Source organism: Pseudoalteromonas sp. 4NS20-0020 (assembly GCF_057554385.1).
Genome location: NZ_BAAJMI010000005.1, coordinates 288,358 through 346,028 on the forward strand (window position 1 = coordinate 288,358; position 57,671 = coordinate 346,028).

Consider the following 57,671-nt stretch of genomic DNA (forward strand, 5'->3'; position numbering starts at 1 on the left):
ATTACACTGATTTAGCACTTCCGTTTTCTGACCCAACAGCGGGTGGTGGTTTTGTAACTATTGTTGAAAATGCGGGCCAATCAAAAGCGCAAGGTATAGAACTTGAAACCACCGTTGCAATTACGGACGACTTCACAATAAGAAGTGCGGTAGGTTACTTAGATTCAGAGATTACTGAAGTTGATGCAGGCGTTCAAGGTATTGGTAAAGGTGATTCACCGGCATTAACACCTCGTTGGACTGTAATGGTTGCCCCATCATACTTTATGGATTTAGACAGTGGTGCAACGGTTGCACTAAATGCTAATTATTCATACCGTAGTGAAATGCAAGGTCAGTCAGTTTATAGTCAGAGTGAAACGATTGATTCGCGTGAGCTAGTTGGCTTTAATATTTCTTACACTAACGCATATGGCGATATGGAAGTAACACTTTATGGCGAAAACGTACTGAATGAAGTATACGATGTAGGTCGTTTACAGCAATCAGGGTTTGTTGGTGTTATGAGAAGTAATGACCGCAGCGAATTTGGTTTAAAATTCAAAAAAGATTTTGAGTTATAAACTGAAGTTTGCGTAAAAATACAATGTAATTTAAACATTATATTTTATTTTGCTAAAAAGGCCGGATCAGTTTTTGATTCGGCCTTTTTAGTTTGTGCAAAGGTCTGGTTGTTCGATACAATAGCGCCCTAAATTGCCAAATGGACTCTGTGATGAAAATTCTTGCCGATCAAAACATGCCTTTAGTTGAGCAGTACTTTTCAGATTTTGGTGAGGTTGAGCGGTTTGATGGGCGTAACTTAAAACCTGACCAACTGATAGACGTAGAAGTATTACTCACACGATCTGTTACCAATGTTACTAGTGAGCTATTAGCAAAAGCGAATAAATTAAGCTTTGTTGGTACTGCGACTATTGGTATCGATCATATTGATACAGATCTTTTACAAGACAAAAACATCGCTTTTACAAGTGCTCCAGGGTGTAATGCTGTTGCTGTTGCAGAGTACGTTATTAGTAGTTTATTTGCATTAAGCCAAGAAAATGCCCGCCCATTAACAGGCCAAACTATTGGCATAGTAGGGGTCGGGAGTATTGGCAGTTGTTTGGCTAAAAAGTTAAAAGCATTAAATGTAAAGCTGCTTTTGTGCGATCCATTAAAACATGCACAAGGGTTATTGAATGAGCATGTAGAGTTAGATGAGCTACTTGCACAATCAGATATTGTAACTTTCCATGTGCCACTTGTTAAAAAAGGGCCACATAAAACACTTCACATGATGGATAAAGTAAGGCTTAACGCCTTAAAACCGGTTACTACGATAATTAATGCCAGCCGAGGGGATGTTATTGACAATAGTGCTTTACTCGATTTAATGGAAGCAGGGGCTGATTTAGATTTAGTGCTTGATGTGTGGGAAAATGAACCTAATATTTTAACAGACTTACTTGCACATGTACGCTACGCCAGTGTGCATATTGCAGGCCATACACTTGAAGGCAAGGCCAGAGGCACACAAATGCTTTACCAAAAGCTGTGTGAGCTTAAAGGCGTTGAGGCTTCAAAATCTTTAATCGATTTTTTGCCCGTACCAGCTATAACGCAAGTGGCTATTGCTGAGAGTTTTACAGAGCAAGACATCGCACGTTTGGTGCACACAATTTACGATGTAAGAAGGGATGATGGGATTTTACTTCGTCATCTAGAGTCGGATGGTTTTGATAGTTTACGTAAAAACTATCCTGTAAGAAGAGAATTTAGCACCTTAACCGTTAATGGTGATGGCTCGCAGTTAGCTGCCTTAGGTCAACTTGGTTTTAATCTAACCAACTAATTATTAATTTAACGGTGTTTTAATATCGTTTAAAGAGGAAAAAATATGTCGCAAAAATATAACGTTGCCGTACTTGGTGCTACTGGTTTAGTAGGACGTCAAATTATCGAAACTTTAGCAGATCGTAAATTTCCGGTTGATCAGCTATTTTTGCTTGCGAGCAGCCGCAGTGCAGGTGAAGACATTAAGTTTCGTGGTGAGACAATTGAAGTACAAGACGTTGAGGGCTTTGATTTTAGCCAAGCGCATATTGGATTGTTTTCTGCCGGTGGGAGCGTCTCAGAAAAATATGCCCCAATTGCAGCCGATGCAGGTTGTATAGTTATTGATAATACCTCGCATTTTAGAAATGATTTTGAAATCCCCCTTGTCGTACCTGAAGTAAACGCCTCAAGTCTTGCCGACTTTAGAAATCGTAATATTATTGCAAACCCAAATTGTTCGACTATTCAAATGATGTTGGCACTAAAGCCAATTTACGATGCGTATGGTATTGATCGAATAAATGTATCAACTTACCAAGCGGTATCAGGGGCTGGGAAAGAAGCTGTTGATGAGTTAGCAAAGCAAACAGCTAACTTGATGAATGCACGCCCAATGGATAATGAAATATTTCCTAAGCAAATAGCCTTTAATGTTATTCCGCAAATAGATAGCTTTGAAGATAACGGCTATACCCGCGAAGAAATGAAAATGGTAAACGAAACGCACAAAATATTAGGTGATACAACAATCGCAATAAACCCAACGTGTGTGCGTGTTCCTGTGTTTTTTGGTCATTCTGAATCTATTAATATTGAAACACGTATGCAATACGACTTCGAACACGTTAAACAGCTGTTAAATGATGCACCAGGCGTTGAGCTAATTGACGATGAAGGTGATTATCCAACAGCGGTTTCCGATGCCAGTGGCAACGATACTGTATATGTTGGCCGTTTGCGCGCTGATATTTCACACCCTCATGGCTTAAATATGTGGGTTGTTAGTGATAATACCCGTAAAGGTGCTGCAACCAATAGCGTTCAAATAGCTGAAGAATTAATAGAAAATTATATGTAACATTTTTAAATGTAAGCACTCTTTAAAAGCGGTAAGCACTATGTGTTTGCCGCTTTTTGTTTAAATAGAGTGCCACTTTTTTGCCGTTTTTTATAATATTTAATAAAGTTACTGATAATACTCAATAAATTAATATTAAAAATGTGTTGTTAAGGCATTTCTTTTCAATGTGTTGCAATGGATATTGTGCCCTAAGTGGTTTATAGTTTGTAATTGGAATAGAGCTTGCAACAAAAATAGATTGTAATAACAAATGTGAGTCAGTCATTAGACTGATAAGGCAAGAGTAATCAATGTTTACGCACCTATTTAAGAGTGCTTTGTAACATTTAGACATTAAAGGATCAGCATGCGCGGTTTGGCTATACTTATAATATTAGCGTCTGCACTGGTAGTAACGCCTGTATATACACAAGATAGTACCCAATTAAAGGGGCCTAAAGGCGTTGACTATGGTGCTCAAGGGCGGTCTATTGGTCCGATTAAACCCACCGATACACTTTGGCGCATAGCCGTAAAAGTGCGTCCAGATAACTCTGTAAGTATTTATCAAGTTATGCAGGCCTTGTATAACAAAAACCCCGACTCATTTTTAGATCAAAACCTCAATCATATGCGAAGTGGGGCCTATTTAAAAATACCCACTTTATCTGAAATTAGACGTGTGAATACTCAACTAGCTAGGCAGCGTTCTGAGCAAGATGACGAGTTATGGGAAAAGAAAAAAAACGGAACACTTACACAAACTGAAATAACATCAGCTCAAACACAAGTTACACAAGCGCGTAAAGTTGATGTAGACGACGCCAAAAAAGAGTTACAAAAAGAAATAAAAGAAATCAAAACCGACCAAACTAATAAATTAGTTGAGTTACAGCAACAGTTTAAAAGTTCAGTAACAAATGTTGAAGAGATTTTAGTTGAGAATAATAACCTTAAAAAACAGCTGACTGGAATTTCTAAAGAGCTCGAAAATGTTCGCCAACAATTAGGGCAAGATAGTGAAATACAGCTGCAGCTAAAGGAATTAATACTTAAACAAAATGAAATAATTGCCCAGCAAAAAGCTAAAGAGGTTGAACCTCAAAGCAGTTTTGACTTACTAGCCTTGTTGTCAAACCCTATTGTGCTTGGGCTGTTAATGTTCATTCCCGGATTATTGATTATCTTTGCAATTGTTATGTTTCTTCGCAAAAGAAAAGGCAATCAAGAAGAGTCTCAAGCAGATGATGAATTTTTACCGCAAACTCCAACTTATTCTAATGAGGATGACTTAGCAACTGATCCACTTGATGACCCAATCATTCCAGACCCATTGGATGACTTGAGCGTTCAATTAGATGATCACCTCGAAGGTGACATGCTTCCAGATGATGATTTATTAGAAGATGACTCAGACGAACTTGATGATTCAGATAACTTACTTGATCAAGACGAGTTAGAAGGCCTTCTTAGCGACGATATTATTTTTGATGATGAAAGTGACGAAGACGATGAAGTCGATATTTTCACGCAACAAGGATTTGACGATAGTGCTGATGATAGCTTGGACGATATTGATTTAGATTTAGACCAAGAACCGTCTGGCACTGATGATATTTTAAGTAATGATGACTTAGATAGCCTATTTGACGAAGATGACAGCTTACCTGAGTTTGATTCACCAGCAGAAAAAGAGCCACAAAGTGATAGTTTAGAATCTAACGATGAAATGGCAGCATTGAGCGAAGAGCTTGCGACCGATGATTTTGATATAGATGATTTACTTGATCAAACGAGTGCCGAACCAGTAGACACGTCTGATAAAACTTCTGAAGAAAGTGACGATTTTGACTTAGACGATATCGACAGCTTAATTGATGAAGCAAATGATGATTCAGCTAATGAAACGCCAACGGATACGTTAGTTGAAGAAAGTGATGACTTTGATTTGGACGATATCGACAGCTTAATTGATGAAGCAAATGATGATTCAGCTAATGAAACGCCAACTGATACGTTAGTTGAAGAAAGTGATGACTTCGATTTGGACGATATCGATAGCTTAATTGATGAAGCAAATGATGATTCAGATAATGAAACGCCAACGGATACGTTAGTTGAAGAAAGTGATGACTTTGATTTGGACGATATCGACAGCTTAATTGATGAAGCAGATGGAGATTCCGTAAATGAAGCGCAAACAGAGTCGTTAGTTGAAGAAAGCGATGACTTTGATTTGGACGATATCGACAGCTTAATTGATGAAGCAGATGAAAATTCAGCTAATGAAACGCCAACGGATACGTTAGTTGAAGAAAGCGATGACTTTGATTTGGACGATATCGACAGCTTAATTGATGAAGCAGTTGAAAATTCAGCTAATGAAACGCAAACTGATGAGTTAGTCGAAGAAAACGATGACTTTGATTTGGACGATATCGACAGCTTAATTGATGAAGCAGATGAAGATTCAGCTAATGAAACGCTAACAGAGTCGTTAGTTGAAGAAAGCGATGACTTTGATTTGGATGACATCGACAGCTTAATTGATGAAGCAGATGACGATTCAACAAATGAAACGCTAACAGAGTCGTTAGTCGAAGAAAACGATGACATTGATACTGCTTTGGCCGGTTCTGTCGATGATTTAGCTGATGCACAAGAAGAGTTAAATGTTGATGATGTCGAGTCTTTAGCTTCAGCTTTGATTGATGAATCTGAATCGGAGAATGAGTCTGAAGAAGAGCCTGAGCTTGCAGAAGAGCCTGAGCTTGAAGGTGAGCCAGAGCTTGAAGATGAGCCAGAGCTTGTAGAGGAGCCAGAGCTTGTAGAGGAGCCCGAGCTTAAAGAAGTGCCAGAGCTTGAAGAAGAGCCAGAGCTTGAAGAGGAGCCAGAGCTTGCAGAAGAGCCTGAGCTTGAAGATGAGCCAGAGCTTGAAGAAGAGCCAGAGCTTGCAGAAGAGCCAGAGCTTGCAGAAGAGCCAGAGCTTGAAGAAGAGCCAGAGCTTGAAGATGAGCCAGAGCTTGAAGAGGAGCCAGCACTTGAAGAAGAGCTAGAGCCTAATGAAGTGCTTGAAGACTTTGGGGCCGATGATTTTACAGACACATCAGACACGCTTTTAGATCCAGAAGATTTACTGGATGAATATAACGATGATGCGTTGCAAAGTGTAGACGAACTCTTAAATGAATTACAACAACCAGAAGACTCAGAATACGTAGAAAGCCCTGATTGGACACTTGATGATCTGGACGATGAAATTGAAGAGGTTGAAGTTGATCTAGGTGATGATCCATTAGCAGAAGACACAGACTCTGATTTATCCCTTGAGGATGAATTACTAGAAACAGAATCAATAACGCCTAGTGAAGAGTTAGACGATTACCCTGAGTTAGAAATAGCTGAAGATCAAGGGGCTGAAACGCAAGAGGCTACTAACAATGAAGGTGAAAATGTTGTTAGTCAAACAGAAAAAGATTTAGCTGACTCTATTTCTAAGGGCGCAGACTTGAGTAACTTTGACGAGGAACTTGATGATGAGCCCCATGCCACTGCTGATTTTGATGAAGCCCCAATAATTGATGACAATGAGCTATTGGCGATAGGCGATGCTGAAGAATTCGCGACAAAAGAAGAGCATAATGAATTAGATGATGACGAAGAGTTTGCAGAAGAGGTTTCAGATTTTTCGGATAATGATATCGATGTGCTGGCTGATGAAGAGCTTGATTCAGAACTATCACCAAGTCAAACAGAGCAAGAATTATCACAAGCGCTCTCATCAAGTATTGATTTAAATAGCCTAGAAGATGACTTTGACGATGAGCCGTTAATCGATAGTGAGTTTGAACAGTCAGATTCTGGACTTGATACTAATTCAGAAAGTGAAGAACCACTACCAGAAATTACAGATGAAGCATTGTTATCGCAAGAGGACTTTGATGATTCACAGGTTGATTCAGCAGGGTTAGACGCCGACTTAGAATTTGATTCTGTCAATGCAGAAGACTTTGAGGAGCTTGTTTCAGAGACGCCAGATGGTGATACTGATAACGACGAAGAGCTAGATGGATTAAATTTAGATGAAGTTGTTAGTGATACCACAATTGATGAAACTTTAGATGCAGGCATAGAGCCAGAACTATCACCAAGTCAAACAGAGCAAGAACTATCGCAAGCGCTCTCATCAAATATTGATTTAGATAGCTTGGAAGATGATTTTGATGATGAGCCATTAATTGATAGCGATTTTGACGAGTCAAGTTTAGAGCCTGAAATTAATGAAGAAGCCAACGTTTTAGTCCCAGAGGATACGGACGAAGATTCATTACTAGGCGCTGATTTAGAGTTTGATTCAGTGGGTGTCGAAGGCGTTGAAGAGCAAGTTTTAGAAACGCCCCCAAACGACATTGAGAGAACGGATACTAAAGAATTTGAACAAGATTTAGATGATGGCGGCAGTGCGATTGCTCAGGAAGTCGACATTGAGCATGAACCAGAATTATCACCAAGCCAAACAGAGCAAGAACTATCGCAAGCACTTTCATCAAATTTTGATTTAGATAGCCTAGAAGATGACTTTGATAATGAACCATTAATTGATAATGAGTTTGATGAATCAGAATTAGTGCTAGAAACTAATGACAAGGCTGAAGTTGCAGCGCCTGAAGTTACTGATGAAAACCAATTTTTAGAAGAAAACCTTGAATACTCACAAAACGATTTAGCAGAAACCGGTGTTGATTTAGAACTTGATCCTTTACCTGTTGAAATAGATGAGGTGCCAGTTTCAGATGATGACGCTGATAGCACTGATTTACCTAATAGCGTAGAGTTTGAATCATCTGATTTAGGCATCGAGCAAACTGTTGATGATGAACTAGATGAACTAGATGAACTAGATGAACTAGATGAACTAGATGAACTAGATGCTGAGCTTGAAATCAATGACGAGGTTGAGGGATCAATTGCTCAAGTTAACGATGATGCGGTTTCATCAGAAGAAGTTGAAGAGCTACTTCCTAATAGACCGAATAATGGTGCTGATTTCTCAGGTTCAGGTGAAGATAATAGTGAAATAACCAGTGACGATACGTTAACTCCAGAGCTTGATAACAACGAAGCTGATAATCAAAATTCAGCTGAAGATGATATAGACAGCGCGGGAACTAACTTTAATGACGACCTGTTAATTGATGAATTTAATGAACTAGATGGTGAGCTCGACAATCTTAACGACTTAAACGATGACACACTTGATGATTTACTCTCAGAGTCGAATAACGCTGATGCGGACTATTTAGCGCCTGATAGCAGCGTTGGGCTAGACAATCCAGCATTTATAAGTGAATCGGACGATGAAATAAATGAACAAACTAATGTTGATCGTGAAGCTGAACTAACTCAAGTTGACTCTCAGGGTGATACTAACCTTGTATCAGATGAAGCACTTGATGATGAATTTATGGCTGATTTAAGTGAAACCGATTTCGATTCATTGCTCAATGAGTTAGCCGCTCCCGATGAACTTGCTATAGAAGATAGCAGCGAGTTTGATGTTGACTTTGATTCTTTATTGAAAGAAGACTTAGTTGATGAAGAAGTGTTTAATCATAAAGAGCCAGTCCCTGAAGCTGAAGACGCAAAACCTTTAGGTGAAGACGATTTTGTAGATATTGACTCATTACTTGAGCAAAGTGACGATGCTGAACTTGAGCATGAGCCTTACAATGACGTAAACATAGATTTAGGTTTAAGTGAGTTTGATGCATTACTTGCTGGTGATAATCCAACAGACGTTGATGCCGAGAGTGGAGGTTACTCCGCTAAGTTAGACTTAGCACGTGCCTATATTGAAATCGACGACTTCGATTCCGCGCTTAAAGTGATTGAAGACGTAATAGCAAAAGGGCCTGAAGAAGTTCAAGAAGAAGCGCTTAGTTTGCAAGCAAAATTACAACAATAGCATTTGTGTTAATTTCAATACGATAAACCCATAATTGGTGATGCTGATTATGGGTTTTTTATTGTTTTTATATGATTACATCACGGTCGCTTTTATTGCGCCGCGAGATAGCATAAAATGCGCCGTTAATTAGTACAGTAGGTAAAACGATAAATATGCGAGTAGCACTTGGGGTTGAATATAATGGCGCACGTTATAGTGGTTGGCAGCGTCAATCGCACGTAAATAGCGTACAACAAGAAGTAGAAAAGGCGCTGTCGAGTATCTGTAACCACCCAGTTGAAATTGTGTGTGCAGGGCGAACTGACGCAGGAGTGCATGGAACAGGCCAAGTTGTTCATTTTGAAACCAGTGCATCTCGTGAAATGGTCGCGTTTACTATGGGTATGAACACTTTGCTACCTAAAGATATTGCTATTCGATTTGCTCAACCTGTTGCAGAAGACTTTCATGCACGTTTTAGTGCAACCGCAAGAAGGTATCGCTACGTTATTTATAACTATCCATACCGTGGAGCTGTTATGAACGAGGGTGTTACTCATTTCCATCACAAGCTAGATGAAAAGGTAATGCAAGAGGCGTGTCAGCATTTAATTGGTGAGCATGACTTTACATCATTCAGAGCATTACACTGCCAAGCTAATACCGCTAAACGTACAATTCATCACTTATCTGTTCAGCGCCAAGGTGATTACGTTGTAATTGATATTAAGGCGAATGCATTTTTGCATCATATGGTGCGCAATATAACCGGTTGCTTAATGGATATTGGCTTACACAAGCACCAACCTGTATGGCTAAAAGAGCTATTAGATTTAAAAGAGCGTGCAAAAGCCAGTGCAACAGCTAAAGCCGCTGGTTTGTATTTAGTCGATGTTGATTACCCAGAGCAGTTTAATATTCCTAAAACCCCACTAGGGCCATTATTTTTACCTGATGTTGATATTTAGTTAGAATTATTAATCGCTAAATTTAATTTCCTCTAACTACTAAGACCAGTTTTTTATACCGTGTTTGTGTAATTCATGTTTTAATTGAAAAAATCTGTCTGCTACTTATTAGCAGACTCGCGACACAGAACAGCATTAAGAGAGTTGCAAATGAGTTGGTTAGAAAAAATCTTACCTAAAACGACTAAGTCGTCAGGTCGTAAAGAAATTCCAGAAGGCGTTTGGGCTAAATGTACAGCTTGCGATTCAATTTTATATAAAGCTGAACTAGAAAAATCATTAAACGTATGTCCTAAATGCGACCATCACATGCGTGTGAGCGGCCGTAAACGTTTAGAGCACTTTTTAGATGAAGGTGACCGCACGGAGCTTGGTACTGAGCACGAGCCTAAAGATGTATTAAAGTTTAAAGACTCTAAAAAATACTCAGACCGTATTAGCGCAGCCCAAAAATCAAGTGGCGAAAAAGACGCGCTAGTTGCAATGAAGGGCCGCTTAAAAGGCATTCCTGTTGCTGCGGTTGCTTTTGAATTCTCATTTATGGGTGGTTCAATGGCTTCGGTTGTTGGCGCACGGTTTGTTGATGCCGTAGACCAATGTTTAGAGCACAACATGCCATTAGTGTGCTTTTCTGCCTCAGGTGGTGCACGTATGCAAGAAGCACTTATGTCGCTTATGCAAATGGCCAAAACCAGTGCAGCACTTGCTAAAATGAGCGAGAAAGGATTGCCATTTATTTCGGTAATGACCGACCCAACAATGGGTGGTGTATCGGCTTCATTAGCAATGCTAGGTGATATTAACGTTGCTGAACCAAAAGCCTTAATTGGCTTTGCTGGCCCGCGAGTAATAGAACAAACAGTTCGCGAAACCTTACCAGAAGGTTTTCAGCGTAGTGAGTTTTTACTAGAGCACGGTGCAATAGACATGATTGTTGACCGCCGTGAAATGCGTGATACGTTAGCTCGAGTGCTTGCTAAATTTATGAACTTGCCTTCTACCGAACAAGAGCATAGAGTAGCGTAAATTTCAGCTTTACTGATTACACGCTATGACAAATACAATTCCTAGCCAATCATCAAGCCTTGATGATTGGCTTTTTTATTTAGAAAGTGTTCACCCAGCCAACATTGCAATGGGCTTAGAGCGCGTTGCAGATGTTGCCAATAATATTGGTTTACTAAATACCCCCAGTAAAATAATTCTAATTGGTGGCACAAATGGCAAAGGGACTACCGCTCGCTGCTTAGAATCGCTACTACTTGCGCAAGGTTACAGCGTAGGTACTTACGCCTCTCCTCATTTAATTCGATATAACGAACGTGTTCGCATAAATGGTCAAGAGCTTGATGATCAATACCATGTTGATGCCTTCAACACGCTAGAGCAAGGCCGGGGTAGCACACCGCTTACGTATTTTGAGTACGGTACGTTGGGAGCACTGGCTATTTTTAAGCGCTTTGAAGTAGATTATGTATTATTAGAAGTTGGTTTAGGCGGGCGTTTTGATGCAACAAATATAGTAACGCCATACGCAAGTGTTATTACAACCATCGATTTAGACCATAAAGAATACCTTGGCGATACCCGAGAGCTGGTGGCGTACGATAAAGCGGGTATATTCCGCAAAGATACCCCCGCTATCATTGGGGACTTAAGTATCCCGCATACAATGATTGATTACGGTAACGAGATTAGTGCCAATATGACATTATCAGGCACTGACTTTATTTTTAAAGAGCACGACAAAACGTTTAATTGGCAGTTTGAAAAACATAACCTGACACTCAATAAACCTGCAATACCCGCGCAAAATGCAGCGACTGCTCTAACAGTGTTGAGCGTTTTAAATTTATTACCCAATGTTGATGTAATAAAGAATTGCTTAGCTAACTTGGTGGTGGAAGGGCGCTTCGAACAGTTAAGCACAGAGCCATTGGTATTTACAGACGTCGCTCACAATCCAGAGTCAGCTCGCTATTTAGCCAATAAGTTATTAAGTTACAAAGATAAAGGCTTTAAAGTTCATGCATTAGCCGCTATGCTTGCTGATAAAGATAAAGCAGCGGTGCTCAAAGAGCTAGCCCATCTTGTTGATGATTGGTTTCTTGCTAGCTTAGGCGGCCCTCGTGGTGATAGTGCTAATAACTTAAAAGAAGCCCTACAAAGCGTATCTACTCACGACAAGGTACAAAGCTTTGAAAGCGTTGAACGAGCACTGAGTGTTATTTTACCTAAGCAACAAGACAATGTTATTTTAATTGTATTTGGTTCATTTTTTACAGTAGCAGATGCTATTAATTATTTTAAAAAATAGAGAGGATATCGGTGAACTCAAGTTTTATAAATCGCTTAGTTGGAACAAGTATTGTGGTGATCGCAGCGATTGTGTTTATCCCAAACATACTTGATGGCGAAAAAGTGCATTACAAGGAAGGCTTTAAAGCGATCCCAGAGCGACCTGAGTTCAAAACGATTGACTTGCAAGACTCAATTAATGATCAAGTAGCTATAGCTGAACCGTTAAAGCAAGATAACATTGAAGATATTTCTCCTGATGATGACGTTTTAGAGCAAGACGATACTATTGCACAAAGTAACTTTGCTAGCGAAGAGAAAATAGTTGAAGCGTCAGTTATACCTAAAGCTACAAAAACTGATATTGCTGAACCGCAAGTTGCTAAAGCGAAAGAAGAGACTAAGGTTCCCGAAAAAGTAGTTAAAGAGGCACCTAAGCCTATTACGCCGCGTAAAAGTGATGAAAACCTAACTGATATGGCCTATGTGGTGCAGTTAGGTAGTTTTTCTCATGCTGCAAATGTTAAAGCATTACAGGCTAAATTAACTTCAAAAGGGTTTAATACGTTTACTAAACCTATAAAAACACCTAACGGAACGCTAACAAAAGTATTTGTTGGTCCGTCACTTGATAAAACTGAGTTGGAAAAGCAATTACCAGAACTTAAAAAGCTTACTAAGCTTAACGGTAAAATAACCCAATACGAAGTAACTAACTAATTAAAAAGGCCTTAAACAATAGGGCCTTTTTCTTTGATGTTACACAATTACTTAGGCCAATTTATTAACTGTCAAAATGTTAATTAAATGTTTCAGGATGGCTGCGGTTATCTCCCGTTTAAACTTGCATACTGAGGATGTTTGGGTATAGAATGCGCCCCAAAATAGCGACTAATTGGTTATTATGATCTGGGTTGATTACGCCATTCTTGGCATCATTGCACTGTCTACCATCATCGGTTTAATACGCGGCTTTGTAAAAGAAGCTATGTCATTAGCGGTATGGGCAGGCGCGTTTATCATCTCAAGTTTATTTTACCAATATTTAGCTTCCTTCCTAACAAGCATTTCTGAACCCCTTTTAAGAAATGCGGCGGCCATTGCCATACTCTTCTTTGCGACGCTCCTGTTAGGCGGTTTACTAAACTATATTTTAGGTCAGCTTGTACTTCGTACTGGCTTATCGGGTACTGACCGTGTCTTTGGCATAGTGTTTGGTGCTCTACGAGGCGTGTTGGTCGTGAGCGCGTTACTCTTCTTTCTTGATGCTTTTACTGGTGCACCTAATACGCACTGGTGGGGTAATTCTATTTTGATTCCAGAATTTGGCTTTGTTGTTGAATGGTTTTTTTCGTACCTCGAAAACAACTCCAGCTTTTTAAATTCAGTAAACCGTTAATCGGCGAGGATAAATTACATGTGTGGTATCGTTGGAATAGTCGGAACGTCTCCTGTGAATCAGGCGATATATGATGGCTTAACTGTTTTGCAGCATCGTGGGCAAGACGCCGCGGGAATAATTACCATTGAAAATAATACGTTTAGCTTACGTAAAGCAAACGGCCTAGTGAAAGATGTATTTCACACACGTCACATGAAGCGACTACAAGGTACCATTGGTATTGGCCATGTACGTTATCCAACAGCAGGCTCTTCTAGTTCATCTGAGGCACAGCCTTTTTATGTAAACTCACCATTTGGTATCGCCCTTGCGCATAATGGAAACCTTACAAATGCTGAAGAACTAAAAGAACAGTTATTTTCAGAAGCACGTCGACATGTTAATACAACGTCTGATTCTGAGATATTGCTGAATATTATGGCACATGAGCTTAGTCGCTCAGACAAGTTGCACCTAGACCCTGAAGATGTGTTCACAGCTGTTGCTGAGGTAAACAAAAAAGTAACGGGTGGCTATGCAGCCATTGCTATGATTATCGGTCACGGCGTTGTAGCGTTTCGTGATCCTAACGGTATTCGCCCTCTTGTTTTTGGTAAACGCGAGACTGAAAAAGGCACAGAGTACATGTTTGCCTCAGAAAGTGTGGCACTAAAACCTGATGGCTTTGAGTTTATTCGCGATGTAGCCCCAGGTGAAGCTATTTTTGTGACGGAAGATGGACAGTTTCACTCATTAAATTGTGCAGATAAAGTGTCTTACTCGCCTTGTATTTTTGAATTTGTTTATTTTGCTCGTCCAGACTCAACAATAGACAGAATGTCGGTTTATGCAACACGCGTAAACATGGGTACCAAACTGGGTGAAAAAATAGCACGTGAGTGGGCAGATAAAGACATTGATGTTGTCATTCCTATTCCAGAAACTTCGTGTGACGTCGCGCTTGAAATTGCTCGTGTACTTGATTTACCGTACCGCCAAGGCTTTGTTAAAAACCGTTACATTGGCCGTACGTTTATTATGCCTGGTCAAGAAATGCGTAAAAAGTCAGTGCGTCAAAAGCTAAACGCAATTGATCGTGAATTTAAAGGTAAGAATGTATTACTTGTTGACGATTCAATAGTGCGCGGTACCACATCAGCGCAAATTGTGGAAATGGCGCGAGAGTCTGGTGCTAAAAATGTATATTTTGCCTCAGCAGCTCCTGAAATACGCTTTCCAAATGTTTATGGTATAGATATGCCATCGGCAGCTGAACTTATTGCGCATGGCCGTGAGGTTGAAGATATAAACGCAAGTATTGGTTCTGACGGATTGATTTTTCAGTCATTAACAGATCTAATGGCCGCTGTAAGCCAAGAAAATCCAGAAATAACTCAATTTGAAACTTCTGTGTTTGACGGGCAATATATAACAGGTGATATAGATCAAAACTATTTAAACCGAATAGATAAACTGAGAAACGATACAGCTAAAAGCACACGCGAAACAGCGATGTCATCAGGGTTAGAGATACATAACCAAGAAGAAAACGAGACTGATTAATACTTTCGAGTATTTTTTATTTTAGAAAAGGAGCTAATTAGCTCCTTTTTTGTTGGTTGAATATTACTTAATCGAGTTACTTAAAATTTATTATGTGAACATGGGGCTTACAATGCCATTTGTCCAAAGAATCGCAGTGGCAGCTAATATGATGACTAGTAGGATAAGCCCACAAGTAACGACCGAGCTTGCATAAATAAAACCACGTTCTTCAGGTATGTGCATGAGTATAGGTACTCCGGTATAAAGTAAATAAACCGAGTAGGCTAGTGCAACAATACCAGCACATACAACAAACCAAAGCACAGGCCAAAAAGCGGCAAGCGCAGACATAAATACCGGTGTTGCTGTGTAAGCCGCTAGTTCAAGCGTTTGAGTAAAGGTGGGTTTAGAGCCAAAAGTAACGGCCATCCAATGGGCCAAATAGGCAAGTGCAAATACACCTATAATTAAAGCTACATACATGGCTATAGCTATTAACAGCGCGCTCTCATGTGTTAAAAATACTAGACCACCAGTGCCAATGCTCCAGCCCAAGTAAACAGACGAGTAATACCCCATTGTTGATGGAAACAAAGCAATGAGTAAAATATGTGACAAGCTGTAGGTCAAGCTTTCGTGTCGGTTATCAATTGTTTGCCACTCTTCAAGTGGGTGAGCGTATAAGCCCCATAGGTGGTTTAATATCATAGTGTGTACTCCGTTTAGGAAGGTATTATTGTTTTTGTTACGGTGTGTTTTTTATACAGTTCATTTACAGTTATGGGCCACATAGTGTACAAAGTCAAGTTAACTAATTTTTAACAAATAAATGAAGCTGGCTTTGATTTAATCAAACCGTGAATTCGTGTTAAAATACAGGTTCTTTAATTTTAATTAGCAACGAGTATCAAACGTGTCACATAGCCAGCTGTTAGAGCCTATTCATGACTTTTTATTGTGCAAAACACCGACTCAGTGGGTAGATAAAGCAATCAAAAAAGAAAATCTGTCAGTTATTTTAATAGATCACTTAATTTGTGAGTTAAAAGCAGCTCAGTCAGCAATGTTTTTAATTCGTAAGTATGCAGTAGATAAAGAAAGCGGTGATGCACTTTTAGCCTGGCTTAAACCATTCGAAACACTTATTTATAAACGTGAAGGTAACTGGCGTGATTTAGCAGCAAAAAACAAGCTCACTAAATCAATCATTCCCAAGTCTAACTCTCCTTACGGGCAAGACTTAATTGATAAAATGGTGTTGCTCATAAAAGAAGAGTTACATCACTTTTACCAAGTTTTAGAAATAATGGATGAGTATGGTGTAGAGTACCAAAGTATTACACCATGTCGTTACGCTAAAGGGATGTTACGAAATGTTAAAACATTCGAGCCAAATGCACTTGTCGACAAATTAATTGTAGGTGCTTACATTGAGGCACGCTCGTGTGAGCGTTTTGCAAAGTTGGCGCCCCATGTAGATAAACGCCTAGGTGATTTTTATATTTCGCTACTGCGCTCAGAGGCACGTCATTATCAAGATTATCTAGCCTTGGCGCAAGATATTGCCGATTTTGATATTTCGAAAAGGGTTAAGGAATTTGGTGAAATTGAAGCTGAACTTATTGTATCAGCAGATGAAGACTTCAAATTTCATAGTGGTACTCCAGCATAATCCCCCCAGTGCTTTATTTTTTGCATAACTGATGAGATAAAGCACTAAAAATTAGACCAAACTTAAATCGCCTTCTACTATATATAGTAAATAGTTACATACAAATTTATGAACTATATCTATTAAATTTAGTTGTATATTTTTTATATAGGCGGTGTAGGATGTCCGATAACAACAGTCTGTTTGTATTTGATGAGGAGCTTGAAGAAGACAGCTCAACAATAAAAAAAATAAAAGTGCTCACTGTTGAGGACGATATAAATTATCAGCAGGCTTTAACCAACAGCTTAAAAGAAATGAGACCAGAGGATAATTGTGAAATAGAAGTTCTCACAGCTAACTCGGTTTCACAAGCAGCTTTAGTGCTTAGTTTGCATCCAGATATAGCACTCACTTTTATAGATGTTGTAATGGAAGATGATGACTCAGGTCTCAGGCTTGTAAGTACTATAAGAGAGGTGATTGGTAACGCAGACATGCGTATTGTTTTACTTACAGGTCAACCAGGTTTTGCTCCCGAACAGCAAATAATGAAAACGCTTGATATAGACGAGTATTGGAATAAGTCAGACGTCTCTGCTGAAAAATTACAATCCATTGTTACAAGCAACTTACGCACCTGGAAATACATTTCACAAATATCTTCAGCCAGAAAAGGTCTTCAACTTGTTTTAGATGCTTCAAGAAGCATAAATAGTAAACACGATATGGGATCTTTCTCTAAAGCTGTTTTAGAAGAAATCAGTAATATTTTAAACGTCACCGAGGGAGGGGGGATTATGTGCTCTACCCAAAGTGATGGCGAAATTATCAGAGCGCATATTTCGACAGCTAATGGTTGTTTTGATGGGTATGAGGGAAAGCTTATTGACGATAGGGTTTTGCTTCCACAAATCTACAGTGATTTTGAGCGAGCTTTAGATGAAAAAAGGCACGTTTTTTCTGAACACCACACGGTATTTTATTTTTGTAACAAAGAAATAGCTGGGGAAAGCTATATAACGATTGTTCAATCGGACAATGAAATATCAGAGCAAAATGAATATTTATTAAAAGTATTCAGTGAAAATGTAAGCACAGGCTTTAGTAATATAGCACTGCTTAACAAGCTTACTGAACTTGCATATACCGATGTGTCGTTAAACATGCACAATCGTAACTGGCTCACTCGTGAAATAAAAAATATGAACCTCCACGAGCAGTATCAAACACGTTTATTAGTTTTTGAAGTTGAGCAATTTGAAGAAAAAGCTTTTTCGTTTGGCCACGATTTTTGTCAAAAGCTATTAAAAGAAGTTTATAAAAATTTAATGACTATTTTTGATGGTTATTCAGCGCGTATTGCCATTATTAATAACAGCAGCTTTGGATTACTTATAAACGCAAACTTCGATATAACTGACGAAATGATAGCTAGCCTAATAAGGCAAAAATGTATAATTACCTCTGTAAAGCAATATGCTGATTTGAGAATTCTTGATTTAGCGCTAAGTTCTGTTTTAAATATTGTACCCGAAAAAATAATAAGTATTGCTGAGTCTAGCTTAAGTGATAGCCATAATGCATCGTTAAAATACATCAAGCATACCCAAGAAAAAACAGAAGCATTAACTAACCGATATAGTTTAATGGCCCGATTAAGAAGAGTAATTGGTGCTAGTACGTTACAAGTAGCCTTACAGCCGAAAATGGACTTAGCAACATTAACCCCTGTGGGCTTTGAAGCATTGGCTCGTTGGCAATTAGAAGACGGAAGTTTTGTAAGCCCAGAGATATTTATTGAACTTGCTGAAACAGCTGGTTTAATTAGTGAATTAGACAGCGTTATTTTCGATAAGATAATTTCGACCATTCATAAGTTAAGTGATATAGGCGTAAATCTGCCAATTGCTTTTAATGCATCTGCCTTTGATTTAGTTGACCCGGACTACTGTAAAAAAATTCTTCATAAGTTAAAAGATGCCAATATACCTCCAGAAATGCTTGAGCTAGAGATTACTGAAACTCAAGCGATCAGTAATTACGATTTAATTAGAGAGTCGTTAGATAAATTTATGGCGCTGGGTATTAAAGTAAGCATTGATGACTTTGGAACAGGTTATTCATCTATTTCACACATAACTGAGATACCTGCAAATATTTTAAAAATAGATAGATGTTTTTTAACTGATATTGAGCGCAATGCTAATAACCAATACATCCTAGAAATGATTGTAAACTTAGCCAAACGATTTGATTTTTCGATTATTGTTGAAGGTGTAGAAACACTAGAGCAGTGTGAATGGGTTAAAAAAATAGGTTGTGATGTAGCCCAAGGTTATTACTTTTCAAAACCACTGTTTTTTGACGATTTAACAACATGGTTAAAGCAACATGGAAAAGTTTGATCATAGACTTTCTGTTAGTTTAAATAATAAACAGCTATATATTAAAGCATTGTTTATTATGGTTGCTGCTGGCGTTATTAGTTTTTTAGTATATTGGCAAATTTACCAATCAAGGCTTGCGCTTGTTCAAGATTATCAAGACGACAAACTATCTCTAGTGCAGACAGAGTTTGTAAAAGAGCTAAGTAGTATAAAAAAACTAACACAAGTTTTAGCAGACAACAAAAACCTAAAAAGGGGCAATAAGCTCAGGTATATGTTTAGAGACCGAGAATCCATACGAAGCATAAATGATTACTTCGTTAATTTTGGGTTATTATCGCCTATCATTTCGCAAATTCGGTGGATTGATATTGTAGGAAACGAACGCTTTAGGGTCGACTTCAAAGATGGAGAAGCTAAAGTAATTGAGCAAAGTGAATTACAAAACAAAATATCGCGCTATTATTTTAGGCAAGGTATATCGATAGAGGCACCTGATTCGTTTTTATCAAGAATTGATTTAAATATGGAGTATGGTTCAATAGTTGAGCCCTACGAACCCACCATTAGAGTTACTTATCGAACCAGCTCAAGCGAATTTATAGTTGATGGCCTCATTATAATTAATTTTAACTTATCTGACTTTTTTCAGAAAATTAGAAATTACTCTTCTGAAAACGCTCAAATTAATATTGTAAACAAAGATGGGTATTGGATTTTTAACAATGATAAGTCTAAAGAGTGGGGGTTTATGCTTGGATTGCCAGAGCTAACAATTGCTAATTATAACCCATCACTCTGGGAGTCTATGCAAAACCAACAAGAAAATACAGTAAGATATTTTGATTCAAACATTTATTCGTTAGACAAGCTGCCCGCACTTTTTTCAAAAAGGCATAATGAAACCCTTAATGAAGTCATTTATATTTACATCAAAAGTAAAGATAAGTTGATGAATAAAATACACTTTACGGCGCTAGGTTATGCTGGTATTGGCGGTATTATTCTTTTATTCATTGGTGGCTTTATTTTATATAGAGAATATTGCTATACAAAAACGCTAAAAGATTTATTTGACCAGTTACGCGCTGAAAAGTTGGAGCTGGATTCTGTCAATAATCAACTTTCAAATACCATTAGGCAGCAGCAACTTTTGCAGGATAGCTTTGTTGAAGCGCAAAAATTATCTTCATTAGGCATGCTTGTTGCGGGTGTAGCTCATGAGATGAATACGCCTATTGGCGGTGCTATTATTTCTGTTACTAACGCAGAGTCGGTGGTGAGCCGCCTCAATGAAGGTATAAAAACTGGCTTAACAAAGTCTCTACTAGAGAACAGCGTATCAAGCTTAGATGATAATTTAGGCTTAGCCAGGGTAAACCTAGATAAAGCTGCTGTACTTGTAAAAAGCTTTAAAAAAATGGCTATTGATAGAAACAATGAAGAATTTATTGAATGCAATGTTGAAACAATAATAAAAGATTTGTTGATTACGCTGAACTCTCGATTAAAAACTTCAAAGGTTAAAATTAAAACCCTATTTAATGATAACTGCACGCTTAAAAGTCGCCCTGGGATTATTTCACAGGTTATTGAAAACCTTATAATGAATGCGCTTAACCACGCTTTTGAAGAGAATCAATCTGGTGAGATTGAAATTAAGGTTGAGGAAAGTGATAAGGGAGATGTAAATATTATAGTATCAGACAGCGGATGCGGGATTAATCAGCAGCAGCAATCTGTTATTTTTGAGCCCTTTCATACATCAGCGCGCGGTAAAGGGAACATAGGGCTTGGGCTTTATATGGTTTCTCAATGGGTCACTAAAATTTTAAAAGGGCAATTGGTTTTAGAGTCTGATCCTCAATGGGAGGATAAATTTAAAACTCGATTTACAATTACGTTGCCTAAAAATTAAGTGAGTACCCACATTCAATTTTTAACGTATTATTTAAATGCTATATAGGGCCTTAAAGGGACTACACTTATGGATTGAGGCTCTAAAAATGGCTTTATATAGCTCATTTAAATGGTGTGTTTATTAGCCTTTGTTCTTGAGGTGTTACAATTAAGTAGGAGCCTTGTTCGTACCAGTCACCTAAAACAGTGCGTGTAAGCGTTTGTCCATTTAGTGAGTATGTATGAATATTTGGTCGGTGCGTATGACCATGGATCATGTTAACAACTTTGTGCCTCTTAAATGTCGAAAGGACAGCATCATCAACAACGTCTAAAATTTCTATCGGTTTATCTGCTTGGCTAAGCTTACTTTTTTCACGGGCATTGCGAGCTATTTTTTTTCGGTACCATAATGGCATGGCAAGCATTAATTTTGGCCACCACCAACCGCGGCTTTTTTTACGAAATTTTTGATACTCAATATCCTGGGTACACATTTCATCCCCATGTAAAATAACAGTGGGTGTGCCGTAAAGGTCTATAACAGTTTGCTCATCTAACAGTGTCATACCTGCTAAATTTGCATAGTGTTCTCGCAGGATAAAGTCGCGATTACCATGAATAAAATAGACGGGAATACCTGAATCACTTATTGCTTTAAGCTTTGTAGCTACACTGCGCGCAAGTTCAGTGACGTAGTCATCACCTACCCATACTTCAAAAAAGTCACCTAAGATGTAAAGCGCATCAACGTCTTGATTCAAAATGTTAGATTCTAAAAACTTAAAAAAAGCAGCGCTAATATCAGGTCTGTTTTCAGTTAAATGTAAATCAGCAATAAAATACGTTTTTTGAGTCATAGGGATATCTTTTCGATAAAAATAAAGCGGGCGCATGCATGTTGCAATGACACCCGCTGATACTCCACGTTATGTGGGTAAGCGAACTATTAGTTAACAGTAACGCTTTCGATGATCACGTCTTCAAGAGGAACATCTTGGTGAAAACCATTGCTACCAGTAGCTACACCTTTAATTTTTTCTACAATGTCCATGCCTTCAACTACTTCAGCAAACACACAGTAACCCCAGCCTTGAGACGTTTCGCTGCTGTGGTTTAAAAAATCATTGTTGTTAACATTAATAAAAAACTGTGCTGTAGCAGAGTGTGGATCTGGTGTGCGTGCCATAGCTAAAGTACCTACTTTATTAGACAGGCCGTTGTTAGCTTCGTTTTGAATTGGATCGTTAACGTCTTTTTGCTCCATACCTGAAACAAAGCCACCACCTTGAACCATAAAGCCATCAATTACACGGTGAAAAATTGTACCGTTGTAAAAACCTGCGTTTGCATACTCTAAAAAGTTTTTTACTGTGTTTGGAGCTTCTTGCTCAAACATTTTAATGGTGATGTCACCAAAGTTTGTGTGTAGAACAACCATGTGCTTTCCTATATCTGGTTTAAATAGTCGCACTATTTTATCTTAGTTAGCTAAGATTAACAAAGCGCTAGAGCCCATGCTTTTCAAGTGGTAACATACATTTTCTTGATAATAGTGAAGGACACCAACTAAATGGTACAAATATACAACACACTCACGCGACAAAAAGAACAATTTAAACCTATGGTCGATGGTAAAATCGACATGTATGTGTGTGGTATCACCATTTACGATTACTGTCATATCGGTCATGCGCGTACATTTGTTGGCTTTGACGTCATTGTTCGCTACCTTCGCCATATTGGTTACAATTTAAAATATGTGCGTAATATTACCGACGTTGACGACAAAATTATTAAACGTGCAAATGAAAATAAAGAGTCAATAAACGATTTAACACTGCGCATGACCAAAGCCATGCATGAAGATTTTGATAGCCTAAACATGTTACGCCCGGATGTAGAACCAACAGTGACAGGGCACATGGGTGAAATTATTGAAATGGTTGAGCGTTTAATAGCTAAAGGGCATGCGTATGTAGCAGCTGATGGTGACGTGTTATTTGATGTATCAACGTTTGAGCAATACGGCGCGCTCTCTCAGCAAGATTTAACCATGCTTCAGTCAGGGTCACGTGTTGAAGTGGCACAAGATAAAGATGACCCATTGGACTTTGTTTTATGGAAAAAAGCCAAAGCTGGTGAGCCTTCATGGTCATCTCCATGGGGAGAAGGGCGCCCAGGTTGGCACATTGAATGTTCAGCTATGAGCTCAAAGCATTTAGGTGAACATTTTGATATTCATGGTGGGGGTTCTGATTTACAGTTTCCGCACCATGAAAATGAAATTGCGCAGTCATGCTGTGCCAATAATGGTGAGTATGTAAATACGTGGATCCACACCGGCATGGTACAAGTAAATAAAGAAAAAATGTCTAAATCGTTAGATAATTTTTTTACTGTACGCGATGTGCTAAAAGAGTACGACCCTGAGTCGGTTCGTTACTTTTTAATATCAGGCCATTACCGCAGCCAACTTAATTACTCGCAAGAAAACTTAGACCAAGCGCGTTCATCGCTTGAGCGTATTTATACTGCTTTACGTGACGTTAAACCCATCGAGTGTGAGCTTGAGAGTAACGAGTTCGTTATTAAATTTAGAAAAGCAATGGATGATGATTTTAATACTCCAGAGGCTTTACCTGTTTTATTTGAGCTGGCAAAAGAGCTAAACCGCGTAAAAGAAAGCGATGCAACACTGGCGGGTCAACTTGCGTTTATATTACGTACTATAGGCGAAGTACTAGGCGTTGCACAACAAGCGCCTGAGGCTTTTTTACAAGGCGGGCAAGATGATAATGAAGTTGCAACGATTGAAGCCTTAATTGTTAAACGTAATGATGCTCGTGCGAGTAAAGACTGGGCTGCTGCTGATGAAGCACGTGATGCGCTTAATGCATTAGGTGTAATACTTGAAGACTCGGCGGGTAAGACAACGTGGCGTAAGGCTTAAAATTACTCGCTTGTAATAAAAAAGGGTTGCCGAATGGCAACCCTTTTTTATTTGAATTATATTCAGCTATGATATTTTTCGCATGCTTCTAATGTATTTTCAATTAAGCTGGCCACGGTCATTGGGCCAACCCCGCCAGGAACAGGAGTAATAAAGTGAGCTTTTTGCTCTGCAATGCTGTATTCAACGTCGCCTACTAGTTTACCTGTATCTAAACGGTTTATACCTACATCTATAACAATGGCACCTTCTTTTACCCAATCTCCAGGGATAAATTCAGGTTTGCCCACAGCTACAACCAGCAGGTCTGCGCGTCGTACATGAGTTTCTAAATCTTGTGTAAACTTATGGCACACAGTAGTCGTACAACCGGCCAGTAATAGCTCTAACGACATAGGGCGGCCCACAATATTTGATGCGCCAACCACAACCGCATGCATGCCTTTATAACGAACACCGGTAGAATCGAGTAAAGTAATAATCCCTTTTGGCGTACAAGGACGAAGCGCAGGCATACGCTGTGCTAAACGGCCAATATTGTAAGGGTGAAAGCCATCAACGTCTTTGTGTGGTGTAATGCGTTCTAAAATTTTCTCTGCATCGAGTCCATCAGGTAAAGGTAACTGCACCAAAATGCCATCTACTTCAGCATCATTATTTAGCTCATCAATTAAACTTAAAAGAGCATCTTCTTTTGTGTCTGCAGGTAAATCAAATGATTTTGAAATAAAACCAACTTCTTCACAGGCTTTACGCTTTGAACCAACATAAACTTGGCTTGCTGGATCAAGTCCGACAAGGACCACTGCAAGTCCGGGGGCGCGTAATCCTTTAGAAACGCGTTCGCTTACGCGTTGTGCAACTGTACTACGTACTTGTTTTGCGATTGCTTTACCATCAATGATGTTTGCCGTCATGGTTGACCTTTAATTGGGGTTAATTAACTAGATACCGATACTTTACAAATGAACGCATAATAAAAAGGGGCATATGCTTATAAAGAGAATAATAACTTTATTTTTCATTTAATATTACCAAGCCATTTTCGCAGAAAAGCATTGCAGCGCCAAGTTGCTTTTGATCTATATAGTACTAGAGTAATTAAATAGTTTAAATTTCAGTCTTCTATTATAATATTTAGCCATTGTGGGCTAAAAATGACCACTTGATTTGTTTTCTTAAAAAAACGTTTGACCTAACCCCGTCAAATCACTATTATGCACCCCGTTGTCAACGAGGTCACTCGTAGAGAATAGTAAGTAACGGCGATTAGCGCAGTTTGGTAGCGCACTTGGTTTGGGTCCAAGGGGTCGCAGGTTCAAATCCTGCATCGCCGACCATTTTTTTATAATTTAATTATAATCGAATAGCTTATTGGTAAACTATGAAGTTTTCGATGCGCCCATAGCTCAGCTGGATAGAGCAACGCCCTTCTAAGGCGTCGGTCGAAGGTTCGAATCCTTCTGGGTGCGCCATTTGAAAACATGTAAATATAGCGGTGATTGTAGCTCAGTTGGTAGAGCCCCGGATTGTGATTCCGGTTGTCGTGGGTTCGAGCCCCATCAGTCACCCCATTTACAAGAATATCGGCGATTAGCGCAGTTTGGTAGCGCACTTGGTTTGGGTCCAAGGGGTCGCAGGTTCAAATCCTGCATCGCCGACCACTTTCTCAAAGTGGTTTTAAACGCTCTGTTTAATTGTTCAGTATGAAAAAAGAAGCTTAGCCTTCAATGTCGGCGATTAGCGCAGTTTGGTAGCGCACTTGGTTTGGGTCCAAGGGGTCGCAGGTTCAAATCCTGCATCGCCGACCATTTTCTTATTTATAACTCCTCAGTATTTTTTTAAAATCTATTTTTCTATTGCTATAAATAAAACTCACTTAAACCTCTGAAAACAACGGTTAGCCTGTTTTTTACTCGGTTAGGTGCTGTAGTACCCAATCTATCCCAAATAATTGCCCCCCATACTCGACTATCATAAATATTAGGTTATAATGCCGCGTCTATTGTTTAACATAGTGCCCTAAGGGCAAAGCAGCAATGGTATCTCATGGTAGCGACGGATGCTTTTAAGTGTGAAAAATCGCTTAAACTTTATCAAGACTCATGCAGATCACTTTGTTTGTAAGGAAGGCGAACAGTCGCCAAAATTGAATATTGAGGTAAATCATGCAAGTTTCTGTTGAGACGACCCAAGGCCTTGAGCGCCGTATAACTATCACCGTTCCTGCAGAGAACGTTGAGACCGAAGTAAAAAAACGCCTACAACAACTGTCAAAAACACAGCGTATAGATGGTTTCCGTGCTGGTAAGGTACCTGTATCTGTAATCAACAAGCGTTTTGGCGCTGCAGTTCGTCAAGAAGTTGCTGGCGAAGTAATGCAACGTAACTACATTGAAGCAATCGTTGCTGAAAAAATTAACCCTGCTGGCGCGCCTTCATTCGCTCCTAAATCACTTGAAGCAGGTAAAGATTTAGAATTCTCAGCTACATTTGAAGTTTACCCTGAAGTTGAAGTTCAAGGTTTAGACAAAATTGCTGTTGAAAAACCAGCGGTAACAGTAACTGACGAAGATTTAGCTAACATGCTAGAAACTCTTCGTAAGCAACACGCAGAATGGGCTGAAGTTGATACAGCTGCTGGCGAAAGTGACCGTGTAACAGTTGATTTCGTAGGTACTATCGACGGTGAAGTATTTGAAGGCGGTAAAGCTGATGACTTCCCATTAGAGCTTGGTCAAGGTCGTATGATCCCGGGTTTTGAAGATAACATCGTTGGTAAAAAAGCAGGCGAAGAAGTTGTTGCAGATGTAACATTCCCTGAAGATTACCATGCTGAAAACCTTAAAGGTAAAGCAGCTCAATTCACTATCACAGTGAAAAAAGTAGAAGCGCAAGAGCTTCCTGAATTAAGCGAAGAGTTTGCAACTAAATTCGGTGTTACCGAAGGCGGCGTAGACGCGCTTAAAGAAGAAGTTAAAAAGAACATGACGCGTGAACTTGACCAAGCGGTTAAAGCTAACGTTAAAGACCAAGCAATCAAAGGTCTTTTAGAAAACAACGAAATTGAAGTGCCAAAAGCACTTGTTGATCAAGAAGTTGACGCATTACGTCAGCAAGCAGCTCAACGTTTTGGCGGCGACGCTAAAAACATGCCTGAGCTTCCAGCTGAATTGTTCCATGAGCAAGCTGTAACACGCGTTAAAACTGGTCTTTTATTAGGCGAAGTAATCAAAGCTAACGACATTAAAGTTGATGATGCTAAAGTTGAAGCATTAATTGCAACAGTGGCTTCTGCATACGAAGATCCAACTGAAGTAGTAGAATACTACAAAGCAAATGATCAACTTATGCAACAAATGCGTAATGTTGCAATGGAAGAGCAAGCTGTTGAAGCTATTTTAGCTAAAGCAAATGTTTCAGACGTTGAAAAAGCATTTGATGACATCATGAATCCGCAGCAAGGTGCTTAATAAGTCATTGACTTAAGCTCTCGCTAACGATTAAATGGCTCGTGTTACACTGTTTAAACAGCGTGCCCGGGCCATTTTTAGTTTTTGGCTCTTAATTTGCGAAAAACGATAACTATGCTTCCTTATAATAAGGATAAGTATAAGCGCATAAGGAATTAAATAAGTATGAATACTGGTATTACAGATCCCCTAAATGCATTGGTCCCTATGGTTGTTGAGCAAACACCAAAAGGTGAGCGCTCGTATGATATTTATTCGCGACTTTTAAAAGAGCGTATTATTTTTTTAACAGGCCAAGTTGAAGACAACATGGCAAACCTAATTTTAGCGCAAATGCTATTTTTAGAATCAGAGAACCCTGATAAAGATATTTTCTTATACATAAATTCACCGGGTGGCTCAGTAACTGCTGGTATGGCAATTTACGACACAATGAACTTTATCAAACCTGATGTGAGTACTATTTGTGTAGGACAAGCAGCGAGCATGGGGGCATTTTTGCTTACCGCTGGTGCTAAAGGTAAACGTTTTTGCTTACCTAACTCACGTGTAATGATCCACCAACCTTTAGGTGGTTTCCAAGGTCAGGCGTCTGACTTTGAAATACACGCCAAAGAAATACTATCTATTAAAGATAAGCTAAATCGCTTAATGGCAGAACACACGGGTCAGCCGTTAGATGTGATTTCAAAAGATACTGATCGTGACAACTTCATGAGCGCTTCAGAAGCTGTAGAGTATGGCTTAGTTGACTCAGTATTTGCAAATCGCGATAAAAAGTAAGCGCTTGGTGAGCAGGGGACCTGTTAATCACTTTTAGTTACTATGCGAAAAACAATAAATTTTGTTATAGTTAAGCGTATTGAAATAGCCACCATAAATCTTGGTGGCCAACGTAATAAGATGAGGTAGCTGAATGTCTGACACTCCTACAGACGGCGACAAAAGTAATAAATTGTTATACTGCTCTTTTTGTGGCAAGAGCCAGCACGAAGTACGCAAATTAATTGCAGGCCCTTCAGTATACGTTTGTGATGAATGTGTAGAGTTGTGTAACGATATTATCAGGGAAGAGATCAAAGATATTGCTCCTAAGCATGACTCGTCTGATAAACTACCTGTTCCAAAAGAAATTCGAAAACACCTAGACGACTACGTTATCGGCCAAGACCATGCGAAAAAAGTATTGTCTGTTGCTGTTTACAACCATTACAAACGTCTTCGTAATCAATCAACCAAGCAAGATATTGAGCTTAGTAAAAGTAATATTTTGCTAATAGGTCCGACTGGTAGTGGTAAAACATTACTAGCAGAGACGCTGGCTCGTTTACTTGACGTACCGTTTACAATGGCTGATGCAACGACACTTACCGAAGCCGGTTACGTGGGCGAGGATGTAGAAAATATCATCCAAAAACTATTGCAAAAATGCGACTACGATGTGGAAAAAGCACAGCGTGGCATTGTATACATTGATGAAATAGACAAAATTTCTCGCAAATCAGATAACCCATCAATCACGCGCGATGTGTCGGGTGAAGGTGTGCAACAAGCATTACTTAAGCTGATTGAGGGTACGATTGCTTCTGTGCCTCCTCAAGGTGGACGCAAACACCCACAGCAAGAATTTTTACAAGTAGATACGTCTAAAATCTTGTTTATTTGTGGTGGTGCGTTTTCAGGGCTTGATAAAGTAATTGAGCAACGTAGCCATAAAAATACTGGCATTGGTTTTGGCGTTAGTGTTAAAGAGTCTGCAGAAACGCGTTCTTTAAGCGAGACGTTTAAAGACGTAGAGCCTGAAGACTTAGTGAAATACGGTTTAATACCTGAATTTATTGGCCGTTTACCTGTAGTTGCTACACTCACAGAGTTAGATGAAGCTGCACTCGTACAGATTCTAAGTGAGCCTAAAAACGCGATTACTAAACAGTTCTCAGTGTTGTTTGGTATGGAAGATGTAGAGCTTGAGTTCCGTGATGATGCTTTATCTGCTATCGCTCACAAAGCGATGGTTCGTAAAACCGGTGCACGTGGTCTTCGCTCTATCGTAGAAGGTATTTTACTAGATACCATGTACGAACTTCCATCTATGGATGATGTCAGCAAAGTAGTTATTGACGAAACGGTAATTAAAGGTGAGTCTGATCCAATCTTGATATATGAAAATAATAATCAAGATAAAGCAGCATCTGAATAGTTTTTGAGCTATTTGCATTAAAAAGGAGCCTAGGGCTCCTTTTTTTATAATTAATTTAAACGAGTCGGGGAAAATTGTTGAACTTTAATGTGGTTATCCCCATATACTTGAGTAATCTTTTAAATAAATGAAGTGCGAAGAGAAATATAATGACGCTTGAGAGAACCGACCAAGTCGAAATCCCAGTGCTAGCACTGCGCGATGTTGTGGTGTACCCACACATGGTGATCCCGCTTTTTGTAGGCCGTGAAAAATCAATAAAATGCCTTGAAGCGGCAATGGATAAAGACAAACAAATTTTCTTGGTTGCACAAAAAGATGCAACTGTAGACGAACCAGAGCAAGATGATATTTATCGCATTGGTACTATTGCAACTGTACTTCAATTATTAAAACTTCCTGACGGGACAGTAAAAGTATTGGTAGAAGGCACACAGCGCGCTGAAATCAAAGACTTCGTTGATAACGACGAGTTTTTTGTTGCCGATGCTCAATTTATTGAATCAGATTTAATTGATGAACAAGAGCAAGATGTATTTATTCGAAGCGCAATTAGCCAATTTGAAGGCTATGTAAAGCTCAATAAAAAAATTCCACCAGAAGTGCTCACTTCGGTATCAGGTATTGATGAACCAGCGCGACTTGCAGACACAATGGCTGCGCATATGCCTTTAAAAGTACCTGAAAAACAAAAAGTGCTAGAAATTTCAAGCGTGACAGAGCGTTTAGAATACCTAATGGCCCTAATGGAAGGTGAAATCGACTTATTGCAGGTTGAGAAGAAAATTCGTACCCGTGTTAAAAAGCAGATGGAAAAATCTCAGCGCGAGTATTACCTCAACGAGCAAATGAAAGCCATTCAAAAAGAGCTTGGTGAACTTGATGATGTTCCTGATGAGTTTGAGGCGCTGAAAAAACGCATTGAAGAATCGGGTATGTCATCAGAAGCACAAGAAAAAGCCACGACAGAACTTAATAAACTTAAGATGATGTCGCCAATGTCCGCTGAGGCAACGGTTGTGCGTTCTTACATCGATACATTAATTAACGTGCCATGGAAAAAACGTTCAAAAGTTAAAAAAGATTTAGCTGGTGCACAAAAAATATTAGACAGTGAGCATCATGGCCTTGATAAAGTAAAAGAACGTATTTTAGAGTACCTAGCGGTACAACAACGTACTAACAAGCTTAAAGGGCCAATTTTGTGCCTTGTAGGACCTCCAGGTGTGGGTAAAACATCACTTGGGCAGTCGATTGCCCGTTCTACTGGCCGTAAATACATTCGTATGGCGTTAGGCGGTGTTCGTGATGAAGCCGAAATCCGAGGCCATCGTCGAACGTATATTGGTTCTATGCCTGGTAAGCTAATTCAAAATATGACAAAAGTAGGGGTTAAAAACCCACTATTTTTATTAGATGAAATCGATAAAATGTCTTCAGATATGCGCGGCGACCCAGCTTCAGCATTGTTAGAAGTACTCGATCCTGAGCAAAATAGCCATTTTGCCGATCATTATCTCGAAGTAGATTTTGATTTGTCAGACGTTATGTTTGTCGCTACTTCGAATAGTTTTAACATCCCTGGTCCTCTTTTAGACCGTATGGAAGTTATTCGTTTGTCAGGTTACACCGAAGACGAAAAGCTTAATATCGCAAAAGAGCACCTGATCACTAAGCAAGTAAAGCGCAACGGCTTAAAAGACAACGAGATTGAAATAGATGATAGTGCAATTATCGGCATTATTCGCTATTACACACGTGAAGCGGGTGTCCGTAATCTAGAGCGAGAAATTTCTAAGTTGTGCCGCAAAGCTGTTAAAAATATTCTGATTGAAAAAGACACTAAAACGGTGACTATTAATCAAGATAATTTAGAAGAGTACTTAGGCGTTCAACGTTTTGACTATGGTAAAGCAGAAGATGGTGACCGCATCGGCCAAGTTACAGGTCTTGCATGGACTGAGGTTGGTGGTGATTTACTGACAATCGAATGTGCAGCCGTGCCGGGAAAAGGTAAATTGACTTACACCGGTTCACTTGGCGATGTAATGCAAGAGTCGATTCAAGCAGCAATGACCGTTGTGCGTAATCGTGCTGATACTTTTCGCATCAACAGTGATTTTTATGAAAAGCGTGACATTCATGTTCACGTTCCTGAAGGTGCAACACCAAAAGATGGCCCAAGTGCTGGTGCAGCCATGGTGACTGGTCTGGTGTCGAGTTTAACAGGTAATCCAGTTAAAGCTGATGTTGCTATGACTGGCGAAATAACGCTTCGTGGTGAAGTTCTGCCTATTGGTGGCTTAAAAGAGAAGTTACTAGCTGCGCACCGTGGTGGAATAAAAACCGTTATTATTCCAAAAATTAACGAACGTGACTTAAAAGAGATCCCAGATAACGTACTGGCAGGTCTTGATATTCACCCAGTTACATGGATTGATGAGGTGTTAAAACTTGCTTTGGTACATCCTGTTGAGAGTTTTTCAGTCGAAACAGAGAAAAAGCAGTAAAAAACGTAAAAAAAGTGCTTTTTAGGGCTTTTCAAATCTAAACGGTATGATAAGTTAAGCACTGGTTTTCAAGCCTAGGCCTTATGTGGCCTAGGCTCAAGAAAAATATAATCATGTGAGCATTACAAGTTTGCTCTAAAATTTTCAAAAAAGTGATGTTAGTTTAAAAAACCATCGCTCTTGATAATAACAATGAAAGAGGATGATATTGTGAATAAATCTCAATTAATCGATCAAATCGCAGCTGATGCTGACATTTCTAAAGCGGCTGCAGGTCGTGCACTTGATTCATTCATCGAATCTGTATCTGGCGCGCTTAAAGATGGCGACTCAGTTGCACTTGTTGGTTTTGGTACTTTCTCAGTACGTGAACGTGCTGCACGAGCTGGCCGTAACCCACAAACTGGTGAAACTATTCAAATCGCTGCTGCAAACATTCCAGCTTTCAAAGCCGGTAAAGCGCTTAAAGACGCAGTAAACTAATCAATAGTTTAAACAGATTAGTTATGGCGAAAGTAAAGTTACTTAATCAGCCTAACAGTTGAATTGAGTAACTTTACCGCTAGTTACTTCAAGTGAAAAAGCGTATCTGGTAAGATACGCTTTTTTTACATGTGACAAGGTATTGAGCCTTGATCAAAAAGAGATAAACAAATGCTTGAGAAAATCAGAGAAGGTTCGCAAGGACCTGTAGCCAAAATAATTTTAGGCGCGGTGATTTTATCTTTTGCTTTAGCAGGGATCGGTAGTTACCTAGGTCAAACCACGGAACAACCTGTTGCTGAAGTAAACGGAGTTAAAATTAGCCAAACGGAATTTAACCGCGCGTACCAAAACGAACGTAATCGTTTAGAGCAACAATTTGGTGAGTACTTTACACAAATTGCTGCAGATCCAAATTATATGGCACAAATTCGTCAAGGTGTAATTGACCGCTTAGTACAACAAGAATTGCAATCACAGTTAGCGGCAGAATTAGGCCTTCGCGTGAGCGATGATACAGTTCGTAAAACAATTTTAGAATTGCCTTACTTCCAACTTGGCGATAAATTTAATAACGATCGTTATTTACAAGTAATTCGTCAAATGAACTTCCAACCAGATACTTTTCGTGAATACCTTCGCGAAGACATGACACGCAGTCAGTTAGTATCAGCAGTTGCAGGCACAGACTTTGCGCTTGAAAGCGAGCTTAAAAGTGCTATTGCTCTTCAACAACAAACTCGTAGCATTGATTACTTAGTAATTAATAAAGAGTCACTTGCAGATAATGTTGAAGTATCAGAGCAAGAAGTTTCAGATTACTATGACCTAAATGCATCGCAGTTTTTATCACCAGAACTTATCTCGGTGAACTATGTCGAATTGAAAGCTGAAAATATTGTTGTTGGTTCAGTGACTGAAGAAGATGTGAAAGCGTCTTATGAGCAAAATAAGGCGCAATATGTTGAGCCTGAAAAACGCCGTGTGTCACACATATTAATAGATAATAGTGAAGACGATGATGCAGCTAAAGCTAAAGTCGATGCGCTTTATGCTGAGCTTCAACAAGGTGCAGACTTTGCTGAACTCGCAGAGTCTTCATCTGATGATATCGTTAGCGCAGAGATGGGCGGTGACCTTGATTGGATTGAACGTGATGTAATGGATCCTGCATTTGAAGATGCAGCATTTTCACTTGAAGCGAAAGGTGATTTTTCAGAAGTGGTTGCGTCAGAGTTCGGTTATCACATCATTAAACTGACTGATATTCAGCCACAACAAGTTAAACCATTTGATGATGTAAAAGCGGACTTACGTGCTGAATTAGAGCGTGCTGAAAAAATTGATGCGTTTTACGATAAGCAAACCGAAATGGGTGCAATCGCGTTTGAAATTTCAGATCGTTTAGATGATGCAGCAGAAGTTGCTGAACTAGAAGTTCAGTCAACCCCTCTTTTAGCATTGAACGCTTTACCTGAGCCGTTAAATACACCGGCTGTTATTACTGCACTAACATCTGTTGACTTACTTGAAGACAAAGTTAACTCTGAAGTTATTGAGTTGGGCGATGAGCACATTGTTATCGTGCGTATTAACGAGCATCAGCCAGCGTCAACTAAACCATTAAGTGATGTAAGTGAACAGATTAAAACACGCTTGGTAAATGACAAGACCTCTGAGCTTGCCAAAGATAAAGCGCGTAGTTTGTTTGCTGAAATTCAAGCAGGTAAAAGTTTGAATGATATTGCAACTGAGCAAGGCTTAACGCTTCGTCAAGAGTCACAACTAAATCGTCAAAGTTTTGCTGTCTCGCCAGCGATTGTTACTCAGGCATTTAAAATGGCTCACCCAGCAGACACTGCAGTGGTAGATGTTGTTGACTTAAATAACGGTGATGCAGCGATTGTTGCCCTTAACTCAGTGACAGATGCTACAGTAACGGCTGATATTGACCCACAAGCTAAACAAAGCATTACAATGGCTCAAGCAAACAAAAACTATATGGTTTTCATAGAGTCGCTTAAAGCTAAAGCTGAACTTAATTTACCAGTAGTTGAACAAGCTGCTGAATAAGTTAATTTTGGTTATTAAAAAAGGCGCCTCTGAGCGCCTTTTTTATTGCTTTAAATTCGGGTGTGCTTATACCACTGCGTAATAATACTAATCATTTTAGGGCGCTAGATAGGCCTTGCAATAAATTCAATACGGTTACCGCTAGGCTCTCTTATCATCATGTGCTGCGCAGGGCCTTTACCCAAATTCTCTGGTGCAAATTCTATAGTAATATCATTTTGCATTTTTAAGTGCTTATGCAGCTTGCTTAACTTTTCAATACTCTCAACACTGAGTGCTAAATGGTGCAGGCCCAAATTTTCTGCTCGATTAAACTCTACACGTTTTTCATTATTCTTAATTCGCCACAATGTAATGGTTGTTTTTTTATTAGATAAAAAGTACGCAGGATAAGTTGGATCATTTCCCAGCACTTTAAAACCAAGCACATCAGTAAAAAACGCTTTAGATGAATTTAAATCTGAAACAGTTAAACCTAAATGATCAATTCCGCCAATCCAGTTTTTAACTTTGTTAGAGGGCTCGGGAATAGCAGAGGCTGATAAAATCAGTAGGGGAGTAATACTAAGTAGTGTGTTTGAGCATGGAGTGGCCTTGTTAAAAAGTAAAAGTTAATAACAAGACCTTCTAAAATGCACTTACATAACAAAAAATTGCATTAACAGCTTAATAGACGCTGCGTTATTTTTGACTGAGGGTTATTAAATACATTTTCTGTTAAACCATACTCAACCACCTCGCCTTTATCTAGCACTATGACTTGATCACTAATATGGCGTACTAAACTAAGGTGATGGGTGATCATGACATAAGTTAAACCCGTTTCACGTTGTAACTTGAGTAATAAATTTACTATTTGGGCTCGTATAGATGGGTCTAAAGACGATACGGCTTCATCGAGCACCATCACTTTAGGATCTAAAATAAGCGCTCTGGCAAAAGCCACACGTTGCAACTGGCCAACACTGAACATATGTGGATAGTAATGTTGGTGATCGACTAGCAATCCAACTTTAGAGAGTGTTGTATTTATTTTTTCTGAGCGTTCTTCTTCATCAAAGTCCGTATTGTATTGCAAGCAATCATCAAGCATGTCGCCAATAGTTAAACCTGGGTTTAACGACGCCCCTGAGTCTTGAAAAATCATTCTAATGTGACGACATTGGTTATCACGAATACCGTTATCTTCTATTATATTGCCTTCAAGTAATATTTGCCCAGCGTTTGCGTTATCGGCACCGGCAAGTAACTTAGCTAACGTACTTTTCCCTGAGCCTGTTTCACCAATTACGGCAATGGTTTCACCTTTACCAATACAAAAAGAAATGTTTTTTAGCACTTCAAATTTTTTGCGTTTAAATAAACCCGCTCGCACATCAAATGTTTTAGATAGCGCTTGTACTTTGAGAGTAGGCTGCATTACTTCACCTCCTTTATAAGCGGAAAGTGACAAGCGTAGCTGTGCCCACTGTGTTTAGTGAGAGCAGGTGTAACTACACATTCTTTTTGTGCTTGTGGGCAACGTGGCCCAAGTCGGCAACCAATTGGTAAATGTTGTAAAGTAGGAATAGTACCTTTAAGCGCATAAAACGGTTCTTTATGAGCCAAGCCTTGTTCGTAATCTGGCAAGCTTTTCAAAAGTGCTTGGGTGTATGGATGGCGAGGTTGCTTAAATATTTTATGAGTTGGACCTGCTTCAACCATTTGCCCGCAATATAAAACATGAATCCCATGAGACCAATCAGCAATCTCTTCAAGCTCGTGTGAAATCATTAAGATAGACATATTCTTGAGTTGATTAAGGCTTTTTAATAACCTAAAAACTTGCGCACGGGTAGTACTCTCAAGTGCCGTAGTCGGCTCATCAGCAATTAATAGCTTAGGTGTTCGGGCAATTGCCATTGCAATCATTACCTTTTGGCACACACCTTCTGAGAGCTCATGAGGGTAGCTGTCTAGTACCGCTTCATGGTTTTTAATACCAACTTTATGGATAAGTGCTTTAACGCGGTCTTTTCGTTCGCGATTTCGTTTTAAAAAGAACCCCTTGCGAGCAACTTCAGGTAAGGTTTCAGCAATTTGATTAAAAATTTTCGCTGTAGGGTCAAGGCAACGGCTAGGATCTTGATAGATCATTGCAATATCTTTGCTAACCGTTTGTCTGCGTTGCTCCGGAGTTAGGCGCATTAGGTCAACACCACGCCAGTGAATTCTATCAGCGGTTATATTCCAGCGTTCGTTTAATACACCTACAATTGCTTTTGCGATTAGGCTTTTACCTGAGCCTGACTCACCTACAAGCGCATGCACTTCACCTTCTTTTAAGCTAAAGCTGACCCTATCAACTGCTCTTATAACTGTTTCTGAAGTGCGCAGTTCAATGGTTAAATTTCTAACATCTAATAATTGCATTTAATCGGCCTTGCGCTCTTTTAGCACTTGTCTAAGTCCATCGCCTACTAAATTGGTCGATAATACCGCTAAAAATAATAATACGCCTGGTAAGGCAACCGTCCAAGGTGCTAAATAAATTAGGCCAAGGTTTTCTGCCAATATGGCACCCCATTCAGTGGTTGGGGGTTGTGCGCCTAACTTTAAAAAACCCAACGCAGAAATATCTAGTATGGCCGTAGACAGTGCCATAGTAAAAATAACCACTATGTGTTCATAAATATTAGGAAAAATACCGCGCGATATAATATGCCAATTTGAAGCGCCGTCGAGCTTAAACGCCGTAATGTAATCTTTGCTTAGCTCTTCTACTATTAGGTTTCTAATCGAGTGAATAAACTGCGGTAGTAATGCTAAAATAATAGCCCATACTGTATTCATCAAGCCCGGGCCTAATACTGCAATAATGATAATAGCCAATAATAAAGACGGTATTGAAAGAGTGATATCAAGTAAGTGGTTTAAAAAGCTTGAACGCATACCTCGACTAATGCCAGCAAATGTGCCGACTAATACACCAATTATGGTGGTCAATAATGCAGCGACTACCGATAAACCAAATGTATAGGTTGCGCCGTTCATTAAACGCGACAACACATCGCGTCCTAAATCATCAGTGCCTAAAATAAAACGCACATCGCCCATTTCTCGCCACGAAGGTGGAATAAGTAGCGCATCACTGTGCTGCTGGTTTACCCCATAAGGCGCTAAAAATGGTGCGCTGGCAGCGAGTAAGGCAAATGCCAAAAACACCCATAAACCAACAAGGGCAGGGTGGTTGTTTTTAAATTTTCGCCAAAATCGCGCCAGTGGCGATTTATTCGACTCTTCAGAAAATACCTTAAACTTTGCCATGGGCTTGGTTCCGTGAGAGTGGGTCGAATAAACTATAAAGAAGTTCGGTTGTTATAGTGGCTAAAATAACAAATAAGGATACAGCCATTAGGCCTCCCTGAATTGCAGGAAAGTCGCGCTGGTAAATGCTGTCTATCAACCAGCGGCCAATACCAGGCCACGAAAAAATAACTTCGGTGATCATAGCAAGTGTTATTAGTGTACTGAATTGCAAACCAATTTTTTTAATTACCGGTAAAAGCGCGTTGCGCAGTGCATGATGCATGATTAATTGGCGTCTGTTTAATCCCTTCGCGCGTGCTGTTTTAATAAAATTTTGATCCATTATTTTCAACATTGATTCGCGGGTAAATCTTACAAGCACGGTGGTTGGGTATGTGGCAAGCACAATTGTGGGCAGTGTTAAGTGGTGTAATGCATCTACAAATGCCATTCCTTTATACGGAAAGCCGGCAAGCATGATATCAATGAGCATAAACCCGCTGGCTGCTGGAATTTCATAAAGAAGCCCCATTCTACCCGACATAGGAAACCACCCCAATTTGAGCGAAAAAATCATAATTAGTAATAAAGCTAACCAGAATACAGGCATAGAATAGCCCACAATGGTGGTTGAATTAATAAGCTTATCTGGCCAGCGATTGTAATACGCTGAGCCTATAATACCTGCAGGCACGCCAACAAATATAGACACAATAAGTGCATAGACACTAAGCTCTAACGTCGCTGGTAATAAATCAAGAATATGTGAAAAAACATTGTCGCCAGAGGCAAACGATAATCCCCAATCACCCTGAAAAACTCGCCCTAAAAAGGCGAGGTATTGCATAAAATAATTACTGTTATAAAAGTATTTATCTTCTAATTGCGTATTTTGAGAAAAATTATTACTCGGAACGCCACTTAAATTACTTAATGGATCACCAGGGAATAAGTACGCCAACGAAAATGTAAAAATGCTGAGCATGAGCAACATAAAAAGTAATAAACCAAGGCGGCGTAAAATATAATCGAGGATCATTACTTTTTCCTCGCATTGGCTAACGAAATAGCCCCAAATGGGCCAAGCTCTATGCCGTCTACATCGGCACTGCTAGCTTGAAACCGTAACCCATGAGCAATGGGCAACAAGGGTAATTCATCCATGATAAGCGACTGCACATCTGCGTAGTATTTTTTTCGCATATTTAAGTCTGTCGTATCGAGTGCTTGCGCCAGCAATAGATCAAATTTAGGGTTGCACCAATTGGCTGGGTTTTTGCCACTAAATGTTGCTGAGCAGCTTAATAAAGGGCTAAAGAAGTTATCGGGGTCTGGCGTATCTGCTGCCCAGCCGAGGAGCACGCTATCGTGTCTGTGCTCTCCAATTCGCTGAATAAACGTATTCCACTCGTATTCTACAATACTGACGTTAACACCTACTTTGCGTAAGTCACTTTGCATTAATTCAGCCATTTTACGTGCATTGGGGTTATAAATACGACTCACTGGCATGGCCCAAATATTCATATCAAACCCATCAGAAAAGCCGGCTTCAGCGAGTAGCTTTTTAGCAAGGTCAGGGTCAAATGATGGCATACTTGTTTGAGCGTTAAAAGCCCACGAGGTTGGTGGTAACATCGATTCGGCACGTGTTCCATTACCGTAATATACCGCTTGCATTATTTTATCTGTATCAATTGCATGTGCAAGCGCCTTGCGAACTCGAATGTCGTCAAAAGGTGGGCGTTCTGTGTTAAAAGCCCAGTATCCAACATTGAGGTTGGTTTCTTTTTCAATATTAATATCTTCACGCTGGGCTAAAATACTCAACTGAGCACTACTAGGATGAGCGGCTAAGTCGCACTCTTTAGTAAGGAGTTTTGCGATTCGGGCTGTGCCATTAGGGGTAATGTCGTAAACGAGTTGTTCAAGGGCAACGTCGTGTTTCCAATAATCGGGGTTACGGTAAAAGCGGACTAAATTATCACGTCGATATTCACGATAAATATAGGGACCAGTGCCTACAGGGTATTGATCAAAAAATTCTTCTTGCTCTGCCGCTTTGCGTTTCATTGCATACTCGGCCGATAAAACAACCGCAAAGTCAGTGGCCATGTTAGCTAAAAAACTACTTTCAGCATTAAATAATTCAAATCTAACTTGGTGGTCAGACACGCGAACAATTTTACGAATAAGCTGATCAACGCCTACACTTTGAAAATAAGGGTAACTGGCATCACCCACAAAATGATAAGGGTTGTACACATCAAATAAGCGGCTAAAGGTAAAAATTACGTCATCGGCGTTAAAAGTCCGGCTAGGTGTAAAGTACGCGGTGGTATGAAATGGTACGTCTTTTCGAAGAGTAAAGGTGACCGATTTACCATCTTTACTTACTTTCCAATCTGTTGCGAGTTCGCTCTGAAACTCAGCAGTAACCGGGTCAATACTTATTAAGCGGTCATAAAGCTGATTGGCAATAATATCAATAGTTGAGCCTGTGGTTGTCACTTGTGGGTTAAACGACACAGGGTTTGCCTCGGCGCAATAGACCAAGCCTTGGTTTTTTTCTTCAATAACGCGTTCTTCACTATCTAAGCAGCCAACTAAAGTGCCTGCTAGTAAAGCAAGTAAAAATTTATGCACACGCATAACCTCTAACTATTGTTGATCCAACAAATTGTATTTTTTTAGATACCCACGTAATTGATGATACGTTAAACCAAGGACTTCTGCAGTTTTCTTTTGATTAAATTGGCTGTGCTCAAGCGCTTTATTAATCATATTTATTTCAAATTCATTTGAGCGTTCTTTTAAGCTACAAGGAAATTGAATATTGGCTTCAACTTTTTGCTCAGAAACGTTTACAGGCGCTGCAACAGAAACAGGCTCAGCACTAATATGTTGAGTGGCTATTGGTGCTTTAATACGCGCTTTGGGTCTAAATGGACTTTCGAATGGGTCCAAAATAATCTGGTGAACGGGAATATGTTCACTACCGTGGCGATATAAGCTACGTTCAACCACATTTTTAAGCTCACGAATATTACCAGGCCAGTTATACGATAAAAGCGTTTCTGTAGCGCTTCGAGTAAACCCGCTGAATAGCTCCCACTCTAAATCGCGTGCCATGTTCATCGCAAATTGCTCTGCAAGCAGCATAATATCGTCTTGACGTTCACGCAGTGGGGGAAGCGTTATTACATCAAATGCTAATCTATCAAGTAAATCACTTCTAAACTCACCTTGTTCAGCAAGGTGTGGTAAGTCTTCATTGGTGGCGCATACTAGGCGAGTATCTACTTTTACAGTTTGCTTGCCGCCAACACGTTCAAACTCACCGTACTCTATAACGCGTAGGAGTTTTTCTTGCACCATGGCGGATGTATTTGCTAATTCATCCAAAAATAGTGTACCGCTGTTAGCACGTTCAAAACGGCCTTCGTGACGTTTACTGGCCCCCGTAAATGCGCCGCTTTCATGACCAAACAATTCACTTTCGAGCAGGTTCTCGTTTAATGCAGCACAATTTAGTTTTACGTAGTTTTGATCCCAACGTTTAGATAAAAAATGCAGGCGGGCAGCTATAAGCTCTTTACCTGTGCCTCGTTCGCCAATAATAAGCACCGGCTTATCTAGATTAGCTAGTTGCGATACTTGATCCAACACAGATAAAAAGCTGTCTGATTGGCCCAGTAAATTGTCTTGTTGGCGATATTGGCTCATATTCCCTAAGTCTTAGTCATTTTTACTAACTGTTAGTGTATTTCATAATTATGAATAACTAAAGTAATTTGTATATTTAGTTTAACTTAATGAAAATACAGTGTATTTTAGTTTTTAAAAAGTTGGCAAGCATATTGATACTAGTTAAAGCAGACTAACTAAGTTTTAATTACAGAGGTAAATGTTATGGGAATTTTTTCACGTTTTGCAGATATTGTTAATTCTAATATCAATGCCATTTTAGATAAAGCAGAAGACCCAGAAAAAATGGTGCGTCTGATTATCCAAGAAATGGAAGATACACTAGTAGAGGTTCGCTCTACGTCAGCTAAAACTCTGGCAGAGAAAAAAGAAATTGTTCGCCGCCTAGATACACTTAAAGTTCAAGTAAGTGACTGGCAAGAAAAAGCTGAGTTAGCACTTAGTAAAGACCGCGAAGATTTAGCTCGTTCAGCATTGCTCGAAAAGCAAAAGTCGGCAGATGCAGTGACGGCTGTTGAAGGTGAACTTGAGCATGTAGAGTCTCATATTGAGAAGCTTCAGCAAGAAGTGACCACGTTACAAGAAAAGTTAGCTGATGCTAAATCACGTCAAAAGGCAATAATTCTTCGTCAGCGTTCAGCTGAGTCGCGCCTAGAAGTGAAAAAAGCACTTGATAGCTCGAAGGTAGAAGATGCACTTAATCGCTTTGAACGTTACGAAACTAAAATTGATGGACTAGAATCTCAAATAGAGTCTTACGATTTAGGTAAGCAAACGTTAGCAGACGAAATTGCTGATTTACAAAAAAATGAAAAAATTGATGATGAGCTAGCTGAACTTAAAAAGAAGCTTGCTGATAAGTAATTTACGCAGGGGCATGTAATGTGCCCCACTGCTTAACAAATTTGAACGGATTGTCAGGAGAGGGTTATGTTTGATCCAGAGATACTAGTTGCACCATTTATCTTGTTTATGATTTTTGTTGCGCCACTGTGGTTAATTTTACACTACCGTAGCAAAAAACAAGTAAGCCAAGGGTTAAGTGAACACGAACATCGCCAGTTATTAGAACTAGCACACAAAGCTGAACGTATGGCTGATAGAGTCGAAACACTTGAAGCATTGCTAGACCAAGAGTCACCACAATGGAGACGCAAAGTATGAATGCCAAACGCGAATTATTAAGAGACCCACAACGCGGTAAAATAGCCGGAGTATGTGCGGGATTAAGTGACTACTTTAATATGGAGTTATGGTTAGTTCGCATTATATTTGTTAGTGCGGTACTGCTAGCAGGTGGCCCATTGTTTGTGGTAGCGTATATTGCAGCGTGGTTTATATTAGACAAAAAAGAGCCAACGACTGCACATGCGAGCAGCTCAACAAAAGCTGACGATCCGTTAGAGGTAAAATTTAAAGTATGGCAAAAGGGTGAGCCACCGCGCCGCGCTTTACAAGATTTAAAAGAGCGTTTAGCGCGAGTAGATACACGCCTTCAGGATATGGAACGCCATGTTACCTCAAGCGAGTTTACGGTAAGCCGTGAAATCAACAAACTTTAAAGGATTTAATAGCACTTTGTTCGGTGATTAAGCATCAATGAAGTGCTAGCCCATTATGAGTCGTACTTCATTTGCTAAAAAGACCTTTAAAAGTATTAAAGGCAATGCCCAAAAAGCCCTTCACCGTAGTTTAGATCAGCATGTAAAATTGGCTGTAACTGGGTTAAGCGGTAGCGGTAAAACCGCCTTTATTACAGCTCTAGTCAAGCAGTTAACTACACAAGCTAACGATAAAAACCTCCCTTTTTTTGATGTAATGCGAGAGCAGCGCCACATAGCCACTAAAGTTGTACCGCAAGAGGCGTTAAAGGTCCCTACCTTTGACTATCCGCGAGCACTCAATGCTTTACTCCCAAGTGATGGGATGCCTACATGGCCTGCATCAACCGAGCGTATTAACACCTTGCGTTTGGCTATTAAATACCAAAGTGCCTCTGGGTTACGTGGGCACTTTTCACCACAATCTACTCTGTATTTAGACATTATTGACTACCCAGGTGAATGGCTACTTGATTTACCTATGCTTGAGCAAAGCTATAGCCAGTGGTGCGAGCAACAATATCCGCTGTTATTACAGCACCCGCGTGTGAACACCTCTAGTGAATTTTTAAATGCGCTTGATCAGCTTGATTTAAACGCGCCTGTGGATGAGAGCGTACTTGCGCAAATTGCTGAACTTTATCAACATATGCTTGTGGGTCTCAAAAAAGACACCAAACTAGCTATGTTACAACCTGGGCGAATGCTTATGCCTGGTGATTTAAAAGGCGCGCCGCTATTATTGTTTTTCCCTGTTAATTTTAAGCAGGTTAATAGCGATGATATTATTGCGGGGTCAAATTTAGAGCATCTCATTAAGCGCTTTAATGCCTATGTAAAAGAAGTGGTTAAGCCTTTTTATAACGAGCACTTTAAACATTTTGACCGCCAAATAGTGTTAGTTGATGTATTAAGTGCTTTAAACGAAGGCCACGAAACACTACAAGAGCAAAGTAGCGTAATCAACCAATTACTCGCTCACTTTAATTACGGCGAGTCGGGATTTTTTAAGCGTTTATTTAAACCCAACATAGATAAAATACTCTTCGCGGCTAATAAGTCAGATCACATAAGTGCCAAGCACCACAAAGACTTAGCACTTCTACTTGATTCGCTAGTGCATGAGCAAACTAACTATTTAAAATTTGATGGCGTACAAATAGAAACAATGGCTATGTCGTCAATTACTGCAACGCAGCCGCGCCAAGTTACCGATAAAGGCCAAACGCTAGAGTGTATTTACGGCAAGCCACTTAACGAGCAAGATTGGATAACCTACTTACCCCCACAACCACCTAACCGCATGCTTAATAAAAATGAGTGGCCAGCGCAGGGGTTTGAGTTTTTGTCGTTTGCGCCTATGCCAACCCCCGACAAGCAACTTAAACATATTCGCCTTGATCATGTGATGCAGTATCTATTAGGAGACAAATTATCATGAGCGACACACAGCAAACTTTTCAAGCAGGTAGGCGAATTGATACTCAAGCTGATGAAAAAATTGAAGCTACGCTTGTACCCGCAAAAATAGTGGCTCAAGGTAAAAGTGACTATATTGAAGAACCTGATGAAGAGTTTATTGAAGATGAAATAGACCTAGAGCCGGTATATAAAAAGTCAAAATGGCAAACGCTTAAAGGGGTGTTTGCCATAAGCTTTTTAGTACTGGTGTTACTTGAATTTGCTTATTCATTAATGTTTGCATTTCAACAGTCGATTGTTTTAGGCGGTGTGTATTTAACCGCAGTGGTAAGTGGTGTGCTTCTTATTGGGCGCATGTTATGGCGCGAATATAGAATGTTGCGCAGCCTTAAGCGCAATCAGTTACACCGCCAAGAAGCTGACAGGCTCTTAAATAGCGAGCAAGTAGGCGGCGCATTGCCGTGGCTTGAAAAGCTAAACAAGCACCAAAAGCTTAATAATTTTGACAGCTTTAAAAAGCAAGTTGCACAGCATCACAGTGATAAAGAAATAATGACCCTTTACGCAAATAGCTTACTAATAACGCAAGACACACAAGCAAAAAAGCTTATAAACCGTTTTGCAACTGAGTCAGCTTTATTAGTTGCACTGAGCCCCATTGCGCTGGTGGATATGATGGCTGTGCTTTGGCGTGGTACTAAGTTAATTGAGCAAATAGGTAAAATTTATGGCATTGGTTTTGGTTACGCAAGCCGGATTAAGCTTTACCGTATGCTTATAAAACAAGTGATGTTTGTAGGCAGTGCAGAGCTTGTCTCTGATTTAGCAGCCACTGCGCTCAGTGCAGAATTGCTTGGTAAGCTATCTGGGCGAGCCGCACAAGGTGTGAGTGCAGGGATTTTTACAGCGCGAATTGGCTATAAAGCAATGGAGTTAAGCCGCCCATTACCTAAACTAGAACACAAGCGCAGCCTATTGAAAGGGACCGTTCAGAGCATTGCAGGTAAAATTTTAAAACGAGGAAAAACAGAGCCCACACAATAACATGGAAATATTTGTGTACAGGTAAATGGGTAAACTTTGCACAAATAGCCATCTGAGCATCCGGCATGCTTGTGATTTAAACTGTGGTACGTTTTTATCTATGTCACTAACAACACATAATAAAAATGAGCACAAAGATAATGACCAAGCATCATCTTCATACACAATGTATCCATGGCCCGCAAAAAGCAAACGACCCGCATGGCGCACTTACGTCGCCTTTGTATCAAACCTCCACCTTTCATTTTGAAAATGCTGCACAAGGTGCCGCACGTTTTGCAGGTGATGAACCCGGTTATATTTACACCCGCCTAGGCAATCCAACGACCACCGAACTTGAACAAAAGATAGCACAGCTAGAGGGCTGCGAAGCCGCTGCGGCAACGGCTACAGGCATGGGCGCTGTATCGGCATCGGTATTGAGCTTTTTATCACAGGGCGACCATCTTGTAGCATCAAGCGCATTATACGGTTGTACGTTCGCGTTTTTTGCACACATGTTGCCGCGCTGGGGAATTGAAGTCACTTTTGTTGATATGACCTGCGAGGACGAACTACGCGCTGCCATTAAACCTAATTCCAAAATGATATTTGTAGAAACACCAATAAACCCAACAATGGCTGTGATTGATTTAGCACTTATTGGCGCTATTGCTAAACAGCACAACTTAATTAGCGTGGTAGACAACACTTTTTTAACGCCATTGCTGCAATCACCAAAACAATATGGCATTGATATCATTATGCACAGTGCAACCAAATACATAAATGGCCATGGCGATGTGGTGGCAGGACTTGTGTGTGGATCGCTTGAGCATATTACCTTGATAAAAATGACCGTACTAAAAGACATTGGTGCAACCATAAGCCCACACGACGCATGGCTTATAAATCGCGGATTAAAAACCTTAGCCATACGCATGGAGCGTCACTGTCAGAGTGCACAAACAGTGGCTGAATACCTAGAGGCGCATCATCAAGTTAATATTGTTTATTACCCCGGCCTTAAATCACACCCAGGAAATAAATTTATTGGTAATCAAATGAAAGCGGCAGGTGGCGTGATTGCGTTTGAAATAAAAGGCACTTTACAACAAGGTGCGCAATTTATTGATAGTATGAAGCTTTGTACACTTGCTGTAAGCCTAGGCGATGCCGAAACACTGATTCAGCATCCTGCGTCTATGACCCATTCTCCTTATTCACCAGAAGAGAGAGCCGCCGCTGGTATCAGTGACGGGTTGATCAGGCTTTCTGTTGGGCTTGAAGATGTTAACGACATTATTAGTGATTTAGACCAGGCGTTTACTCAAATTTTTTAGCTGTATTTATTTGTTTACATGTAAGTCTGCGTGTAAAGCCTTTATATGTATAGCTGTAATTATAATGTGTCATGTGTGTAATTTTAACTTTACGAATGAGGTGATCGCGCCAAGTACAGATGTTAGCTTGTCTATTAAACTTTTCTTCACTTTTACATAGTATGGGGTCACTCGATATTCAATAGGTTTGAGTATCACACTGACACCGATTTAGGGCTCACAACCCAGAAGGTACTTATGGCTAAAGCAAGTAAATACACATCCAAAACACCAGACGAAAATGGTGTTATACATTGGAGTGATGAAGAAAATAAAATTTGGTCTGAGCTTGTAGCACGCCAACTTGCGTGCATAGAGGGCAAGGCCTGCGATGAGTATATGGAAGGACTTAAAAAAATAAATCTTCCACACGACCGTATACCGCAACTAAGCGAGCTTAACGAGGTACTTCTTGCCACCACCGGTTGGCAAGTAGCGCCTGTGCCTGCACTTATCGATTTTGATGAGTTTTTTAGGTTGTTAGCAAATAAACAGTTTCCGGTTGCCACGTTTATTCGAAGCCGTGAAGAGTTTGACTATCTTCAAGAGCCAGATATTTTTCATGAAATATTTGGCCACTGCGCTATGCTAACAAACCCTGATTTTGCCGAGTTCACACACAAATACGGGCAATTAGGGTATGCAGCGCAGAAAAAAGATCGTGTTTACCTAGCACGCATGTACTGGTTTACCGTTGAGTTTGGTTTAATGCAAACCGAAAACGGCCTGCGTATTTACGGTGGCGGAATTTTATCAAGCCCGGGTGAAACGCAGTATGTGTATTCAGATACACCAGAAATAACGCCTATGAGCGTAATTGATGTACTGCGTACGCCTTATCGCATTGATATTATGCAACCGCAGTACTACACCATTAATTCGATTCATGATCTGTTTGATATATCGCAAATGGATATTATGACTTTGGTTGAGCAAGCTAAAGAGCTTGGCTTGCATGACCCAAAATTTCCACCAAAAGAAAAATTAGCCAGTTAACTTTAATTTAAAAGAAACGCTAAAGTAAGGATTTAAAATGTCTTCATTAAGTGAACAAAAATGCGAAGCTTGCCACGTAGATGCACCAAAAGTGTCTGACGAAGAGCTTGCACAGCTTATTACAAAAATACCAGACTGGGTACCAGAAGTACGCGACGGCATTATGCAGCTAGAGCGTGTTTATAAATTTAAAAACTTTAAACAAGCTATCGCGTTTACTAACAAAGTAGGCGACATGGCAGAAGACGAAGGCCACCATCCTGGTTTATTAACCGAGTGGGGCAAAGTAACTGTAACGTGGTGGAGCCATTCAATTAAAGGCTTGCACAAAAACGATTTTATTTGTGCAGCTAAAACAGACGACGTATTTAACGCGCTGTAATTAAAAATTAATTGAGCAAACCTAAAAGCACTTATTTTTATAAGTGCTTTTTTATTGGTGTTGGTAAACTACCGCCTTTTATTATCAAAATTGTTACGACAAAAAGCATATGGATAACAAAACGAATATTTACCATGTAATTATCTTCTTAGGTTGATTATTTTATGCCCGAGAATAATATAGGCTGTAAATGAAAGGATAAGTTACATGCCAAAAAAATTGCAGCTGATTAACCCTGATGGTCAGGCTAACTTTGGTTTATTCCCACAGGGGATTGAGCATATTAATTACTTAGATTTTGATTTAAGAAACGCAATGGATAAGCCATGCGGTAAACTTGCAAAAAGATTTAAGTTTAACCAGTTTCAGTTTATAAGCATTACTTGCGATGAATTAGTTATTGGGCTTGCAATCGTTGATTTAAAAATTGCCAGCAACTGTTTTGTTTATGTTTACAATTTAAAAACAGAGCAGTTAGACGAGCACAGCTTTGTAAATTTATTTTCTAAAAACACATTAATTGAGCCGCTGCCAAATTCTGGCAATAGTTATTTTAAAAAGGGTGATAACAGCGTTTACGTTAATACCACAGATAGACCCGGTGAACGAAAGGTAACAGTTAAAATAAGTACCACGCTGATCCTTGATGCAATAATTAACGAGTCAGATAATTACCTTCCTTTGAGTGTATGTGCTCGAGCTGGTTATACTGGTTTCCATTTCACCCAAAAATCGGCCGCGCTAAATTGCTCTGGCACGCTTCTATTAAAAAATACCCGCTACGATTTTAGCCATATGAACGCATTGGCCTGTGTAGATTGGAGTGCAGGCTATATGCGTCGTGAAACATTTTGGAATTGGGCAAGCCTTGCCTGCAAATTACCTGATGGGCGCTACTTGGGAGTAAACCTTTCAGCAGGTGTAATTGAAACAGGATTTACTGAAAATGCTATTTGGCTTGACGGAAAGCTATACAAAATTGATATGGTTGATTTTAAGTTTAATCGTTATGGTAACGAAATTGATTGTGACAAGTGGGAACTTCACTCAAACGACGGCCTGATTAATCTTACTTTTGAACCTGTAAGCCAACGTTTTGATAAAACTAATTTACTCATTGTGGCCACGAATTTCACACAAAAAATCGGTCGTTATTTCGGTCAAATAACGCTTCCTAATGAAGTGATAACACTCAACGGGCAGTGGGGCTTAGCAGAAGATCACTATTCAAAATGGTAGATGTAGCTTTTGGGAATTAACGTATATAAACGAACGCTTTAAAAGAATGTAAGGCTCTAAATCTAAAAAGGTTCACAGCCTTATTTTTTCATCAATAATTTATACTAATGCCATTGTTTTCTATTTAATCATCAATCGAGCGAAGTAGGGCGTTAATGCCTACTTTTTCGCGTGTTTGTTGATCTACTTTTTTCACAATGATTGCAGCGTAAAGGCTGTGTGTGCCATCTTTTGATGGTAGTGCACCTGGTACAACTACTGCGCCTGCAGGTACGCGGCCGTAGTGAATTTCGCCGGTTTCACGGTCGTAAATACGAGTACTTTGGCTGATATAAACGCCCATTGAAATAACAGCGCCTTCTTCAACTACTACACCTTCAACAATTTCAGAACGTGCGCCAATAAAACAATTGTCTTCAATGATGGTTGGGTTAGCTTGTAGTGGCTCTAAAACGCCGCCTATGCCAACGCCGCCAGATAAGTGTACGTTCTTACCAATTTGTGCACATGAGCCAACAGTGGCCCATGTATCAACCATGGTGCCCTCGTCAACGTATGCGCCAATGTTTACGTACGAGGGCATAAGTACGACGTTTTTACCTACAAAGCTGCCTTTACGTGCTACTGCGTTAGGCACTACGCGCATGCCGCCTTGTTGAAATTGCTCTGGCGTGTAGTCGCTAAATTTAAGCGGTACTTTGTCGTAAAACTGATTAACGCCGTCGTTCATTGGTTGGTTGTCGCGAATACGAAAAGATAGTAAAACTGCTTTTTTAAGCCATTGGTGCACAACCCATTCGCCTGATATTTTTTCAGCAACACGCGCGGCACCGCTATCAAGTAGTTCTAGCGCGTCAATAATGGCTTGTTTTACATCGCTAGATACAGTGTTTGGGCTAATGCTGTCGCGGTTATCCCATGCGTTTTCGATCATTGTTTTTAAATCTGACATGTGTGTCCTCTTATTCTGTTTCGGCGTTGAATTTTTTACGTAATGCCTGATGAATTTTTGCTTGTTCTTCATCAGTCAGGGCTTGGTATTCGTTATTTGATACGACAAAGAAATCCTCTGCACGTTCACCTACCGTTGTTATGCGGGCTGCATGAATATGGAGTAAATGTGCTTGGAAAACTTCGGCTATTTTGGTTAGTAGACCGGGTATATCAACCGCTTGTATTTCAATTAAGCTGCGATCTTTTCTAGCATGTGGGCGCAGCACAATTTTGGGTTTGATATTAAAGTCTTTAAAACGTTGTGAGCGACTCTTTTTAAAGCGAATTTTTTTACGCGGATCGTTGAGTGCTTGCTCAAGGCCGCGTTTAATCGATTGCGCGCGGCTACTTGCGATAGGGTCGCCGCTGACTTCAAGAATAACAAAGCTAAACAGTACATAACCGTCTTTGGTGGTCAGTACTTGTGCGTGTTGGATCTGTGCTTTTTTAGTACCAATTATGTTTACTAAACGGGCGAATAGGGCACCCGAGTATGGGCTGTAAACAAACACTTGCGTGCCGCCGTGCATAGGCGCATTCGACACAATCACACTCGGTTGACTTAAATCGGTGCTATTTACTAAATGCTCGGTTTGCCACGATATTTGCTGCTCGCTAAATGCAGTAAAGTAGTTTGCTTTAAAGCGGCTCCAAATTAAGTCAATTTTTTCTTCAAGGTACCCTAAATTAAGCAGGCGTTGTTTTGCTTGGTGCTTTTTATCACGAATTTGGTCGCGTTGGTCCATTGGGTTTTCAAGGCCCAAACGCAATGCACGTTGTGTGTGCAAATAAAGTTCGCGCAATAAGGTGTTTTTCCAATCGTTCCATAGGTTGTCGTTAGTGGCACGAATATCTGCCACAGTTAAACAATAAAGGTAATCGAGTTGGCGCTCTGTTTTTACACGTGTTGCAAAGTCTTTGATTACTGTAGGGTCGTTTATGTCTTTTCTTTGTGCAGTTACCGACATAAGTAAGTGATTACCAACAAGCCATGCGATAAGCTTGCCATCGGATGATGAGAACCCATGTAACTTAGCAAATGCAATAGCATCGACCGACCCTAGCTCTGAGTGATCGCCACCACGGCCTTTCGCAATATCATGAAAAATACCGGCTAAATATAAAAGCTCGGGTTTATCCATTCGAGTGACTATTTCACTACAAATTGGAAACTCACTCACGCCCGTTTTATCAAAGTATTGGTAAATATTATTGATTAATTTGTGGGTGTGCTCGTCTACCGTGTAGGCATGAAATAAATCAAACTGCATTTGCCCAAAAATATTACGCCATTGCGGTAAGTATGCTGCCAGCATGCCGTGCTTATGCATTAATGTGAATGCGCGGCCCATACCGTTAGGGTGTTTTACCAAGCGTAAGAAGGCTTCACGGCAGGCCGCGTAATCTTGCAGGTCACCCAACAAACGACGGCGTACTTGGCGAATAGTACGTATGGTGCTTGGATAAATATGGGTAATTTCTGGATTTTCAGCAATGTGCTCAAACAGAACAAAAAGTTGATCGCGCCTAAAAAATACAGATGGGTCTTTAACACGAATTTGATGGCCAACACGCTCAAAATTTCTGTCGAGTACTTCAACAACGGCTTCGCTGCTTAGTGGCGAAATACTTTGCTCAAAATACGAAAGCAGCATTTGATTAAGTTCGCGTACACGGCTCATTATGCGAAATAAGCGCTTCATCATACGTTCAACCGACGCTTTACCATCGCTACCAAAGCCAAGTATTTCTGCAGCGAGGGGCTGGTGATCAAATAGTAAACGGTTTTCTGATCGTCCAGCGGCTAAGTGCAGGGCAAAGCGAATGTTCCATAGGTTTTCTAAACACTCTGAAAGCTCTTGAAACTCTTCATGGGTTAAGTAGCCATGGTTTATGAGCTCTTGGAGGGTTTCTGCTCTAAAATGCTTTTTGGCTACCCAAATAATAGTTTGTAAATCGCGAAGACCGCCTGGGTTTTCTTTTATGTTTGGCTCTAAGTTGTACGCTGTTCCGTGACATTTACGGTGACGCAGATTTTGCTCTTGTACTTTGGCTTCAAAAAAGTCGTTAGAGCCCCATACTGGCGTTTCGAGTATAAAGTTTTTAAGCTTTTCAAACTCAATATGGTTACCAAAAATTAGTCGGCTTTCGAGCAAGCTGGTGGCAAAGGTGACGTCTTCGCGTTTTTGCTCTATTGCTTGATCAATAGTACGAACGCTGTGGCCAATCTCTAAGTTAAGATCCCACAGCATAGTGACAAATTGACCTATTTTTTCACATACCGCTTCACTTGGTTGCTCTGTTACAAGCAGTAAGAAGTCGATATCTGAATAAGGGTGAAGCTCACCCCGTCCGTAACCGCCTACGGCAATCAGCGCTAAATCAGGCTCATGAGATAGATCATAAACATGAAATAATTTGATCAACAGGCGGTCGATAAACTCAGCCCGGGCATTAATTAAATTACCAACTGGTTGTTTTGAAAATTCGTTATGCAACCATTTGTAAAAATAGCTGGAACAATCGCGATAGTCACTTAGTTGCTCAGCATCGCTAAGCAACTTTTTTACTTTGTTGGGTAATGCCACGTGGGCTGGCTCCTCATTGAACCTTCCACATTGATAAACGTACTATCAACTGCGTAGGTTTATTAGTGTTCGATAATCCTGTCGATAGTATCATCTGATCGTAGCGTTAAAATTTCAACACCATTTTCAGTCACTAATAACGTGTGTTCCCACTGTGCAGACAAACTGCGGTCGCGTGTTACAACCGTCCACTCATCTTTAAGCAGTTTACATTGGCGCTTGCCCGCATTAACCATTGGCTCAATAGTTAAACACATACCCGCTTTTAATGTTTCACCGGTACCGGCTTTACCGTAATGCATAACCTGTGGTTCTTCGTGAAATTCGCTACCAATACCATGGCCGCAATATTCACGTACTATTGAGTAGTTGAAGCTCTCGGCGTATTTTTGAATTGCTTCGCCAATATCACCTAAACGTACACCCGGCTTTACCATTTTAATGGCAAGATATAAGCTTTCTTGTGTTACTTCAGCCAAACGCTTACCTTGAATGTTTGGTTTACCTACGTGAAACATTTTGGATGTATCGCCGTGGTAGCCATCTTTGATAACAGTGATGTCGATATTTACGCTGTCACCTTCTTTTAACGGTTTGTCGTTAGGAATACCATGACAAATTACATGGTTAACAGAGGTGCAAATTGATTTTGGAAAACCATGATAGTTTAAAGGAGCAGGGACTGCTTTTTGCTCGTTAACAATATAATCATGACAAATAGTATTTAGCTCATCAGTGGTGATCCCCGGCACGACATGTGGGCCGATCATTTCAAGTACGTCTGCTGCTAAACGCCCAGCTGCACGCATTTTCTCTATTTCTTCAGGGGTCTTGATAATAGCGCTCATTGAGGCTCCAAAGTTGCGTTTCTAACATTTTATCGCTGCATAATTTTTGCACGCGATGTTGAGTATTTAATTTTAATATGGTATAAAGCGCGCCGTCTTTTTACAAATAAATTCTTAAATGATTTTTTGTATTTAAGGCAAACACAATTTGATTTTAACACACACACGTATCGTCACATACACTTGGGTGCATTAGAAGTTTAAATACTTCGGTGTTGGTGCTATGGGATATGTGGAGGCCTAACCCTAAACAACTATAGAGGATCTATAAAATGGCAAACGTTTCAATGCGCGACATGCTTCAAGCTGGTGTTCACTTTGGTCACCAAGCACGTTACTGGAACCCTAAGATGAAGCCTTTCATCTTCGGCACTCGTAACCGTGTACATATCATCAACCTTGAGCAAACTGTACCAATGTTCAACAACGCACTTAAGTTTTTAAGTGGCGCTGCTGCAAACAAAGGTAAAGTTCTTTTCGTTGGTACTAAGCGCGCAGCAAGCGACGCAGTTAAAGAAGCTGCTATCGCAAGCGATCAGTTTTACGTTAACCACCGCTGGTTAGGTGGCATGTTGACTAACTGGAAAACAGTACGTCAATCAATCAAGCGTCTTAAAGACCTTGAAATCCAAAGCCAAGACGGTACTTTCGAGAAATTAACTAAGAAAGAAACGTTAATGCTTAACCGCGAAATGGAAAAGCTTGAAAAGAGCCTTGGTGGTATCAAAAACATGGGCGGTCTTCCAGACGCGATCTTTGTTATCGATGCTGACCACGAGCACATTGCTATTCGTGAAGCTAACAACCTAGGTATTCCAGTTGTTGCAATCGTAGATACTAACTCTAATCCAGACGGCGTTGATTTCATCGTTCCTGGTAACGATGATGCTATCCGTGCTGTAACCCTTTACACTAGCGCTGTTGCAGCTGCTATCACTGAAGGTCGCGAGAATAACATCGTTGCTCAAGCTGAGAATGACGATTTCGTTGAAGCTGAGTAATTAGCTGTCATCAAGTCTTCATCTTAATAGGATGAAGACTTGCTATTCTTGTAGAGCGGGTAACCCGCTTATCTAAACCAGATTTCAGATTTGAGGATTTACTAATGGCTGTAACTACTGCCCTAGTTAAAGAATTACGCGAGCGTACAGGCGCTGGCATGATGGATTGTAAAAAAGCGTTAACTGAGACTGATGGTGACATCGAGTTAGCGATTGAAAACATGCGTAAGAGCGGTGCTGCAAAGGCTGCTAAAAAAGCAGGTAACATTGCTGCTGAAGGTACTATCATCATCAAGCAAAATGCGGGTGTTGCGGTACTTGTTGAAGTTAACTGTCAAACAGACTTCGTTGCAAAAGATGTAAGCTTCTTAGCATTTGCTAACAAAGTTGCTGACGCTGCAATCGCTGAAACAGTTTCTATCGAAGACTTACAAGCTAAGTTTGAAGAAGACCGTGTTGAGCTAGTAACTAAAATTGGTGAAAACATCAACGTACGTCGCCTACAGTACATCGCTGGTGAAAACCTAGTTGAGTACCGTCACGGTGAGCGTATTGGTGTTGTTGTTGCTGGTGTTGCTGATGAAGAAACACTTAAGCACGTTGCAATGCACGTTGCTGCTTCAAGCCCTGAGTACTTAACACCTGCTGATGTTCCTGCAGATGTTGTAGAAAAAGAGAAGCAAGTTCAAATCGATATCGCGATGAACGAAGGCAAGCCTGCTGAAATCGCTGAAAAAATGGTTGTTGGTCGCATGAAGAAGTTTACTGGTGAGGTTTCTCTTACTGGTCAAGCATTCATCATGGAACCTAAAAAATCTGTTGGCGATGTTCTTAAAGAGAAAAACGCAACAGTTACTGGCTTCGTACGTGTAGAAGTTGGTGAAGGTATCGAGAAAAAAGAAGAAGATTTTGCTGCTGAAGTTGCTGCTCAAATTGCTGCTGCTAAAGGTGAGTAAGATTGACTAACTGTGAAGGACAAGGAAATTAGATGCAATTAAAGTACTATTTGCTTTTGCTTCACGCTTAGAAATTCTTTAAAATAACCGCGCTTTTATGTTTAACATAAGCGCGGTTATTTTTTATCCATAATTCAATAAAAGTTGGCCCCAAAACTATGACTATCAATCGCAAACCTATTTTTAGACGTGTTCTTCTCAAATTAAGTGGTGAAGCTTTAATGGGAGACGAAGGCTTCGGCATCGACCCTAAAGTTTTAGACCGTATGGCACAAGAAATTAAAGAGTTAGTAGAGCTCGACGTAGAAGTGGGTTTAGTTATTGGCGGCGGTAATTTTTTACGCGGTGGGTCATTAGCTGAAGCGGGTATGAACCGTGTAGTAGGCGATCACATGGGTATGCTTGCAACGGTAATGAATGGCCTTGCAATGCGTGATGCGCTGCATCGTGCTTTTGTAAACTGTCGATTAATGTCTGCTATTCCACTTAATGGTGTATGTGATGCATACAACTGGGCTGAAGCAATAAGCTTATTAAAAACTGGCCGCGTTGTTATTTTTGCAGCGGGTACGGGTAACCCGTTTTTCACTACAGATTCTGCTGCGTGTCTACGTGGTATTGAGATTGAAGCTGATACAGTCATTAAAGCAACAAAGGTTGATGGCGTGTTCAGTGACGATCCTGTGAAAAACCCAGAAGCGACACTTTACCGTCACTTAAGCTACAATGAAATTATTGATAAAGAATTAAAAGTTATGGATTTAGCGGCATTTACTTTAGCCCGCGATCACAATATGCCATTAAGCGTATTTAACATGAATAAATCAGGCGCGTTAAAACGCGTAATTATGGGTGAAGAAGAAGGAACACTTATCTCTTCACAAGCCTCAGATGAAGTAATCAAATAATTAGGATTGAACCGTGATTAACGATATTCAAAAAGATGCGCAAGCGCGCATGCAAAAGAGTGTAACAGCACTAGGTAGCCAACTTTCTAAAATTCGTACTGGCCGTGCTCACCCTGCAATTTTAGATGGCATTATGGTGTCTTACTACGGTGCTCCTACACCGTTAAATCAAGTTGCAAATGTAACAATTGAAGATTCACGTACGCTTGCCATTGGTGTTTTTGACAAGTCATTAGCACAAGCAGTTGAAAAAGCGATTATGGCGTCTGACTTAGGTTTAAACCCTATGTCGGCAGGTACAGTTATTCGTGTGCCACTTCCTCCACTTACAGAAGAGCGCCGTAAAGATTTAATTAAAATTGTACGTGGCGAAGTTGAAGGCGGCCGTGTTGCTGTTCGTAATATTCGCCGTGATGCTAATGGTGATATTAAAGCACTATTAAAAGATAAAGATATCTCTGAGGACGAAGCGCGCCAAGGCGAAGATGCAATCCAAAAGTTAACAGATAAATTTATCAAAGAAATGGACACTCAATTAACAGCGAAAGAAGCTGAATTGATGGAAATCTAAACAGCTAAATAAGCTGAGCTAGTGTATACAAATATATTAGTTTTGAAACGCCGTCTGGGTTATACTAGGCGGCGTTTTTTTATGGAATACTCGATATTTATGGCTTTAAACGC

Annotated in this window: 48 protein-coding genes and 5 tRNA genes (2 of these 53 only partly in view); 39 read left to right on the top strand and 14 right to left on the bottom strand. The window is 40.0% G+C overall.

The annotated features are described in order from the left end of the window. From AC27JL_RS14530 to purF, 10 genes are all read left to right on the top strand, one after another. Positions 1-563 carry the end of a TonB-dependent receptor gene (locus AC27JL_RS14530; RefSeq protein WP_487195916.1) on the top strand. Its footprint begins 1,660 nt before the window's first position, so 563 of the gene's 2,223 nt are visible here — the last part of the coding sequence; its start codon lies beyond the left edge, outside the window; its stop codon occupies positions 561-563. 152 nt (positions 564-715) lie between these two features. Further along, positions 716-1,837 (top strand): 4-phosphoerythronate dehydrogenase, encoded by a 1,122-nt coding sequence (locus AC27JL_RS14535; RefSeq protein ID WP_487195917.1) that lies wholly within the window; start codon positions 716-718, stop codon positions 1,835-1,837. A gap of 45 nt (positions 1,838-1,882) precedes the next feature. After that, positions 1,883-2,899 carry an aspartate-semialdehyde dehydrogenase gene (locus AC27JL_RS14540; protein ID WP_006793896.1) on the top strand — a complete coding sequence of 339 codons (1,017 nt, stop codon included), beginning with the start codon at positions 1,883-1,885 and terminating at the stop codon, positions 2,897-2,899. A 349-nt stretch (positions 2,900-3,248) separates the two neighbouring features. Next, the gene (locus AC27JL_RS14545) at positions 3,249-8,846 is read left to right on the top strand and encodes a FimV/HubP family polar landmark protein (protein ID WP_487195918.1); all 5,598 of its coding nucleotides are present in this window, start codon (positions 3,249-3,251) and stop codon (positions 8,844-8,846) included. Between the two features lie 155 nt (positions 8,847-9,001). Beyond that, positions 9,002-9,796 (top strand): tRNA pseudouridine(38-40) synthase TruA, encoded by a 795-nt coding sequence (gene truA, locus AC27JL_RS14550; protein WP_487195919.1) that lies wholly within the window; start codon positions 9,002-9,004, stop codon positions 9,794-9,796. 150 nt (positions 9,797-9,946) lie between these two features. Further along, entirely contained in the window at positions 9,947-10,822 is an 876-nt protein-coding gene (gene accD, locus AC27JL_RS14555; protein WP_008128641.1) for an acetyl-CoA carboxylase, carboxyltransferase subunit beta, read from the top strand. Positions 10,823-10,847: 25 nt separating this feature from the next. Continuing rightward, complete coding sequence (gene folC / locus AC27JL_RS14560; protein WP_276755972.1) at positions 10,848-12,113, top strand: bifunctional tetrahydrofolate synthase/dihydrofolate synthase; 1,266 nt, start codon at positions 10,848-10,850, stop codon at positions 12,111-12,113. Positions 12,114-12,124: 11 nt separating this feature from the next. Next, on the top strand, positions 12,125-12,814 hold the full coding sequence (locus AC27JL_RS14565; protein WP_243531215.1) for an SPOR domain-containing protein: 690 nt from the start codon (positions 12,125-12,127) through the stop codon (positions 12,812-12,814). Positions 12,815-12,998: 184 nt separating this feature from the next. Beyond that, complete coding sequence (locus AC27JL_RS14570) at positions 12,999-13,493, top strand: CvpA family protein (protein WP_006793890.1); 495 nt, start codon at positions 12,999-13,001, stop codon at positions 13,491-13,493. 18 nt (positions 13,494-13,511) lie between these two features. Continuing rightward, positions 13,512-15,038, top strand: a complete 1,527-nt coding sequence (gene purF / locus AC27JL_RS14575; RefSeq protein ID WP_010557197.1) for an amidophosphoribosyltransferase — start codon at positions 13,512-13,514, stop codon at positions 15,036-15,038. A 90-nt stretch (positions 15,039-15,128) separates the two neighbouring features. On the opposite strand, the gene AC27JL_RS14580 is transcribed toward purF, so the two are convergent. Beyond that, positions 15,129-15,728, bottom strand: coding sequence for a Yip1 family protein (locus AC27JL_RS14580; protein ID WP_008128633.1), 600 nt, complete (start codon positions 15,726-15,728; stop codon positions 15,129-15,131). 205 nt (positions 15,729-15,933) lie between these two features. On the opposite strand from AC27JL_RS14580, the gene miaE reads away from it, so the two are divergent. The 3 genes from miaE (at position 15,934) to AC27JL_RS14595 (ending at position 20,979) form a co-directional block, all read left to right on the top strand. Continuing rightward, positions 15,934-16,692, top strand: coding sequence for a tRNA isopentenyl-2-thiomethyl-A-37 hydroxylase MiaE (gene miaE / locus AC27JL_RS14585; RefSeq protein WP_487195920.1), 759 nt, complete (start codon positions 15,934-15,936; stop codon positions 16,690-16,692). Between the two features lie 161 nt (positions 16,693-16,853). Then, positions 16,854-19,079 (top strand): EAL domain-containing protein, encoded by a 2,226-nt coding sequence (locus tag AC27JL_RS14590; protein WP_487195921.1) that lies wholly within the window; start codon positions 16,854-16,856, stop codon positions 19,077-19,079. Next, the gene (locus tag AC27JL_RS14595) at positions 19,066-20,979 is read left to right on the top strand and encodes a sensor histidine kinase (protein WP_487195922.1); all 1,914 of its coding nucleotides are present in this window, start codon (positions 19,066-19,068) and stop codon (positions 20,977-20,979) included. The genes AC27JL_RS14590 and AC27JL_RS14595 overlap by 14 nt, the downstream gene beginning before the upstream one ends. A 103-nt stretch (positions 20,980-21,082) precedes the next feature. Here AC27JL_RS14595 and AC27JL_RS14600 read toward each other — a convergent pair whose 3' ends face one another. Beyond that, positions 21,083-21,820: a UDP-2,3-diacylglucosamine diphosphatase gene (locus AC27JL_RS14600; RefSeq protein WP_010557193.1), complete on the bottom strand. Its 738-nt coding sequence runs from the start codon at positions 21,818-21,820 to the stop codon at positions 21,083-21,085. Between the two features lie 89 nt (positions 21,821-21,909). Next, the gene (locus tag AC27JL_RS14605; protein ID WP_008128620.1) at positions 21,910-22,401 is read right to left on the bottom strand and encodes a peptidylprolyl isomerase; all 492 of its coding nucleotides are present in this window, start codon (positions 22,399-22,401) and stop codon (positions 21,910-21,912) included. A 132-nt stretch (positions 22,402-22,533) separates the two neighbouring features. Here AC27JL_RS14605 and cysS point away from each other — a divergent pair, with 132 nt between their 5' ends. Beyond that, positions 22,534-23,913, top strand: a complete 1,380-nt coding sequence (gene cysS, locus AC27JL_RS14610) for a cysteine--tRNA ligase (protein ID WP_487195923.1) — start codon at positions 22,534-22,536, stop codon at positions 23,911-23,913. A gap of 62 nt (positions 23,914-23,975) precedes the next feature. Here cysS and folD read toward each other — a convergent pair whose 3' ends face one another. Then, positions 23,976-24,830: a bifunctional methylenetetrahydrofolate dehydrogenase/methenyltetrahydrofolate cyclohydrolase FolD gene (gene folD / locus AC27JL_RS14615; protein ID WP_008127813.1), complete on the bottom strand. Its 855-nt coding sequence runs from the start codon at positions 24,828-24,830 to the stop codon at positions 23,976-23,978. 346 nt (positions 24,831-25,176) lie between these two features. Between folD and AC27JL_RS14620 the strand changes: the two genes are divergently transcribed. From AC27JL_RS14620 to AC27JL_RS14670, 11 genes are all read left to right on the top strand, one after another. Next, positions 25,177-25,253, top strand: a tRNA-Pro gene (locus AC27JL_RS14620). Positions 25,254-25,311: 58 nt separating this feature from the next. Next, a tRNA-Arg gene (locus tag AC27JL_RS14625) sits at positions 25,312-25,388 on the top strand. A gap of 23 nt (positions 25,389-25,411) precedes the next feature. Then, a tRNA-His gene (locus tag AC27JL_RS14630) sits at positions 25,412-25,487 on the top strand. Between the two features lie 13 nt (positions 25,488-25,500). Beyond that, a tRNA-Pro gene (locus AC27JL_RS14635) sits at positions 25,501-25,577 on the top strand. A 70-nt stretch (positions 25,578-25,647) separates the two neighbouring features. Next, positions 25,648-25,724 (top strand) — tRNA-Pro (locus AC27JL_RS14640). A 357-nt stretch (positions 25,725-26,081) separates the two neighbouring features. Further along, the gene (tig, locus tag AC27JL_RS14645) at positions 26,082-27,386 is read left to right on the top strand and encodes a trigger factor (protein WP_008126620.1); all 1,305 of its coding nucleotides are present in this window, start codon (positions 26,082-26,084) and stop codon (positions 27,384-27,386) included. 165 nt (positions 27,387-27,551) lie between these two features. Next, positions 27,552-28,169, top strand: a complete 618-nt coding sequence (gene clpP, locus AC27JL_RS14650; protein WP_008126622.1) for an ATP-dependent Clp endopeptidase proteolytic subunit ClpP — start codon at positions 27,552-27,554, stop codon at positions 28,167-28,169. Positions 28,170-28,302: 133 nt separating this feature from the next. Then, complete coding sequence (gene clpX, locus AC27JL_RS14655; protein WP_006794855.1) at positions 28,303-29,586, top strand: ATP-dependent protease ATP-binding subunit ClpX; 1,284 nt, start codon at positions 28,303-28,305, stop codon at positions 29,584-29,586. 149 nt (positions 29,587-29,735) lie between these two features. Next, positions 29,736-32,096: an endopeptidase La gene (gene lon, locus AC27JL_RS14660; protein ID WP_008126626.1), complete on the top strand. Its 2,361-nt coding sequence runs from the start codon at positions 29,736-29,738 to the stop codon at positions 32,094-32,096. 186 nt (positions 32,097-32,282) lie between these two features. Further along, a complete protein-coding gene (locus AC27JL_RS14665; RefSeq protein WP_286364811.1) occupies positions 32,283-32,579 on the top strand; it encodes an HU family DNA-binding protein in 297 nt (98 codons plus the stop codon). A 171-nt stretch (positions 32,580-32,750) separates the two neighbouring features. Then, the gene (locus AC27JL_RS14670; protein ID WP_058429502.1) at positions 32,751-34,652 is read left to right on the top strand and encodes a SurA N-terminal domain-containing protein; all 1,902 of its coding nucleotides are present in this window, start codon (positions 32,751-32,753) and stop codon (positions 34,650-34,652) included. Positions 34,653-34,756: 104 nt separating this feature from the next. On the opposite strand, the gene AC27JL_RS14675 is transcribed toward AC27JL_RS14670, so the two are convergent. The 7 genes from AC27JL_RS14675 to pspF form a co-directional block, all read right to left on the bottom strand. Continuing rightward, positions 34,757-35,215, bottom strand: a complete 459-nt coding sequence (locus tag AC27JL_RS14675) for a VOC family protein (RefSeq protein ID WP_487195995.1) — start codon at positions 35,213-35,215, stop codon at positions 34,757-34,759. A 95-nt stretch (positions 35,216-35,310) separates the two neighbouring features. Continuing rightward, on the bottom strand, positions 35,311-36,072 hold the full coding sequence (locus AC27JL_RS14680; protein ID WP_010557188.1) for an ATP-binding cassette domain-containing protein: 762 nt from the start codon (positions 36,070-36,072) through the stop codon (positions 35,311-35,313). Then, positions 36,072-37,064, bottom strand: a complete 993-nt coding sequence (locus AC27JL_RS14685; RefSeq protein ID WP_058429500.1) for a peptide ABC transporter ATP-binding protein — start codon at positions 37,062-37,064, stop codon at positions 36,072-36,074. Before AC27JL_RS14685 ends, AC27JL_RS14680 begins: the two co-directional genes overlap by 1 nt. Continuing rightward, positions 37,065-37,958 carry an ABC transporter permease subunit gene (locus AC27JL_RS14690; protein WP_006793652.1) on the bottom strand — a complete coding sequence of 298 codons (894 nt, stop codon included), beginning with the start codon at positions 37,956-37,958 and terminating at the stop codon, positions 37,065-37,067. After that, entirely contained in the window at positions 37,945-38,979 is a 1,035-nt protein-coding gene (locus AC27JL_RS14695; protein WP_008126634.1) for an ABC transporter permease, read from the bottom strand. Before AC27JL_RS14695 ends, AC27JL_RS14690 begins: the two co-directional genes overlap by 14 nt. Further along, positions 38,979-40,586, bottom strand: coding sequence for an ABC transporter substrate-binding protein (locus AC27JL_RS14700; protein WP_008126635.1), 1,608 nt, complete (start codon positions 40,584-40,586; stop codon positions 38,979-38,981). The genes AC27JL_RS14695 and AC27JL_RS14700 overlap by 1 nt, the downstream gene beginning before the upstream one ends. A 15-nt stretch (positions 40,587-40,601) precedes the next feature. Then, positions 40,602-41,666 (bottom strand): phage shock protein operon transcriptional activator, encoded by a 1,065-nt coding sequence (pspF, locus tag AC27JL_RS14705; protein WP_487195924.1) that lies wholly within the window; start codon positions 41,664-41,666, stop codon positions 40,602-40,604. A 186-nt stretch (positions 41,667-41,852) separates the two neighbouring features. Between pspF and pspA the strand changes: the two genes are divergently transcribed. The 9 genes from pspA to AC27JL_RS14750 all read left to right on the top strand — a co-directional run bounded on the left by pspA (position 41,853) and on the right by AC27JL_RS14750 (position 49,693). Beyond that, positions 41,853-42,512: a phage shock protein PspA gene (gene pspA / locus AC27JL_RS14710; protein WP_006793648.1), complete on the top strand. Its 660-nt coding sequence runs from the start codon at positions 41,853-41,855 to the stop codon at positions 42,510-42,512. Between the two features lie 66 nt (positions 42,513-42,578). Continuing rightward, positions 42,579-42,812 carry an envelope stress response membrane protein PspB gene (gene pspB, locus AC27JL_RS14715; protein ID WP_006793647.1) on the top strand — a complete coding sequence of 78 codons (234 nt, stop codon included), beginning with the start codon at positions 42,579-42,581 and terminating at the stop codon, positions 42,810-42,812. Beyond that, the gene (pspC, locus tag AC27JL_RS14720; protein WP_006793646.1) at positions 42,809-43,210 is read left to right on the top strand and encodes an envelope stress response membrane protein PspC; all 402 of its coding nucleotides are present in this window, start codon (positions 42,809-42,811) and stop codon (positions 43,208-43,210) included. Before pspB ends, pspC begins: the two co-directional genes overlap by 4 nt. A 55-nt stretch (positions 43,211-43,265) precedes the next feature. Further along, on the top strand, positions 43,266-44,690 hold the full coding sequence (locus tag AC27JL_RS14725) for a YcjX family GTP-binding protein (RefSeq protein ID WP_487195925.1): 1,425 nt from the start codon (positions 43,266-43,268) through the stop codon (positions 44,688-44,690). After that, on the top strand, positions 44,687-45,715 hold the full coding sequence (locus AC27JL_RS14730) for a TIGR01620 family protein (protein ID WP_487195926.1): 1,029 nt from the start codon (positions 44,687-44,689) through the stop codon (positions 45,713-45,715). The genes AC27JL_RS14725 and AC27JL_RS14730 overlap by 4 nt, the downstream gene beginning before the upstream one ends. A gap of 140 nt (positions 45,716-45,855) precedes the next feature. After that, on the top strand, positions 45,856-47,037 hold the full coding sequence (gene megL / locus AC27JL_RS14735; RefSeq protein ID WP_487195927.1) for a methionine gamma-lyase: 1,182 nt from the start codon (positions 45,856-45,858) through the stop codon (positions 47,035-47,037). A gap of 237 nt (positions 47,038-47,274) precedes the next feature. Further along, complete coding sequence (phhA, locus tag AC27JL_RS14740) at positions 47,275-48,072, top strand: phenylalanine 4-monooxygenase (protein ID WP_008126648.1); 798 nt, start codon at positions 47,275-47,277, stop codon at positions 48,070-48,072. Between the two features lie 37 nt (positions 48,073-48,109). Next, positions 48,110-48,454 (top strand): 4a-hydroxytetrahydrobiopterin dehydratase, encoded by a 345-nt coding sequence (locus AC27JL_RS14745; RefSeq protein WP_006793641.1) that lies wholly within the window; start codon positions 48,110-48,112, stop codon positions 48,452-48,454. Between the two features lie 207 nt (positions 48,455-48,661). Next, a complete protein-coding gene (locus AC27JL_RS14750; protein ID WP_203986569.1) occupies positions 48,662-49,693 on the top strand; it encodes a DUF2804 domain-containing protein in 1,032 nt (343 codons plus the stop codon). Positions 49,694-49,817: 124 nt separating this feature from the next. On the opposite strand, the gene dapD is transcribed toward AC27JL_RS14750, so the two are convergent. The 3 genes from dapD to map all read right to left on the bottom strand — a co-directional run bounded on the left by dapD (position 49,818) and on the right by map (position 54,122). Next, positions 49,818-50,645, bottom strand: coding sequence for a 2,3,4,5-tetrahydropyridine-2,6-dicarboxylate N-succinyltransferase (dapD, locus tag AC27JL_RS14755; protein WP_305400481.1), 828 nt, complete (start codon positions 50,643-50,645; stop codon positions 49,818-49,820). A 10-nt stretch (positions 50,646-50,655) separates the two neighbouring features. Beyond that, entirely contained in the window at positions 50,656-53,274 is a 2,619-nt protein-coding gene (gene glnD / locus AC27JL_RS14760) for a [protein-PII] uridylyltransferase (RefSeq protein WP_010557179.1), read from the bottom strand. Positions 53,275-53,336: 62 nt separating this feature from the next. Then, positions 53,337-54,122, bottom strand: coding sequence for a type I methionyl aminopeptidase (map, locus tag AC27JL_RS14765; RefSeq protein ID WP_487195928.1), 786 nt, complete (start codon positions 54,120-54,122; stop codon positions 53,337-53,339). Between the two features lie 272 nt (positions 54,123-54,394). Between map and rpsB the strand changes: the two genes are divergently transcribed. The 5 genes from rpsB to uppS form a co-directional block, all read left to right on the top strand. Then, complete coding sequence (gene rpsB / locus AC27JL_RS14770) at positions 54,395-55,123, top strand: 30S ribosomal protein S2 (RefSeq protein ID WP_006793636.1); 729 nt, start codon at positions 54,395-54,397, stop codon at positions 55,121-55,123. A gap of 104 nt (positions 55,124-55,227) precedes the next feature. Next, entirely contained in the window at positions 55,228-56,079 is an 852-nt protein-coding gene (gene tsf / locus AC27JL_RS14775) for a translation elongation factor Ts (protein ID WP_487195929.1), read from the top strand. 158 nt (positions 56,080-56,237) lie between these two features. Then, on the top strand, positions 56,238-56,987 hold the full coding sequence (gene pyrH / locus AC27JL_RS14780; protein ID WP_006793634.1) for a UMP kinase: 750 nt from the start codon (positions 56,238-56,240) through the stop codon (positions 56,985-56,987). A 49-nt stretch (positions 56,988-57,036) separates the two neighbouring features. Then, complete coding sequence (frr, locus tag AC27JL_RS14785) at positions 57,037-57,558, top strand: ribosome recycling factor (RefSeq protein WP_282447153.1); 522 nt, start codon at positions 57,037-57,039, stop codon at positions 57,556-57,558. Positions 57,559-57,639: 81 nt separating this feature from the next. Next, positions 57,640-57,671: the 5' portion of an undecaprenyl pyrophosphate synthase gene (gene uppS, locus AC27JL_RS14790; protein WP_008126663.1), read on the top strand. Its footprint extends 748 nt past the window's final position; 32 of the gene's 780 nt are visible here — the first part of the coding sequence; it begins with the start codon at positions 57,640-57,642; the stop codon falls past the right edge of the window.

Excerpts from the sequence above, each read along its gene's own strand:
- AC27JL_RS14580 (WP_008128633.1), bottom strand. The coding sequence starts at position 15,728 with ATGATATTAAACCACCTATGGGGCTTATACGCTCACCCACTTGAAGAG.
- folC (WP_276755972.1), top strand. The coding sequence starts at position 10,848 with ATGACAAATACAATTCCTAGCCAATCATCAAGCCTTGATGATTGGCTT.
- frr (WP_282447153.1), top strand. The coding sequence starts at position 57,037 with ATGCAAAAGAGTGTAACAGCACTAGGTAGCCAACTTTCTAAAATTCGT.
- lon (WP_008126626.1), top strand. The coding sequence starts at position 29,736 with ATGACGCTTGAGAGAACCGACCAAGTCGAAATCCCAGTGCTAGCACTG.
- cysS (WP_487195923.1), top strand. The coding sequence starts at position 22,534 with ATGGTACAAATATACAACACACTCACGCGACAAAAAGAACAATTTAAA.
- pspC (WP_006793646.1), top strand. The coding sequence starts at position 42,809 with ATGAATGCCAAACGCGAATTATTAAGAGACCCACAACGCGGTAAAATA.
- AC27JL_RS14695 (WP_008126634.1), bottom strand. The coding sequence starts at position 38,979 with ATGATCCTCGATTATATTTTACGCCGCCTTGGTTTATTACTTTTTATG.
- pspF (WP_487195924.1), bottom strand. The coding sequence starts at position 41,666 with ATGAGCCAATATCGCCAACAAGACAATTTACTGGGCCAATCAGACAGC.
- AC27JL_RS14600 (WP_010557193.1), bottom strand. The coding sequence starts at position 21,820 with ATGACTCAAAAAACGTATTTTATTGCTGATTTACATTTAACTGAAAAC.
- AC27JL_RS14680 (WP_010557188.1), bottom strand. The coding sequence starts at position 36,072 with ATGCAGCCTACTCTCAAAGTACAAGCGCTATCTAAAACATTTGATGTG.
- AC27JL_RS14595 (WP_487195922.1), top strand. The coding sequence starts at position 19,066 with ATGGAAAAGTTTGATCATAGACTTTCTGTTAGTTTAAATAATAAACAG.
- AC27JL_RS14605 (WP_008128620.1), bottom strand. The coding sequence starts at position 22,401 with ATGGTTGTTCTACACACAAACTTTGGTGACATCACCATTAAAATGTTT.
- AC27JL_RS14745 (WP_006793641.1), top strand. The coding sequence starts at position 48,110 with ATGTCTTCATTAAGTGAACAAAAATGCGAAGCTTGCCACGTAGATGCA.
- AC27JL_RS14690 (WP_006793652.1), bottom strand. The coding sequence starts at position 37,958 with ATGGCAAAGTTTAAGGTATTTTCTGAAGAGTCGAATAAATCGCCACTG.
- AC27JL_RS14545 (WP_487195918.1), top strand. The coding sequence starts at position 3,249 with ATGCGCGGTTTGGCTATACTTATAATATTAGCGTCTGCACTGGTAGTA.
- AC27JL_RS14540 (WP_006793896.1), top strand. The coding sequence starts at position 1,883 with ATGTCGCAAAAATATAACGTTGCCGTACTTGGTGCTACTGGTTTAGTA.
- AC27JL_RS14570 (WP_006793890.1), top strand. The coding sequence starts at position 12,999 with ATGATCTGGGTTGATTACGCCATTCTTGGCATCATTGCACTGTCTACC.
- tig (WP_008126620.1), top strand. The coding sequence starts at position 26,082 with ATGCAAGTTTCTGTTGAGACGACCCAAGGCCTTGAGCGCCGTATAACT.
- truA (WP_487195919.1), top strand. The coding sequence starts at position 9,002 with ATGCGAGTAGCACTTGGGGTTGAATATAATGGCGCACGTTATAGTGGT.
- AC27JL_RS14685 (WP_058429500.1), bottom strand. The coding sequence starts at position 37,064 with ATGCAATTATTAGATGTTAGAAATTTAACCATTGAACTGCGCACTTCA.
- clpX (WP_006794855.1), top strand. The coding sequence starts at position 28,303 with ATGTCTGACACTCCTACAGACGGCGACAAAAGTAATAAATTGTTATAC.
- dapD (WP_305400481.1), bottom strand. The coding sequence starts at position 50,645 with ATGTCAGATTTAAAAACAATGATCGAAAACGCATGGGATAACCGCGAC.
- pspB (WP_006793647.1), top strand. The coding sequence starts at position 42,579 with ATGTTTGATCCAGAGATACTAGTTGCACCATTTATCTTGTTTATGATT.
- rpsB (WP_006793636.1), top strand. The coding sequence starts at position 54,395 with ATGGCAAACGTTTCAATGCGCGACATGCTTCAAGCTGGTGTTCACTTT.
- tsf (WP_487195929.1), top strand. The coding sequence starts at position 55,228 with ATGGCTGTAACTACTGCCCTAGTTAAAGAATTACGCGAGCGTACAGGC.
- AC27JL_RS14535 (WP_487195917.1), top strand. The coding sequence starts at position 716 with ATGAAAATTCTTGCCGATCAAAACATGCCTTTAGTTGAGCAGTACTTT.
- purF (WP_010557197.1), top strand. The coding sequence starts at position 13,512 with ATGTGTGGTATCGTTGGAATAGTCGGAACGTCTCCTGTGAATCAGGCG.
- phhA (WP_008126648.1), top strand. The coding sequence starts at position 47,275 with ATGGCTAAAGCAAGTAAATACACATCCAAAACACCAGACGAAAATGGT.
- pyrH (WP_006793634.1), top strand. The coding sequence starts at position 56,238 with ATGACTATCAATCGCAAACCTATTTTTAGACGTGTTCTTCTCAAATTA.
- AC27JL_RS14730 (WP_487195926.1), top strand. The coding sequence starts at position 44,687 with ATGAGCGACACACAGCAAACTTTTCAAGCAGGTAGGCGAATTGATACT.
- pspA (WP_006793648.1), top strand. The coding sequence starts at position 41,853 with ATGGGAATTTTTTCACGTTTTGCAGATATTGTTAATTCTAATATCAAT.
- map (WP_487195928.1), bottom strand. The coding sequence starts at position 54,122 with ATGAGCGCTATTATCAAGACCCCTGAAGAAATAGAGAAAATGCGTGCA.
- clpP (WP_008126622.1), top strand. The coding sequence starts at position 27,552 with ATGAATACTGGTATTACAGATCCCCTAAATGCATTGGTCCCTATGGTT.
- AC27JL_RS14590 (WP_487195921.1), top strand. The coding sequence starts at position 16,854 with ATGTCCGATAACAACAGTCTGTTTGTATTTGATGAGGAGCTTGAAGAA.
- AC27JL_RS14750 (WP_203986569.1), top strand. The coding sequence starts at position 48,662 with ATGCCAAAAAAATTGCAGCTGATTAACCCTGATGGTCAGGCTAACTTT.
- folD (WP_008127813.1), bottom strand. The coding sequence starts at position 24,830 with ATGACGGCAAACATCATTGATGGTAAAGCAATCGCAAAACAAGTACGT.
- AC27JL_RS14670 (WP_058429502.1), top strand. The coding sequence starts at position 32,751 with ATGCTTGAGAAAATCAGAGAAGGTTCGCAAGGACCTGTAGCCAAAATA.
- accD (WP_008128641.1), top strand. The coding sequence starts at position 9,947 with ATGAGTTGGTTAGAAAAAATCTTACCTAAAACGACTAAGTCGTCAGGT.
- megL (WP_487195927.1), top strand. The coding sequence starts at position 45,856 with ATGACCAAGCATCATCTTCATACACAATGTATCCATGGCCCGCAAAAA.
- AC27JL_RS14725 (WP_487195925.1), top strand. The coding sequence starts at position 43,266 with ATGAGTCGTACTTCATTTGCTAAAAAGACCTTTAAAAGTATTAAAGGC.